This is a genomic window from Mycobacterium kyogaense (assembly GCF_036946525.1).
In the GTDB taxonomy this organism is placed as follows: domain Bacteria; phylum Actinomycetota; class Actinomycetes; order Mycobacteriales; family Mycobacteriaceae; genus Mycobacterium; species Mycobacterium kyogaense_A.
In genome coordinates, this window is record NZ_JAQIIY010000039.1 from 1 (window position 1) to 47,958 (window position 47,958).

Consider the following 47,958-nt stretch of genomic DNA (forward strand, 5'->3'; position numbering starts at 1 on the left):
GATTCCGGCCCTGCGCCTGCCCGACGAGTCGATGGAGCCCGATCAGACCTACCGCTTCATCCACGACGAGCTGATGCTCGACGGCAGCTCGCGGCTGAACCTGGCGACCTTCGTCACGACGTGGATGGATCCCGAAGCAGGGCAACTCATGTCGGAGACGTTCGACAAGAACATGATCGACAAGGACGAGTACCCGGTGACGGCCGCGATCGAGCAGCGCTGCGTGTGCATGGTGGCCGACCTGTTCCACGCCGACAATCTGCGCGACGACGACCCGTCCAGCGCGATCGGGGTGTCGACGGTCGGCTCGAGTGAGGCGGTGATGCTGGCCGGGCTGGCGCTCAAGTGGCGGTGGCGGCAGAAGCTCGAGGCGGCCGGGCAGGACTGGAAGGGCCGCACGCCGAACCTGGTGATGGGCTCCAACGTCCAGGTGGTGTGGGAGAAGTTCTGCCGCTACTTCGACGTCGAGGCGCGCTACCTGCCGATGGAACACGGGCGCTACGTCATCACCCCGGAGCAGGTCCTCGACACCGTCGACGAGAACACCATCGGTGTCGTGGCGATCCTGGGCACCACGTTCACCGGGGAGCTGGAACCCGTCGGCGACATCTGCGCCGCACTCGACACGCTGGCGTCCGACAAGGGCCTCGACATCCCGGTGCACGTCGATGCGGCCAGCGGCGGCTTCGTGGTGCCGTTCGTGCATCCGGACCTGGTGTGGGACTTCCGGCTGCCGCGGGTGGTGTCGATCAACGTCAGCGGGCACAAATACGGGCTGACCTATCCCGGCATCGGGTTCGTCGTGTGGCGCAACGCCGACCACCTGCCCGAGGAGCTGGTGTTCCGGGTCAATTACCTCGGCGGGGACATGCCGACGTTCACGCTGAACTTCTCCCGACCCGGCAATCAGGTCGTCGGGCAGTACTACAACTTCCTGCGGCTGGGTCGCGACGGCTACACCACGGTGATGCACTGCCTGTCCGACACCGCGCAGTGGCTGGCGCGGGAGATCGCCGGGATGGATGTCTTCGAGGTTATCTCGGACGGATCGGCGATCCCGGTCGTCGCGTTCACGCTGGTGAAGGGCTCCAAGTACACGGTGTTCGACGTGTCGGCGCTGTTGCGCAGTTACGGCTGGCAGGTGCCGGCCTACACGATGCCCGACAACGCCACCGACGTCGCAGTGCTGCGCATCGTGGTGCGTGAGGGCTTTTCGGCGAACCTGGCCCGCGCGCTGCGCGACGACATCGTCGAGGTGCTCGGCAAGCTCGACAAGACCGGCGTGGGCGGGTTCTCCGACGAGGCGCACTTCGCCCACTGACCCGTGTCCGACGGCGGCCTGGGACAATCGGGGGCGGTGATCAACGCACTGAACACGACCCAGCACACGACCCAGCACGTGCCGACGGCGACCGTCGATCTCGACGCCATCGCGCACAACATCTCCGTGCTGCGCGAACGCGCCGGCACGGCCGAAGTCATGGCCGTCGTCAAGGCCGACGGCTACGGCCACGGCGCGACCGCTGTCGGGCGGGCGGCGCTGGCCGCGGGCGCAGCCCAGCTGGGCGTCGCGACCGTCGACGAGGCCCTGGCGCTTCGCCGCGACGGCGTCACGGCGCCGGTGCTCGCCTGGCTGCACTCGCCCGGCATGGACTTCGCGCCCGCGCTGTCGGCCGACGTCGAGGTCGCTGTCTCGTCGGTGCGGCAGGTCGAGCAGGTGGTGTCGGCGGTCCAGCGGACCGGTCGCACCGCCACCGTGACGATCAAGGCCGACACCGGGCTCAGCCGCAACGGTGTCGCCCCGGCCGACTTTCCGGCCGTCGTCACCGCGCTGCGCGACGCCGCCTCCGACGGCGCGGTGCGCGTCCGCGGCCTGATGTCACACCTGGCGCACGGTGACAGCCCCGACCACCCGTTCAACAGCGTGCAGGCGCAGCGGCTCACCGAGATGGCCTCCGCGGCGCGCGAAGCAGGGGTGCACGTCGACGTCGTGCACCTGAGCAACTCCCCGGCCGCGCTGACCCGGCCCGACCTCGCCTTCGACATGGTCCGGCCGGGCATCGCCGTCTACGGCCAGACGCCGATCCCGGAGCGGGGCGACATGGGACTGCGGCCGGCGATGACGCTGACGTGCCCCGTGGCGATGGTGCGTTCGCTGCGCGCCGGCGACGGTGTCTCCTACGGGCACACATGGATCGCCGAGTCCGACACGACGGTCGCGCTGATCCCCGCCGGATACGCCGACGGGGTGTTCCGCCTGCTGAGCAACAAGTTCTCGGTGCAGATCAACGGCCGTCGCTATCCGAATGTGGGGCGCGTCTGCATGGACCAGTTCGTGGTGGATCTGGGGCCTGGGCCGGTCGGGGTGAGCGAGGGCGACGAGGCGATCCTGTTCGGCCCGGGCACCCGGGGTGAGCCGACGGCGCAGGAGTGGGCGGACCTGCTCGGCACCATCAACTACGAGGTGGTCACCAGCCCGCGCGGCCGCATCACCCGGGCATACCAGGGTGGTGGGCGATGAGCCCCCGGGCCGGATGGCTGGCGGGGGCGGCGGGGGTCGTCGCCGTCGGCTCGGCGGCAGGGGTCACCGCGGCGCGCTCGCTGCGCCGCCGGGTGACCGACGACGATCCGTACCGGGACGAGGATTTCGAGCTGCTCGATGCCGACCGCAGCTCGGTCGTCACGACGCCGGACGGGGTGCCGCTGGCGGTGCGGGAGGTCGGCCCGACGGACGCGCCGCTGACGGTCGTCTTCGCGCACGGCTTCTGTCTTCGCATGGGCTCCTTCCACTTTCAGCGGGCCCGCCTGAGCGAGCAGTGGGGCGCGCAGGTGCGCATGGTCTTCTACGACCAGCGCGGCCACGGACAGTCCGGCGAGGCGCCGCCGGACACCTACACGGTCGAACAGCTGGGCCAGGACCTCGAGAGCGTGCTGGCGGTCATGGCGCCGCGCGGACCGGTGGTGCTCGTCGGGCACTCGATGGGCGGGATGACAGTGCTCTCCCACGCCCGCCAGTACCCGCAGCGTTACCCGAGCCGCATCGTCGGCGCGGCGATCATTGCCTCAGCCGCCGAAGGGGTGTCGCGTTCGCCCCTCGGCGAGATCCTCAAAAACCCTGCGCTGGAGGCAGTTCAGTTCGCTGCACGCTATGCACCCAAGACGGTGCACCGGTTCCGTGGCAGCGCGCGGTCTGTCATCGGGCCCATCCTGCGGGCCGCGTCCTACGGCGACGAGAAGATCAGCCCGAGTGTGGTGGCGTTCTCCGAGAGGATGATGCACGACACCGCGATCGCCACGCTGGTCGAGTTCCTGCACGCGTTGGAAGTGCACGACGAGACCGCGGGCCTGACGACGCTGCGGAAGGTGCCGACGCTGATCGCGTGCGGCGACCGCGATCTGTTGACCCCTGCCGAGTCGTCGCGGGAGATGGCCGAGGCGCTGCCGAAGTCCGAACTGGTGATCGTCGGTGGCGCAGGACATCTGGTGCAGTTGGAGCAGCCCGAGATCATCGACGAGGCGTTGGTCAGGTTGGTCGAGCGGTCGACACCGTCGAAGCTGGTGGCGATCACCCGCCGGGTGCGGGATCGGGTGCGCAATGGCTGACTCGGGGGTGCAGCAACTGGCCAGCGCGCAGGACACGTTGGCGTTCGGTGCCGAACTGGGCCGTGAGCTGCGCGCCGGCGATCTGGTGGTGCTGTCCGGTCCACTCGGTGCGGGAAAAACGGTGCTGGCCAAGGGAATCGCCGAGGGGATGGACGTCGAGGGGCCCGTGCTGTCGCCGACGTTCGTCCTCGCCCGGGTGCATCGGGCGCGTCGACCCGATACGGCGGACATGGTGCACGTCGATCTGTACCGGTTGCTGGACGAGAATTCGGTGGATCTGCTCGCCGAACTCGACTCGCTGGATCTCGACACCGATCTCGACGACGCGGTCGTCGTCGTGGAATGGGGCGAGGGGGTCGCCGAGCGGTTGTCGGAGCGGCACCTCGACATCCGGCTCGAGCGGACCGCGGACAGTGACGAGCGCACGGCGATCTGGCAGTGGAGTAGGCCATGAGCAGGCTGGTACTGGCCGTCGACACAGCCACTCCCGCGGTGACCGCCGGGGTGGTGCGGCTGGGCTCCGGAATCGAGGTGCTCGCCGAGCGGGTGACCGTGGACCCGCGTGCGCACGCAGAAACGTTGACGCCCAACATCGTCGGGGCTCTGGCGGACGCGGACGTCGAGGTGAGTGCGCTGGATGCCGTGGTGGTCGGGTGCGGGCCGGGGCCGTTCACGGGGTTGCGAGTGGGCATGGCGACGGCGGCGGCGTTCGGACACGCACTCGGCGTCGCGGTCCGCGGTGTGTGCAGCCTGGATGCGATCGCGGCAGGGACGACGGGGGAGGTACTCGTCGTCACCGACGCGCGCCGGCGTGAGGTGTACTGGGCGCGGTACTGCGACGGGGTGCGGGTGGACGGCCCGGCGGTCAGCGCTGCGGCTGACGTGCCGGCCGGTGCGGCTGCGGTGGCCGGTTCACCCGAGCATGCGGCGCTGTTCGAGCTGCCGAGGCTCGCGCCCGTGTCGCCCACAGCCGCGGGTCTGGTCGCGGCGGTGGCGGACTGGGACGGCGATCCGGAGCCGCTGGTGCCGCTGTATCTGCGCAGGCCAGATGCGAAGCCGTCGGTGGCGAAGCGATGAACGTGCAGTACGCAACGCTGACGGCGGCGGACGCAGCGCGCTGCGCCGAACTCGAGGCGCAGTTGTTCGACGGGGACGATCCGTGGCCTGAGCGCGCCTTTCTGGCCGAGCTCGCGGCCAAGCACAATCACTACGTGGCGGCCCGCGCCGACGACAAGCTGGTGGGCTATGCCGGCATCGCGCGGCTCGGGCGGTGCAAGCCCTTCGAGTACGAGGTGCACACGATCGCCGTCGACCCCACGTATCAGGGTCACGGCATCGGCCGGGAGATGTTGCGCAAGCTGGTCGACTACGCCGATGGAGGAGCGATCTTCCTGGAGGTCCGCACCGACAACGAGGCCGCGATCAAGCTCTACGAGAGCGAGGGTTTCGCGCGTATCGGGCTGCGCAAGCGGTACTACCGCGTCAGCGGCGCCGACGCCTATTCGATGAAGCGGGAGCCGCGATGATCATCTTGGCGATCGAGAGTTCGTGCGACGAGACCGGTGTCGGTATCGCGCGGTTGGACGACGACGGGACGGTGACACTGCTGGCCGACGAGGTGGCCTCCAGCGTCGACGAACACGCCCGGTTCGGTGGAGTCGTGCCGGAGATCGCGTCGCGTGCCCATCTCGAAGCGTTGGGGCCGACGATGCGACGCGCACTGCAGGCGGCGGGCATCGACCGGCCGGACGTCGTCGCGGCGACGATCGGCCCGGGATTGGCGGGCGCACTCCTGGTGGGGGTGGCCGCGGCGAAAGCGTATGCGGCGGCGTGGCAGGTGCCGTTCTATGCGGTGAACCATCTCGGCGGACATCTGGCTGCCGACGTCTTCGATCACGGGCCGCTGCCGGAGAGCATCGGCCTGCTGGTGTCCGGCGGGCACACCAATCTTCTGCATGTGCGGTCGCTCGGTGAGCCGATCGTGGAGCTGGGCTCGACGGTCGACGACGCGGCGGGGGAGGCCTACGACAAGGTGGCGCGGCTGCTGGGTCTGGGATACCCGGGTGGCCGGGTGCTCGACGAATTGGCGCGTGAGGGCGACCCGGGCGCGATCGTCTTTCCCCGCGGAATGACGGGCCCCCGCGACGACCGGTATGCATTCAGCTTCTCGGGCCTCAAGACGGCGGTGGCGCGATATGTGGAGAGTCACCCGGAGTCCTCGCAGGCGGACATCGCGGCGGGTTTCCAGGAGGCGGTTGCGGACGTCTTGACGGCGAAGGCGGTGCGCGCAGCCGGCGAGCTGGGTGTGTCGACGCTGCTGATCGCCGGTGGCGTGGGCGCGAATTCGCGTCTGCGGGAGCTGGCCGAGGAGCGCTGCGCGGCAGCGGGTCTGACACTAAGGGTGCCGCGGCCGCGGTTGTGTACGGACAACGGGGCGATGATCGCGTCGTTCGCCGCGCACCTGATTGCGGCGGGTGCCGAGCCGTCACCGCTTGGTGTCGCGAGCGATCCGGGCCTACCGGTGGTGCGGGGGCAGGTCGCGTGACCGGGTGGGCCGACTCGTTGGCTGTCACCGAATTGCTCTACCGCTACGCCGAATTGATCGACGCCGGCGACTTCGACGGGGTCGGCCAGCTGTTGGGCCTAGGCAACTTCATGGGTGTCGCGGGTAGTGGGGCGATCGCGGCCCTGTTCGCCGCGACGACCCGCCGCTTCCCCGACCACGGCAACACCCCGCGAACCCGCCATCTCGTCCTCAATCCGATTGTCGATGTCACCGGCGACACTGCTACGGCGCGGTCCACCTTCTGTGTCGTGCAGCAGACGGATTCCGTTGCGCTGCAGCCGATCGTCGTCGGACGGTACGCGGACACCTTCGCCCGCGACGAAAACGGCTGGCACTTCACCGAGCGCATGGTCAATGTCGAGATGATCGGTGACGTCTCCGACCACCTGCTGATGGACCCCCGCCGACTCCGCTAGAACGGTGGTGGGTCGCCACCGGCGGGTGGGGTGGAGTAGTCGCACCAATCCTGTTGTGGTCGTTCAATACCGACGCTTTCGAGGACTTGTTCGCGGTGGTTGAGTTCGCGTTCTCTGCGGATGTAGGCGGCGCGGTTCTGGGTGCGGCTGCGGGAGCGGGTGGGCATCATGAGGTGGCGGCCCGGGGTGAGTCGCTGTGCGGTGGTGGTGTGGTTGGGTGGTGGTTCGGTGCGGGTGTTCCACGATGGGAACAGCAGCGCCGATAGCGGTGTGGTGGTGTAGGTGTGGCCGGTCGGGCTGATCAGATGCAGTCGTCCGTCGGGGGTTTGGCGTTCGACCCAGCCCTCCCAGAACGTTTTCAGTAAATGGTGTTGGCGGCAATAGCATTTGGTGTTGGCCGGATGTGTGGCGCCGAGCGGGTAGGGCACGGTGTGGTCGATGTCGGCGTGGGTGGCGGGTCGGTCGCAGCCGGGGAAGCGGCACGTCAGATCCCGCGAGCGCACGAACCGGTCCAGCGCGGCTGAGGGTCGGTAGCCGTTGGTGGCCAGGCAGTCGGTATCGCCGACGAAGCGGACCGTGGCGCCGTGGGCGATCAGTTCGGCCAACAGCGGTGCGGGCACGATCCCGCCGCCGGGGCCCACGATCAATGCCGCGCGGCGGCTGCCTGTCGCTGCCGGCCGGGTGGGCTCCAGCGGTGGGGTGGTCTCCGCACGACTGGGCACGTCTGCTTGCTCGGCGGTGGCTGCCTTCTCGACAAGTTCGGCCGATCCAGGGGAGTCCGCCGGATTGAGGTCTTCGCTCGCGTACGGAGCGGGCTGGGTGGCTGGGGGCGGCTCGACAGATCCCTCGAGATCGTCGGCAACGTCCGGTTTGTTGTTTGTGCGCGGGGCCGAGTCTCGCGCGGCCCGCGGCCTGTAGGCGGGTTGGGGTGGTTCCCCGTGCAGTTGTGGGTCGGGTTCGGCGTCGAGGGCGGCCTGGTCGGCGATGACGGTGATCGTGATGCTGGACGCGCGGCGGTCATCCACTGCTGTGGCCGCACAGTCGGGGCGGCCGCAGCGACACGACAGGGCTGTGGCACCGGCGGCCATCGCGCCGATCGAGTCGGCGCGTTTCTGATCCAGGGTGCGTGGATCGAACTCACACACCGAGGCGATCAGCATCGCCAACCGCGCTGACAGCAGCGCCGCGTCCGAGGCGGCCAACTGCCCGTAGACGGTGGTGATGCCGGCGGTGTCGTGGCGGTCGCCGATGGTGAACGAGCGATCCCGCGACCGATCCCGGACCCGCCGCACCGCATCCGGGTCATAGGTCTCGATCCAGACGTCGATGGCGGCCTCGAGCTTCTTCTGCGACAACACACCCCAGCAGCTGGCCGCGTCGACGAAGTGCCCGTCGAGCCGCGCCAACGGTGCGGGATCGACCACGAGCGCGGTGCGGGACACGATCGTGGTGACCACATCCATCGTGACCTGCCCGTCGGCCAACAGGGCTCCCAGGCGGGGGAGACGGTCGCGCAGTGTCAGTGCGAGGTCCATCTGCACCGATGCCCGCCCCGGGCTGATCGACAGCGCGGCACCGATCTCGGCGGCGGTGGCGTCCCAGTCCGAACACACCCAGCGCTCCCGCTCGGGGCGGCGGCGCCGACGCCACAACTCGGCGATCGCGGCGAGTTTGATCGCGTCAGCACGCGCAGCAGCGGCAGCGGAGCTGGTCACCACATCGACCAAATCCGCTTCACCCACCCGCGTCAGTTCGTACATATGTACTAAATTACCCACGGCCCGCCCGGCCCGGCGCGGCAAAATCCCAGCCTGTGGATAACTCGGAGGCTGGGGATGAATCCGCCGCCGTTCGCTCGGGGCGTACACAGGAACCCCAACCTTGAGGACCTAGCACTCGCATGTATAGAGTGCTAGGCGGCAGTCGGTTCAGCCCTGTGTCGGCACCCGCGACGACGGCGCGAGGGCGGTCACTGACCGCCGTGTACGCACACCCACATCAATATTTCCAGTGAAGGGGCTCCAATCGTGGCAGTCAACATCAAGCCACTCGAGGACAAGATCCTCGTACAGGCCAACGAGGCCGAGACCACGACCGCTTCCGGTCTGGTCATCCCCGACACCGCCAAGGAAAAGCCGCAGGAAGGCACCGTCGTCGCAGTAGGCCCCGGCCGCTGGGATGAGGACGGCGAGAAGCGGATTCCTCTGGACGTGTCTGAGGGCGACGTGGTCATCTACAGCAAGTACGGCGGCACCGAGATCAAGTACAACGGCGAGGAGTACCTGATCCTCTCGGCCCGCGACGTGCTGGCTGTCGTCTCCAAGTAAGCGAATCGTGTTCCGCCCCGGACGTTCCCGCATCGACGGGTGATGTCCGGGGCGGTGCGCGTTACACCCGTCCTAGGGAAAGACATTCATGAGCAAGCAAATTGAGTTCAACGAAACCGCGCGTCGCGCCATGGAAGTGGGCGTCGACAAGCTCGCCGACGCGGTCAAGGTGACGCTGGGTCCCCGCGGTCGCCACGTGGTGCTCGCCAAAGCCTGGGGTGGACCGACCGTCACGAACGACGGCGTGACCATCGCCCGCGAGATCGATCTCGAGGATCCCTTCGAGAACCTCGGCGCACAGCTGGTCAAGTCGGTGGCCACCAAGACCAACGACGTCGCCGGCGACGGCACCACCACCGCCACCGTGCTGGCCCAGGCGCTCGTCAAGGCCGGCCTGCGCAACGTAGCGGCGGGCGCCAACCCGATCGCGCTCGGTTCGGGCATCAGCAAGGCCGCCGACGCCGTGTCGGAGGCGCTGTTGGCTGCGGCCACGCCGGTCGCTGACAAGAAGGCCATCGCACAGGTCGCCACGGTGTCCTCGCGTGACGAGCTTGTCGGCGAGTTGGTCGGCGAGGCCATGACCAAGGTGGGCACCGACGGCGTCGTCACCGTCGAGGAGTCCTCGACGATGAACACCGAGCTGGAGATCACCGAAGGCGTCGGTTTCGACAAGGGCTTCATCTCGGCCTACTTCGTCACCGACTTCGATTCCCAGGAAGCAGTTCTCGAAGACGCGCTGGTGCTGCTGCACCGCGAGAAGATCAGCTCTCTTCCCGACCTGCTGCCCCTTCTGGAGAAGGTCGCCGAGGCCGGCAAGCCGCTGCTCATCGTCGCCGAAGACGTTGAAGGCGAGGCGCTCTCGACGCTGGTCGTCAACGCGATCCGCAAGACGCTGAAGGCCGTCGCGGTCAAGGCGCCGTTCTTCGGTGACCGTCGCAAGGCATTCCTCGACGACCTCGCAGTCGTCACCGGCGGGCAGGTCGTCAACCCCGACGTGGGTCTGATCCTGCGTGACGTCGGCCTCGAGGTGCTCGGCACCGCGCGCCGTGTCGTCGTGTCCAAGGACAGCACGGTGATCGTCGACGGCGGCGGCACCCAGGACGCGATCGACGGCCGCAAGTCGCAATTGCGTTCGGAGATCGAGGCTTCGGATTCCGACTGGGATCGGGAGAAGCTCGAGGAGCGGCTGGCGAAGCTCGCCGGCGGTGTTGCGGTGATCAAGGTCGGCGCGGCCACCGAGACCGACCTGAAGAAGCGCAAGGAAGCCGTCGAGGACGCCGTGGCCGCAGCCAAGGCTGCCGTCGAAGAGGGTGTCGTCGTCGGTGGCGGTGCGGCGCTGGTCCAGGCCCGCAGTGCACTCGACACGCTCCGCGGGGAGCTCTCCGGAGACGAGGCGCTCGGCGTCGGCGTGTTCGCCGCCGCGCTGTCCTCGCCGCTGTACTGGATCGCCACGAACGCCGGGTTGGACGGTTCGGTCGTCGTCAACAAGGTGTCGGAACTGCCTGCGGGACAGGGGTTCAACGCCGCGACGCTCGAGTACGGCGATCTGATCGCCGACGGTGTGGTCGATCCGGTCAAGGTGACGCGGTCCGCGGTCGTCAATGCCGCGTCGGTGGCACGTATGGTGCTCAGCACCGAGACCGCCGTTGTCGACAAGCCGGCTGAGCCGGAGGGCGACGGTCATGGCCACAGCCATGGTCACGGTCATCACCACCACTAGCAAGTGACGAAACACCCCCGGTCCTGTTGGGCCGGGGGTGTTTTCGTTCGATCAGCAACCGTGTGCGAAAGCGCTCCACTGCGCGCGAACACGCGCCGCCAACTCGTCGTCGACCCCGTCGGCACCCAACATCGGTGCGTCCGACCATGTTTCGCGTGAACCCAGCAGCAGCGGAACCTCGATGCAGTGGCATGCACCGAATGGGCCGGGGGTCCAGTCGACGCGGTAGGTGTGAGCCCGCCCGCCGGCCGCGCGCCAAGAAGCGGCCAGCGCCAGCGCGGGGGGCGCCGAACATCTGCCGCGTGATCAGGCGTCCCGCCGCCGATGACGCCGCAGCGCCGACTGCTCCCAGCCGGCGCAACCGGGCGCCGCGCTGGTCGAGCATCACGAACGGCAGCGCGTCGTCGCGGGTGTACCCGACGAGAATCTCGACGCGCGACGCCGCGGACGTCATCGCCGCACCCATCGGCGCCTGTTCCACCGTCGGGGCGAACGGCATCTTGCCGATCATGCCGAACGGCGCGGCAGCGTTCAGTGCGGCCACCTGCGCCTCCATCAGCAGCCCGATGTCCGCGGTGCCCGGTGCGACGCCCGACAACCGTGCCAGCGCTGACGCCCGCATGGCCGCGACCATCGCGGTGCGGTCCACACCGTGGACGCCCAGCGGTGCGCTCTGCAGGATCGCCCGCGAGAACAGGGTCTGCGTCTCCGGGCACATCATCAGGGCCAGCGCCGAGTAGCCGCCCGCGGACTGACCGAACACCGTGACTCGTCGAGGATCACCGCCGAACGCGGCGATGTTGTCCTGCACCCACCGCAGCGCAGCGATCTGGTCCTGCAGGCCCAGGTTGTCGCAGCCCGCATCGGCGAGGTTGAGGAAGCCCAGAATGCCGAGCCGGTAGCTCACCCGGACGACGACGACGCGCCCCTCGCGCACCAGCGCGTCGGCATCGTATTTCGCTGCCTCACCACTTCCGGACACGTACGCGCCGCCGTGTAACCACACCATCACGGGGAGGTCGGTCGCGTCGGCCGGTGCGGTCACGCTCAGGACCTGGCACTGCTCGCTCGTGTCGAGTTCGTCGACCAGGGGCCCGGTGAGGAAACCCAGCCGCGACGGCAGTTGCGGACAGGCAGGGCCGCGCGCCGTCGCATCGACGAGGTCGGGGGATGCGGCAGGAGATGCGGTGAAGGGGACCGGCGGGGCGAAGCGGTCCGCCGTCGCATACCGCACTCCGCGGGCTTGGATGAGCCCGTCGTCCTCGCTGACCAGCAGTCGGCCACCCGTCGAGGAGATCTCACACGTGGCCACAGGTCCAACCCTAGGGCGATGTGCCCACACTCACCCTGTCAGGCCCTGGTCATTGCGCCTGCCATGAGTAAAATAGGTTTTGCTCATGACCGAGACGGCTGAGCGAATCCACAGGACCAAGGAGGGCGCAGCCGTGGGCGCGCAGTCACGCCAGCGGGGGCTTTTGAGCCGGATCGTGCGGGAGACCGACCCGCCGACCGGCGCGATGCCGCGGCTCCCTGCATCGTCGGCAGACATCGACGACGCCTACTACGCGCGCGTCGGCGACGTGCTCGACCTGGCGGGAAACATCGGCGCCATCCTGATGGCGTCGGGGACACCTGCCACCGCCACGATGGATCAGGTCACCGCGATCACGTCGGCCTACGGTGTCGAGCGCTGCGAGGTCGACGTCATCAACACCACGATCCACATCGCCGCCTACCGCGGTCCGTCCTCACCGGTCAGCACCCTGCACATCGTGCAGTCGCGGTCCATCGACTTCAGTCGGCTGGCTGCAGTCGACCGGTTGATCACCAAGATCCGCGACGGTGAGATCTCGCCGGGCGACGCTCGCGCCGAACTCGACGAGATCATCATCGCCCCGCACCCGTACCGCCGGTGGATCGCCACCCTGGCCTGGGGCGCGCTCGCGTTCGCCACCGCAGGCACGCTCGGCGCGACGTGGCTGGCCTGTGTGGTCAGCGCGCTCAGCACCATGACCATCGACCGCGTGAACCGGCGTCTCAACCGCCACGGTCTGCCGTTCTTCTTCCAGTACGCCGTCGGCGGCGCCATCGCTGCCGCCCCACCGATCATCCTGTACTGGCTCAGCCCGAGGCTGGGCCTGGACTTCGAGCCCAGCGTGGCCATCGCGGCCGGTCTCGTGGTGTTGCTCGCGGGACTGTCCCTGGTGGGATCCGTCGGCGACGTCATCAGTGGTGCACCGGTGACGGCCGCCGGCCGCTTCTTCGAGTTGGTGATGACGACGGGAGCGACGATCGCCGGCGTGGCTCTGGTGCTGCACCTGGCCAACCGTTTCGGCGCGCCGTTCGTGGCCATCGACGCGCACTCGCCTCCCGCCATCGCCGAGTTCCCCGCCCGCGTCGCGTTCGGCGCCGCGAGCGCAGCGGCCTACGCGCTGGCCTGCTACGCCGAACGCTCGGCGGCCATCGCGGCCGCCTTCGGTGGGGCGGCGGGCACCATCGCATTCCTGCTCGCCCAGGGCGCCGGCCTGGGGGCCGTCGTCGCGTCCTTCGTGGCGGCGGTACCGATCGGGCTGGTCGGCCGGCTCATGGAGCGTCGCAACCTGGCTCCGCCGATGGTGGTGTCGATCGCGGGCATCGTGCCCTTGCTGCCCGGCCTGGCGCTGCTGCACGGCATCTACGCGATCCTCAACGACCAGAGTGCCGTCGGCTTCGCCTCGGTGCTGGGCGCCTTCGCGATCGGGACGGCGCTGGCGGCGGGCGTGACGCTCGGGGAGTGGAGTTCGTGGAAAGTGCGCCGGCGGCGGCTGCAGGCGCGGCGCACCAACCGCAACCTCAAGCTGCCGGGCCGCTCGCCGCTGAGCTCCGCGGACTAGCGCGGTACTAGGTGGCCTCCAGGCGGGCCCGCACAGCGGCCATCCGGTGTTGCAGGTCGGCCTCCGAGATCACCCCGCGCGCCAGCAGCGAGTGCGCGAGAGCGACGAGCTGGTTCTCGGGGTACGGCAGATCGGAGTAGGTGGTCGCCACGAGGACGTCCTCCTCGTCGCGGCGCTCCTTGAACGTCGGCACGTCAGCCTCGCAGGCGGCGCGGTCCAGTGCGTCGCACAATCCGTCCAGGCTGGTCTTCCACGGCGGCACCGGATTCTCGACGCCGTACTTCGCGGCCATGCGCGGCCACACCTGATCCCGGTCGATGATGCCGCGCAGCGCTGCACTGTCCACGGTCACTCCGCGATCGGGTGCAGTGCGGGCCGGGTGTCGGTGACGACGTTGGTGCTCACCCCGGGTTTGGGCAGCGCGACACCGATCAGGCAGTCGCGGGTGACGATCTCGGCGAGCTGGTCCTCGGTCCAGCCCTCGGTGCCCGGCGGCCGCATCGGCATCACCATGAAGCGGTGCTTCTGGTTGGAGTCCTGCACCCGGACCTCGACGTCGTCGGCCAGGTAGAGCCCGAATTCGGCGAGGACCTGCCGGGGCCAGCGCACCAACCGGCGGCGGTAGTTCGGCGTGCGGTACCACTCGGGGGAGTTCCCGAGGATGGGCCGGGGATAGCACGAACACAACGCACACACGATGACGTGATGCACGCCAGGGGTGTCGATCAGGATCTCGAAAGCGGTGAAATCGCTGGGTGTTCCGAATCCGGTCGGTTCCATCCAGTCGACGCCGACCTCCTTGCTCGCCGCCATCGGTTCGGTCGCCGCGAGTTGTGCGAAGGCCGGATCCAGCCATGCCCGGGCCACCAGCCGCGCTGCGGGCGTCGGGCCGATCTGCTCGGCGAACTCGGTGAACCGCCGGTGGTCTTCCGCGGTGAAGATGCCCTTCTCGATGCAGAGTTCGCGCAGCGCGATCTCGAGCACCTCGAAATCGGTGATCTCGTCGACCATCGGCTTGACGGTGCGGTCGTGATCGTGCGAGTGGTCGTGCGACACGGTCGATTCCCCTCTCGGACAGCGCAATTCAGCGCGGCGCCAACCAGCGCTCGGGTAGCTCGGTACGTAGCGTGTCCGAGGCGGTGCCGGTGTAGCCGTCCCAGAGCTCGCTCTGGGTGAACTCGACGACGTAGAACCATTCCGGTCGGGCGTCGGGCCGGTCCCACGTCTCGTCCTCGGCGGCCGGGCTCTCGTAGGCCACCGTGGCGATGCGCCCGGACGCGCCGCGCACGTACTCGGGGGTGCGGGTGTAGAAGATCACCGGGAGGTCGCGCACGACCACCTGATCGCCGACGGAGAAGCGCGGGGTACCGGCCTGTCCGGCGTAGACCTGAGGGTCGCCCTTGCCGACGGCGTGCCGGTGGTGGGCGTTGCGCGCAACGTCGGCGCCGTCGCCTTCGGACTTCGGCTGCGCGTCCGGCGCGCGGCCCGCCAGTCCGTCGGCATAGCGCTGAGCCACCTCGGCCATCCGCTCGCTGAGCTCACCGAGGCTGATGTGATGCTTCTCGACGAGGACCCGGGCCACCGCGAGCAGCCACCGGCCGTAGTAGGGCAACCCCAGGTACTCGGCGCGGCCCACGTCGACGTTGCCGATGCGACGACGCTCTTCGGAGAGCCAGATGCCGCGCGCGGCGAGCACCTCGCACATGACGTAGGTGAGCTCTTCCCACTGTTCGTACTGTTTGTTCTCGTACTTCATGGGGGCGTCGGGCTCACCGCCGACATCGTGAACGGGCTTGAGATACGCCTTGATTCGCGCAGAATCGAGCAGATCAGGCGGGGGAGCGTCGGGTAACTCGGGGAAAGCGGATTTCAGGCGCGCCACCAGCTCGAGTTGTGCGGCGCGCTCCGCGGCGGAACTCATCCCTTGCGACCCCCCCGGGGTGGCAGCTAGGCCTTGCGGTCCGAGCCTAACCTCGGTCCCGTCAGTCCCGGGGGGTTTCGGGACGATCAGGCGGAGCGGCGAATTCCGCGCTTGAGCAGCAGTTCGCGCTCGGACTCGCTCAGGCCACCCCAGATGCCGTAGGGCTCACCCACAGCAAGTGCGTGTGAGCGGCACTGGGTGATCACGGGGCAGCTGCGGCACATCTCCTTGGCGCGCATTTCACGCTGTGCGCGGGCACGGCCACGCTCGCCGTCGGGATGGAAGAACATCGAGGAATCGACACCCCGGCAAAGACCTTGCATCTGCCAATCCCAGATGTCGGCGTTCGGACCGGGAAGCTGCTGCGGCTGTGGCATTGCGAAACCCCTCTCTGCACATCCCATTTTGGAGACTCAATGGATGCGTCAGTCGTGGAAAAGATCCGAGCCAAGTCGCCGATGACCACTCGTGCACACAACGTAGAAGGGCTCCGGAATTTCCGTCAATAGCCTCCCCTGTGCGAAAGCGCATACGGCCCAGGCCAGATTTAACATCGCGTTCATCGGTGCGACTCGTTCGCAACGACCGAGGTGATAAGCCCTCGCTGTCGACCGCCTACTTCGGCGTCATTTGTCCCGGTCAGTTAATGTCGCGCTGCCAGAACAGAACTCGACACCCGTCGATCAGTTTTCATGTTCGTAACACGGCGAGCATGAACTGTTAACTGACGGACCCAACATATTTGTCGTTGTTGATAGCGTCGGCTCTCGACATGGTCTTCGATTCCGACCCCGATTCCGGCTCAGCAGCGTTCGGCGGCAACCCGGGCGCGTGGCCGCTGGCAGCTGCCGGCACTCTCGAAGGACTGTGGCTGCGTGCCGTGGCCGCCGGCGGGCAGGGCCGCTATGCCGCCGCCGAGGCAGACCTCGATCGACTACTGCGCGTCGCCGGACGTGGGCCGCTCGCCTCTCTGGCGCTTAGCACCCGCGGCTCGTTGCGGCGCCAGCTCGGCTGGCACGAGCGCGCCCGCTCGTTCGACGGCGCGGCCTGGGGGCTGTCGAATGGAACCGGCGAAGCCGGCGCGGACGCCCTGATCGGCCTGGCCGCCGACGCGCTCGGCGTCGGTCGGTTCGCGGCCTCGCAACGGGCGCTCGCCCGCGCCGCCGACCTCGTGGCGGGCGCACACTCAACCCGCCTGGCCATCCGCCTGGCGTGGGTGTCGGCGGAGCTGGCCATGGCACGTGGCGATGCGTCCGCCCCCGGACACGCGCAGCGGGCCGTCGAGCTGGCCGACAGCACGCCGTCGGTGCGCCACCGGATCAAGTCACTGCTCGTACGTGCCGCCGCGCACTGCGCGACGGGCGACCTCGCCGCCGCCCGCACAGACGGCGATCGCGTACTGGCGCAGACCGCTGAGCACGGCCTCGTCCCGCTCCGTTGGGCGGCCGCCTCGCTACTGGAGGGCATCGGGAGCGTGAACTGTTCTGAACGCCAGATCACAGACATTCGTCGCAGTTGCGCCGAAACCGTGATCAGACGAGGCGGCGTGTGGCGCTCGCGCTAACGGGGCTGCGCCCCCAGTGGTCGTTATTGTTTAGCTGAGCCACACAACTGACACCCCCATCCGGTGTCCCCGACGTAACGCTGGAGAGCCTGCTCACGATGACAATTTCGGGAGAACGTCTCGATGCTGTCGTGGCAGAAGCCATTGCTGGCAATCGAGATGCACTCCGGGAGGTGCTGGAGATCATCCGCCCCCTCGTCGTCCGCTATTGCCGGGCGCGCGTGGGATCCGCGGAACGAAGCGGTCTCTCAGCTGATGACGTTGCTCAGGAGGTGTGCTTGGCTGCCATCACCGCGCTGCCGCGGTACAAGGATCAGGGACGACCGTTCCTGGCCTTCGTGTACGGCATCGCAGCGCACAAGGTTGCCGACGCACATCGGGCCGCCGGACGTAACCGGGCGGACCCGATGGAGGTGGTGCCGGAACGATTCTCCGGTGAGGCCGGTCCCGAGCAGATGGCGATCGACTCCGAGTCGTCGGCCAGGATGAACGCCCTCCTGCAGATCCTTCCCGAGAAGCAGCGCGAGATCCTGATCCTGCGCGTGGTCGTCGGTATGAGCGCCGAGGAGACCGCCGAGGCGGTCGGTAGCACCGCTGGTGCGGTCCGGGTGGCCCAGCACCGCGCGCTGTCACGCTTGAAGACGGAGATCATGGCGACGGGACGTGACCATGCCTGACTTCGGACGCTGGAACAACAGCGGTGGAGATCCGTCGCTGAACGAGATCAACCGCACCGATCAGTTCCTCGACGCACTGGCCGGGCAGCAGCCCGTCTACTCGACCGACCGCGGCGAAGCGGAACTGGCCCAGCTGTTGGCCGGTTGGCGCGACGACGTGCGCGAGACGCCGATGAGCGACGTGCTGACGCTGCAGGAAGCGGCCGCGGCCCTCGATCGCGTGAGCTCGCCGGGGCGCCGGCGACGGGTGTCGCTGGCCGTGGTGGGCTCGGCGGCGGCCGCGGTGTTGTGCCTGGGTGGGTTCGGCGCGGTGGTCGCGGGCTCCGGTCCTGGTGATGCGCTGTACGGCCTGCGTACCGTGCTCTTCGGCGAGCAGGAGCAGACTCGCGACGACGCGGTGGCCCTCGCCGCGCAAACCGAGATGCAGCAGGTGCAGAAGCTGATCGAGCAGGGTGACTGGCAAGGTGCCCAGGCCAAGCTCGAGTCGGTCACGACGACGGTCGCGACGGTCGGCGATGACCAGCGCAAGGCCGAGCTCGTCTCCCAGTGGCAGGAGCTGACCGTCAAGGTCGAGGCTCAGAATCCTGCCGCGACGGTGGCGCCGGGCGCTCCGCTGCCCACGTTCCCCGTGGTCAGCATCGACCCGAACGCAGTTCTGCCGACCTCACCGTCGGAGACGACGTCGGTGACCTCCCCGTCGGTGACCTCCCCGTCGGCGACGTCGTCTTCTCCGGTGCCGAGCGATACCACCACCTCGGGTGAGGCCCCGTCGAGTGAGGCCCCGTCCTCGACGGCGGGGGACGACCCCCTCGTCGGCAGCGTCGTCGTCGGAAGTGCCGCCGTCGAGCACTGCGGCTCCGACGTCGTCCACGCAACAGCCCGCTCCGTCGTCGACCACGTCGCGCACGACGGTGGCCCCGTCGAGCTCGACGTCGGCTTCCACGTCTGCGGCTGTCACCCCGACCACGACGACGTCAGTAGTCGTTCAACAGTCGACGACGACGATGGCACCGCGGGTCACGACATCGGCCGCCGCGCCGACGTCAGCCGCGCCTCCGATCAGCACGCCCGCGCCGATCGTCGCGATTCCGTCGATCGCGGTGGAGCCCGTAGCACCCGCAGTGCCTGCGATTCCGACCACGACGATTCTGCCGGTGGTGCCGGAGGCGCCCCGCTGACGGGCAGCTGACAGGGCGAGGAATTCAGCCCTCAGCGATAGCCGTCGGACTCCGAGGCCGCCTCATTCAGCGACGCATCGGCATAGCCGCGGCAGTAGTCCCATGTGACGTACGAATCGGGCTCGGGATCGTAGGCCGGCTCGTGCGGCCGTACGGTGCCGTCGACCAGGAGCTGCAGCAGGTTGGCTCGCAGCATGTCCCAGTCGTGATAGTGGTCCTGCTGGCATTCGTCACAGCAGACGACCAACCCGCGAATTCCCTTGTGCGCCAACAGCGCTTCGTAGACGGCAAGGTCGGCCAGGTCGGCCTCCACGGCGGTGCGTTCCTGCGGATCCAGCGGCTGCCCGGGCTCGAGAGCATCGAGGGCTGCCGACGGATCGCTCGGGTCGTCGGCGAACGGGTCAGGCGGCAATCCTGGTGGCAGGTGGTCTCGCACGCCACAAGACTACGCAGCCCTGCGGGTATCGCGCCAGCACTCGCGCGGCACGTCATGGCGAACGCAAATGCCGAGCTTGATGCCGATAAGATGGGTCTTCAGGTCGCGTTCGTCTCTGGATCGAAGGGCCTGTCCCGTGTCTGGTTACTGGAGGCTCCCATGTCGATCGCCGAGAGCAGCATTCCCCTGGCCGTGCCGGTGCCCACCGGCGGTGATGATCCGACCAAGGTGGCCATGCTCGGTCTCACGTTCGACGACGTCCTGCTTCTGCCCGCCGCCTCCGATGTGATTCCCGCCACTGCGGACACGTCCAGCCAGCTGACCCGCAAGATCCGGCTGAAGGTGCCGCTGGTCAGCTCCGCGATGGACACCGTGACGGAGTCGCGGATGGCGATCGCGATGGCGCGCGCCGGCGGCATGGGAGTGCTGCACCGCAACCTTCCCGTGGCCGAGCAGGCCTCCGCCGTGGAAACCGTCAAGCGGTCCGAGGCCGGCATGGTGACCGACCCCGTCACCTGCTCGCCGGACAACACGCTCGCCGAGGTCGACGCGATGTGCGCGCGGTTCCGCATCTCGGGTCTGCCGGTGACGGACCAGCACGGCACGCTGCTCGGCATCATCACCAACCGCGACATGCGCTTCGAGGTCGACCAGTCCAAGGCCGTGCGCGAGGTGATGACCAAGGCCCCGCTGATCACCGCGCAGGAAGGTGTCTCGGCCGAAGCGGCGCTGGGACTGTTGCGCCGCAACAAGATCGAGAAGCTGCCGATCGTCGACGGGAACGGCAAGCTCACCGGTCTGATCACCGTGAAGGACTTCGTCAAGACCGAGCAGTTCCCGCTGGCCACCAAGGACAGCGACGGACGGCTGCTGGTCGGCGCGGCCGTCGGCGTGGGCGATGACGCGTGGACGCGTGCGATGACGCTGGCCGACGCCGGCGTGGACGTGCTGATCGTCGACACCGCGCACGCCCACAACCGCGGCGTGCTCGACATGGTGCACCGGCTCAAGGTGACCATCGGCGATCGCGTGGAGGTCGTCGGCGGCAACGTCGCCACACGCGCGGCGGCCGCAGCCCTGGTCGAAGCAGGCGCTGACGCGGTCAAGGTCGGCGTGGGGCCGGGCTCGATTTGCACCACCCGCGTGGTCGCCGGGGTCGGTGCCCCGCAGATCACGGCGATCCTCGAAGCCGTCGCCGCGTGCGCGCCGCACGGCGTGCCGGTGATCGCCGACGGCGGGCTGCAGTACTCCGGTGACATCGCGAAGGCGCTGGCCGCGGGTGCGTCGACGGCGATGCTCGGCTCGCTGCTGGCAGGCACCGCCGAATCGCCGGGCGACCTGATCTTCGTCAACGGCAAGCAGTTCAAGAGCTACCGCGGCATGGGCTCGCTGGGGGCGATGCAGGGCCGCGGCGCGGGAGGCAACCTGCGTGGCTCCTACTCCAAGGATCGCTACTTCCAGGACGACGTGCTCTCGGAGGACAAGCTGGTGCCCGAGGGCATCGAGGGCAGGGTGCCGTTCCGCGGGCCGCTGTCGCAGGTCATCCACCAGCTCGTCGGCGGACTGCGCGCGGCCATGGGATACACCGGCTCGGCCACCATCGAGGCGCTGCAGCAGGCGCAGTTCGTGCAGATCACCGCGGCCGGACTCAAGGAGAGCCATCCCCACGACATCACGATGACGGTGGAAGCTCCCAACTACACCACCCGCTAGGGTCGTCGCGGGATCTACAGGGGAGTGGACAACATGCGAGACATGGTCGAGATCGGTATGGGCCGAACCGCGCGCCGTACGTACGAACTCGGCGACATCAACATCGTGCCGTCACGGCGCACCCGGTCGTCCAAGGACGTCTCGACCGCCTGGCAGCTCGATGCCTATCGGTTCGAGATCCCGGTGCTCGCCCACCCGACCGATGCGCTGGTGTCTCCGGAGTTCGCCATCGAGCTCGGCCGCCTCGGCGGGCTGGGCATCCTCAACGGCGAGGGCCTGATCGGCCGGCACGCCGATGTCGAGGCGCGCATCACCGAGGTGATCGACGTCGCCTCCAAGGAGCCCGACCCGTCGGTCTCGGTCCGGCTGCTGCAGCAATTGCACTCTGCGCCAATCGATCTCGATCTGCTCGGTGCCGCGGTGGCCCGGATTCGCGAGGCCGGGGTCACCACCGCGGTGCGCGTCTCGCCGCAGAACGCGCAGGCGCTGACGCCGACGCTGGTGGCTGCCGGCATCGACCTGCTGGTCATCCAGGGCACGATCATCTCCGCGGAAAGGGTCGCCCAGGACCACGGAGCCGGTGAGCCGCTGAACCTGAAGACGTTCATCTCCGAGCTCGACGTGCCGGTGGTCGCCGGCGGCGTGCTCGATCACCGCACCGCGCTGCATCTGATGAGGACCGGGGCGGCCGGCGTGATCGTCGGGTACGGCTCCACGGTCGGGGTGACGACGTCGGACGAGGTGCTCGGCATCAGCGTGCCGATGGCCACCGCGATCGCCGACGCCGCCGCCGCACGGCGCGAGTACCTCGACGAGACCGGCGGCCGGTACGTGCACGTCCTCGCCGACGGTGACATCCACACCTCGGGCGAGCTGGCCAAGGCGATCGCCTGCGGCGCCGACGCCGTCGTGCTCGGCACCCCGCTCGCGTCGGCCGCCGAGGCGCTGGGCGGTGGCTGGTTCTGGCCGGCCGCTGCCGCGCACCCGTCGCTGCCGCGCGGCGCTCTGCTGCAGGTGGCGACCGAGGAGCGGCCGTCGCTCGCGCAGGTGCTCAATGGTCCGTCCGACGATCCGTTCGGCGCGTTGAACCTGGTCGGAGGCTTGCGGCGGTCGATGGCCAAGGCCGGCTACTGCGATCTCAAGGAGTTCCAGAAGGTCGGGTTGACCGTCGGCAACTGAGCCGCGGACGGCCGCCACAAGCCATGCTTTACAAATTAGGGCAACCTGTCTAGAAACTACTGGACGGTAAGTTCATAATGGACGGCATGGAACCTGACTACGACGTCGTGATCATCGGTTCGGGGTTCGGCGGCAGCGTCAGCGCGCTACGCCTCACCGAGAAGGGCTACCGGGTCCTGGTACTCGAGGCGGGCAAGCGCTACGAGGACCCCGACTTCGCCAAGACGTCGTGGAACCTGCGCCGGTTCCTGTGGGCGCCGCGGTTCGGCATGTTCGGCATCCAGCGCATCCACCTGCTCAACAACGTGATGATCCTGGCCGGCGCCGGGGTCGGCGGCGGCTCCCTGAACTACGCCAACACGCTCTACGTTCCGCGCGAACCGTTCTTCAACGATCCCCAGTGGCGTGACATCACCGACTGGCGCTCCGAGCTGCTGCCGCACTACGACCAGGCGCAGCGGATGCTCGGCGTCGTCACGAACCCGACCGTCACCGACGCCGACCGCATCATGCAGGAAGTCGCCGAGGACATGGGCTGTCGCGACACCTGGGTGCCCACGCCCGTCGGCGTCTTCTTCGGCCCGGACGGCGAGAAGCGGCCCGGCCAGCTCCTGCCCGATCCCTACTTCGGTGGCGCCGGCCCGGCCCGCACCGGCTGCATCGAATGCGGTTCCTGCATGACGGGCTGCCGCTTCGGCGCCAAGAACACGCTGATCAAGAACTACCTCGGACTGGCCGAGCGCGCCGGTGCGCACATCGAGCCGATGACGACGGTCACCGACTTCAGCGAGCGCCCCGACGGCACCTGGCAGATTCGCACGGTCCGCACGGGGAGCTGGGTGCGTCGCACCCGCCGCACCTTCACCGCCAACCACGTCATCGTCGCCGCCGGCACGTACGGCACGCAGCGGCTGCTGTTCAAGATGCGCGACACCGGCCGACTGCCGAAGCTCTCCCGTCGCCTCGGCGAGCTCACGCGCACCAACTCCGAATCGATCGTCGGGGCCGGGCGTCTGCGGGTGGCCGACGACTTGAACCTCACCCACGGCGTCGCGATCACCTCGTCGATCCATCCCACTTCCGACACCCACGTCGAACCCTGCCGATACGGCAAGGGGTCCAACGCGATGGGGCTGCTGCAGACCCTGATGACCGACGGCTCCGGGCCGGAGGGCACCGACGTGCCGCGCTGGAAGCAGTTGGCGCGCACCGCCCGCGAGGATCCACGGGGCACGCTGCGGCTGCTCAATCCTCGCCGGTGGAGCGAGCGCACGATGATCGCGCTCGTCATGCAGAACCTCGACAACTCGATCACGACGTTCACCAAGCGCACCCGGTTCGGCTTCCACCGCTACCTGAGCAAGCAGGGCCACGGCGAACCGAACCCGTCGTGGATTCCGGTCGGCAACGAGGTGACGCGGCGTATCGCCAAGAAGATCGACGGCGTCGCAGGCGGCACCTGGGGCGAGCTGTTCAACATTCCACTCACCGCGCACTTCCTCGGCGGGGCGGTCATCGGCGACAGCCCCGAGCACGGAGTGATCGACCCCTACCACCGGGTGTGGAACTACCCGACGCTCTCGGTGGTCGACGGTTCGGCGATCTCGGCGAATCTCGGTGTCAATCCGTCGCTTTCGATCACCGCGCAGGCCGAACGCGCCGCGTCGCTGTGGCCGAACAAGGGCGAACAGGACCAACGGCCGGCGCAGGGGCAGCCCTACCGGCAGCTGGATCCCATCGAGCCCGCCCAGCCGGTGGTGCCCGCGGACGCACCCGCAGCCCTGGACTGGGGAGTGTCCGCCGAGACGGTCAATCGGCGAGATCCCACGACCGCGGACGCGCAGGGCGCCTGAGGCTGAAAGCACCCCACTAGACTGTGCGGGTGGATTCTGCTGCTCCCCGCCCGGTACTGGTGGTCGATTTCGGTGCCCAGTACGCCCAATTGATCGCACGCCGGGTTCGCGAGGCGCGGGTGTTCTCTGAGGTCATCCCGCACACCACGACCGTCGACGAGATCAAGGCGCGCAACCCGCGCGCGGTCGTGCTGTCCGGCGGGCCGGCCAGCGTGTATTCCGAGGGCGCACCCCAACTCGACCCGGCGTTGTTCGACCTCGACATCCCGGTGTTCGGCATCTGCTACGGCTTTCAGGCGATGGCCCAAGCGCTCGGCGGCACGGTCGCACACACCGGCACCAGTGAGTTCGGCCGCACCGAGCTGAATGTGGTCGGCGGAGAGTTGCATTCGGATCTTCCGACCAGACAGCCGGTCTGGATGAGTCACGGTGACGCGGTCACCGAAGCCCCGGCCGGATTCGACGTCGTGGCCACCAGTTCCGGTGCGCCGGTGGCGGCTTTCGAGAACCGGGCGCGCGGACTGGCCGGCGTGCAGTACCACCCGGAAGTCATGCACAGCCCGCACGGGCAGCAGATACTCAGTCGCTTTCTCCACGAGTTCGCCGGCATCGACGCGGCCTGGACGCCGGCCAACATCGCCGAGGCTCTGGTCGAGCAGGTGCGCACCCAGATCGGCGACGGACGGGCCATCTGCGGGCTGTCCGGCGGCGTGGATTCCGCGGTCGCGGCGGCCCTTGTCCAGCGCGCCGTCGGCGACCGGCTGACGTGCGTGTTCGTCGACCACGGTCTCCTGCGCGCCGGGGAGCGCGCCCAGGTGCAGCGCGACTTCGTCGCCGCCACCGGTGCCAACCTCGTCACCGTCGATGTGGCCGACCGCTTCCTCGAGGCGCTGTCGGGGGTCACGAACCCCGAGGGTAAACGCAAGATCATCGGCCGCGAATTCATCCGGGCCTTCGAAGGTGCCGTGCGGGATGCGTTGGGAGCGGCCGAAGGAGACGTCGAGTTCCTGGTGCAGGGCACGCTGTACCCCGACGTCGTCGAATCCGGCGGCGGCACCGGCACGGCGAACATCAAGAGCCACCACAACGTCGGCGGCCTCCCCGGCGACCTGAAGTTCACGCTCGTCGAACCGCTGCGGCTGCTCTTCAAGGACGAGGTCCGCGCAGTCGGCCGCGAACTCGGGCTGCCCGAAGAGATCGTTGCGCGCCAACCTTTCCCGGGGCCCGGCCTGGGCATCCGGATCGTCGGCGAAGTCACCGCTGACAGGCTCGACACGTTGCGTCGCGCTGATGCCATCGCCCGCGAGGAGCTGACTTCGGCGGGCCTGGATCACCAGATCTGGCAGTGCCCGGTGGTGTTGCTGGCCGACGTGCGGTCGGTCGGAGTGCAGGGCGACGGTCGCACCTATGGGCATCCGATCGTGCTGCGGCCGGTGTCGAGCGAGGACGCGATGACCGCGGACTGGACGCGCGTGCCTTACGAGGTACTCGAACGGATCTCCACGCGCATCACCAACGAGGTGCGCGAAGTGAACCGAGTTGTCTTGGACATCACGAGCAAACCGCCGGGCACGATCGAGTGGGAGTGATGCTGCTCAGGGCGTGATCAGGTGTCTGATCAACCGGCGCCGTCACTCTTGTCGCTGCTGCTCTTTTCGATCAGGTCGCCGAGCATCGTCGCGACCGTCGTCTCGACGGCCGACTCGATCGAAAACGCCAGCGTCGCACTGACGGCGCCCACCGCCTGCGTGCGGAACCGCACCAGGGTGGTGATGAGTTCGGCGACCTTGACGTCATCGGGCATCGCGGCGCCCGGGTTGATCTTGTCGACCACCTCATCGAGACCGGCCTGCACCAGGATCGCGCTGATCTGATCGACTAGCGGCTTCACCTGCTCGTGGATGTCGATGAGCTTGTCGTACGTGACGCCGTAGCGGTGGATCTCGGTGAACGCATCCACCAGCGTCGGCCGCACGATCGTGGCCTGCTCGCCGTCGACACGGATGATGTCGAGCTCGATCATGCGATCGAACGCGGCGTCGTCGCCGATGGTGCCGCGGGCCTCGGACAGCCCCATGCGCTGCGGTTTCTCGGTGGCCCAGCTGCCCGCGATCGCGGACTCCAGCCCGAGCATGTCCCCGATGTCCTTACCCTGCTCCCACGCCGAGAGCATCTCGTTGACGTGGGCGATGTTGTAGCCGCGGTCGAGCAGTGACGTGATCAGACGCAGCCGGGTGAGGTGGGTGTCGTTGAACAGCGCGATGCGGCCGACCCTCAGCGGGGGGTGCAGCAGACCGCGGTCGCGGTAGACGCGGACGTTGCGGGTCGTCGTGCCACCCAGCCGTGCCAGTTCGTCGATGCGGTATTCGCCGGACTCCGCGACACCGTGCGGTTGCACCGCAGCGTCGAACAATTGGGACACCGCGGCCTCGACGACGTCGCGCGAACCGCGACGAATCCGGCGCAGGATCGTCGGGATCGGTCCGCTGGACTTCGGCTGGGACATCACATTCAGGCAGTGGAGGACACGGCGCGCGCCCGAGCGCCGTGTGCCACCGCGGCATAGTCGTCGAACCGGAATTGGCGCATCTGTCGAAGATACTGTGTTGCCAGTCCGGGGTACATCGACGCATTGAAGCCGTCGGCGGTCAGATACCAGCTGCGGCAGCCCGACATCCACGTCGTCGCCCCCAGCCGCCGCTGGATACCGGCGTTGTACCGGCGCTGCACGTCGGCGCGGACATCGAGGTACAGCAGGTTCTCCTTGAGGATCGTCGTGATGCCAGCCACCGCGTAGTCGATCTGCCCTTCGATGTAGACCAGCAGCGAGTTGTGGCCGGGCCCGGAGTTGGGACCGGTCATCAGGAACAGGTTCGGATAGCCGTGCACGCTGGCGCTCTTGTGTGCCTCGGCGTGTTCGGCCCAGTCCTGCTGCAGTGAGCGACCTCCCAGCCCGGTGACGGGGAACGGCGGACCGGACAGGTGCACGTCGTAGCCGGTGGCGAACACGATCGCGTCGAGATGGTGCTCGATCCCGTCGCAGGTGCGGACACCGGCGGGGCTCAATGTGGCGATCGGCCAGTCGATGAGCTTGCAGTTCTCCTTCTGCAGGGCGGTGTAGTAGTCGTTGGAGATCAGCATCCGCTTGCACCCCGGGGTGAAGTCCGGGGTGAGCTGGCGGCGCAGCCACTTGTCCTTGATCCGCAGTCGCAGATGCGCGCGACCCAACGCCGACACCAACCCGGTCAGCGGCGTGTTCCACACCAGCGCGGCGGCGCAGGCCTCGTGCCCCCAGAACAATGCCTGGCGGCTGATCTCCTGTGCCGCAGGAACTCTGGCGAACAGCTGCTGGACCGCGTCGGGAATGCCGACGTCGGGCCGGGGGAGCACCCAGCCGGGGGTGCGCTGGAACACCTTGACGAAGGCGGCGTCCTTGACCAGTTCGGGAACGATCTGCACGGCACTGGCGCCGGTTGCCGATCACACCGATCCTCTTGCCCGTGACATCGAAATCGTGGTCCCACGAGGCACTGTGGATCTTGGTGCCCGTGTAGGTCTCGATGCCTCGGATATCGGGCAGCCGGTGATCGGCGAGCGGGCCGGCCGCGAGCACCACCGTGCGGGCGCGGATCTTCCTGCGCCCGTTGACCGTTGCCGTCCACACCCCGGTGTCACCGGCAAAGCTCAGACCGGTGACTTCGGTGCCGAATCGGATCAGCCGGCGCAGCCCGTGCTGCTCGGTCAGGTCCTGGATGTGTTCTCTGATCTCGCCACCCGAGGGGTACATGCGCGACCACGCTGGATTGCGGGCGAACGAGAACGAGTACAGCATCGTCGGGATGTCGCAGGCCACACCCGGATAGGTGTTGTCCCGCCACGTCCCGCCGACGTCGTCGGCACGTTCGACGATCACGACGTCCTCGACGCCTGCCTGCCGGAGCTTGATGGCCGCCCCCAGCCCGGTGAAGCCGGCACCGACGATCAGGGTGTCGTGTATGCGCGTATCGGCCACGGTTCAGGCCGCCGGCTCGTGGGTCAGCTCTTTGAACCAGGACGGGATGGGTCGCAGCAGCACCTTGGGGTAGTAATCGGACGCCCACACCATGGGATTGGCGAGCCAGTGGTAGGGGTTGCGTGGGTTGATGACGGCGCGGCCGTGGTACTTGAGCAACTGGTACGTCGGTACCCGCCAGGTCTTCTCGCCACGCTCACCCAACGTCTGGAAGCGCTTCATCGCGTTGTAGAGCTTCTCTGGCTGCAGGCCCATGTCGATGATGTTGTTGCGCATGCGGTTGAGCAGCGGGACGTACAGCATCATGCCCATGATCAGGCCGGGGGAGGCGACGTTGCCCACGAACTGCACGAGCAGATGGCGCAGATCGCCGTGGCCGATCATGTCGAGCACCGCGAAATCGACGGCGATGTGCCGCGATTCGTCGTTGTTGATCTTCTCGAACACCTGGTGACAGACCGGATCGTGCACCTCTTCGAGCAGGAACTTGAGCAGCGCCCCGTCGAGGGCCACCTCAAGCATCGGGATGACGGTGCCCAGGATCGACAGTGACATGTCGTCGGAGTAGGTGTCGAGCCACTCGATGGCCAGCCGGATGTTGACGTTCGGTTCCGGCATTTCACCGTCGTCGAGCATGCCCCACCTCTTCATCAAGGCCAGTTCGGCGTTGGCGTGCCGCTGCTCCTCGGCGTGGAAATACCGGTAGATCTCGGCGATGGTGGGGGTGGGGGCCTTCTTGGCCAGCGCCGCGAACCCGCGGGCCCCGACGTTCTCGATCCAGCACAGGTCGGCCATGAAGGCCTTGAGCTTGGGCCGCATCTCGTCGGTGATCATCTCGGCGCCCGGTGCGTCCCAGTCGATGTCGGCCAGTGCCCACTGCCGGTCCTTGATCTTGGCCAGCATGGCGTCCATGTCCATCGTGGCTTTTGCCATGGTGTCTCCTCCTAGGTGGTGACGCGAGTGATCAGGCCGGCGGCGCGGGTGTACACCGTCGGGGGTGAAACGCTTGATGCCCCAGCCGATCCGGGCTTCGGGCTGCGGCATGCAGTACAGGCCACCGCGATCGAGGGTGTCCAGGCACATGCGGGCGACGCGGTCGGGGGAGAAGCCGATCCAGCGCATGAGGTTGTCGGCGAGATGGGTGGAGCGGTCGGAGATCCGGCCCGCGCTGACGATGTTGGTCTTGACGAACGTCGGGCACAGAGCCGTCACGGTGACGCCGGTGCCGGCGAGTTCGGCCGACAGCGTCTCCGACAGTGACAGCGTGCCCGCCTTGCTGACGTTGTAGGCCGCCATCCCGGGTGCGGCACCGAAAGCGGCTGCGGAGGCGACGTTCACGATGCCCGCGGGACGGCCCGCATCGCGCAGGATGGGGGCGAACACGTGGCAGCCGTGGATCGGGCCCCAGAGGTTGACTCCGAGCACCCATTTCCAGTCGGCGAGGTCGATCTCCCCGATCGGAGCGCCACCGGCACCTACGCCGGCGTTGTTGACGACGATCGTGGGGGCGTCGCCGAAGAACGATTGGGCAGCCTCGGCGAGCCGGTACACGTCGTCGACGTCGGTGACGTCGCAGCGAACCGCCGAGGCATCGGTTCCGTTGTTGCGCAACGTGTCCGCGGTGGCCGTGGCGGCGTCGAGGTCGATGTCGCTGCACAGTACCCGGCCGCCGCGGCGGGCCAGCTCGGTGGCGAACGCGGCGCCGATGCCGCTGCCCGCGCCGGTGATCACCGCGTCGGCGCGGTGGGTGCGTTTGGTGCCGAAAATGCCCATCTAGCCGGCCTGCTCGATCGCCGGCGCAGCGAGGACGTCGGCGATGAAGCCGGCCACGTCGCGCATCGCGGGCACCGCTTCGGGGGCGAGCCGCGGAAGGGCTTGGAAGACGTGGACCTGGTCGGGCCAGATCTGCAGGTGGGCTTCACCGCCGGCAACCCGCAGGTCTTCGGCGAGCGCGATCGCATCGGCGGCGAGCATTTCAGCGCCGCCGGCCTGGATCAGTGCGGGGGGCAGTGTCCGACCCTGAGCCACATCGAGTTTCAGCCTGGGGTGAGTGGGTTCGATGCCCCGGCAATACAACTCGACCAGTCGTGCAGCGTCACGAGAGCGGATCGCGGGGTCGGGGCGGGTGCGTTCGCGCGTGCGGGCCAGTGCGAACGTGAGGTCCAGCAGCGGTGACATCAACACCATGCCCGCGGGGTGGTGGACGTCTGGTTGCAGCAGCAGGTCGACGCTGAGGTGGCCGCCGGCCGAATCGCCGGCGATCACCGTGCGTTCGGGGGCGATGCCGTGCTCACCGGTGAGCCATTCCCAGCCGCGGCGGACGTCGTCTGCGGCGGTGGGGAATCGGTGCTGCGGCGCCAGCCGGTAGTCGATGCTGAAGACCCCGATCCCGGTCAGTCGGGAGAGCCAAGACACCAGCCGCCGGTGCGTGCGGGTGGAGCAGAGCGCGAAACCGCTGCCGTGGACGAAGTAGATCGCCCGGGTGGTGTCACGGGCAACGCCTCGGCCCCACACCCATTCGCCGACCACGCGGCCGCCGTCGGGGGTGCGGACGTCGACGGATTCTGTCCGGGTGCCGGCCAGTGAGGGACCGCACGTGTCCATCAGCCGGGCCACGATCTGCCGCGAGGTCCACAGGCCCCATGGTTGATCGGGCGGAAGGACCAGGCTCAGTTGGCGCAGGGTCAGTCCGGCGAGTGCGGCGGCACTGCGGGACCGGTGGGACCCGCGGTGGGTCAAGTCGGTGGTGATCTCTCCGTTGAGCATTGGATGGATACAACATCCAATGCTGACATTTGTCAATGACACTATTCGCGAATGGCGTGATCCAGCGGCACGACTGTTGGTTGACGATGTCGGTGGGTGGGTGTTTACTGGCGTTATCGAACAAACATTCGAACACCCGATGAGGCGGATGATATGCACGGTGCAGTTGTGACAGGGGTGAAGGTGGTGAATCGATGCCCTGTCACCCGTGCTGAGCAGCTGGAACAGCTTCGCAAGCAGATGGCATCGGTGTCGGGAAAGGTGGGATCGAGCCGTCGGTCCGCACCCGCGGCGGCCGCCTCGACGGAGGTGCCACAGCCCGCGGATTCTTTGCTGGAGGTGTCCGATCTGACGTCGCTGCCACGAGGAACCGTGGCAGTGATGTCGGGGGCGCGGTCGCTGGAGTTGAGAATCATCGCCGCCGTGACGGCCGATGGGGGCCACGTCGCGATCATCGGGCAGCCGGATGTGGGCCTGCTCGCGGCGGTGGAGATGGGGGCGGATCTGAGTCGGATCGCCATGATTCCGGAGCCGGGGGCGGATCCCGTCGAGGTGGCCGCGGTCCTGATGGACGGGATGGATCTGGTGGTACTCGGCCTGGGCGGCCGGTCGGTGCCGCCGTCCCGGGCCAGGGCGGTGGTGGCTCGTGCGCGCCAGCGGGGGTGCACGCTGCTCGTCACCGATGGCATCTGGGAGGGTGCCTCCGCTCGGTTGGAGGCCGCGGTCAGCGGTTTCGACTTCGCCGGTCCGGGGGGTGAGGTACCCGTTCCTGGCCGCGGGCGGATCAGTCGGGTGCGCCTGGCGATGCGGGCCCGGGGGCGGCTGGCCGGACCTGGAGTGCTCAACCAGGTGGTGAACGGTTAGGTGGCCGCCTCCAGGGTGCTGGCGCTCTGGTGCATGGACTGGCCGGCTGTCGCCGCCGCGGCGGCGGCCGGTCTCCCGCCCACGGTGCCGGTCGCGGTCACCCTCGCCAATCGGGTGGTCGCGTGCTCGGCCGCGGCCCGCGCCGCGGGAGTGCGGCGTGGAATACGGCGACGGGAATCTCAGGCCCGGTGCCCGGACCTGCATGTCGTCACCGCCGATCCGGCGCGCGACGCCCGGCATTTCGAGCGGGTGACCGCGGCGGTCGACGATCTCGTGCCTCGGGCGGAGGTGTTGCGGCCAGGTCTGCTGGCGCTGGCGGTGCGCGGGGCTGCCCGATACTTCGGCTCGGAGCAGGTGACGGCCGAACGGCTGGTCGACGCAGTGGCTGCGGTGGGTGCCGAGTGTCAGGTCGGCGTCGCCGACCAGTTGTCCACTGCCGTCTTCGCCGCCAGGGCGGGCCGGATCGTCGACCAGGGGACGGATGCGCAGTTCCTGTCAGGGTTGTCCATCAAGACGCTGTCCTCCGAGCCCAGTCTGGCCTCAGGGACGCGTGGCGAGCTGGTGGATCTGTTGTGGCGCCTGGGTATTCGAACTGTCGGGCAGTTCGCCGAGGTCTCCCGCAGTGATGTGGCCTCGAGATTCGGGGCCGATGCGGTGATCGCCCATCAGCTGGCGCGCGGCGAGCCCGGCCGGGGGCCTTCGGGTCGCGACCCCGGTCAGGAACTCGACGTCGAGATGGCCTGCGATCCGCCCATCGAGCGGGTGGACGCGGCCGCCTTCGCGGGGCGGGCGCTGGCGGGGCAGCTGCACCGCAGCCTCGAGGCCGCGGGCGTGGGCTGCACCCGACTGGCCATCCATGCGGTGACCGCCAACGGAGGAGAACTCGAACGCGTCTGGCGATGCGCCGAGCCTCTCACCGAGGATGCCACCGCCGACCGGGTGCGCTGGCAGCTCGACGGATGGCTGAACCGCCGGCGGGCAGATGAGCGCCCGGGGGCGCCGATCACGATGCTGCGTCTGCGTCCGGTGGAGGTGGTCTCGGCCGAGGCGCTGCAGCTTCCACTATGGGGTGGGATCGGGGAGGAAGACCGGCTCCGCGCGCGGCGGGCACTGGTGCGGGTCCAGGGGTTGCTCGGTCCCGACGCGGTGAAGGTCCCGGTCCTCAGTGGCGGGCGGGGCCCCGCCGAACGGATCACCCTGACCCCGCTCGGCGACGAACTCGTCCCGCGGGCTGATCCCAAGCAGCCGTGGCCCGGGCAGCTACCCGAGCCGTCACCATCGGTGCTGCTCGACGACCCGGTGGATGTGCTCGACGAGCAGGGCGACCCGGTGCGGGTCACCGCGCGGGGATTGTTCTCCTCGGATCCGGCCCGGCTCACCGCGCCCGGTCGGTCCGGCCGGCTGTCCTGGTGGACCGGACCGTGGCCCGTCGACGAACGGTGGTGGGACACCGCGGCGGCAGGTGGTGGGCGCACCGCGCGCGCCCAGGTCCTCCTCGATGCCGGTGATCGGCAGGAGGCGCTGCTGCTCTGCTATCGGCAGCGGAGGTGGTACCTCGAAGGCCGCTACGAGTAGGCAGGTATGAATAGCACCACATTGATTGCGCACAACTCAATTGCGCCCTATGGTTCAAAGTGGAACGCCGATTCACGACCGAAAGGACGACGCATGAAGACGCTCTACACCGCAGAGGCTCTCGCCACCGGAGAGGGCCGCGACGGCCACGGCAGGTCCTCGGACGGTCGGCTCGACTTCGATCTGGCCGTCCCCAAGGAGATGGGCGGCAGCGGTAACGGCACCAATCCCGAGCAGCTCTTCGCCGTCGGCTACGCGGCGTGCTTCCACTCCGCGCTGCGCCTGGTCGCCGGTCAGGACAAGGTCGACGTCTCGGATTCGGCTGTCGGCGCACGAGTGTCGATCGGTCAACTCGACAACGGTGGATTCGGCTTGGCCGTCGAACTCGAGGTCACGCTGCCGGGCGTCGATGCCGAGACCGCCCGCCAGGTGACCGAGAAGGCCCATCAGGTGTGCCCGTACTCCAACGCCACGCGCGGCAACATCGACGTCAAGCTCACCGTCACCGACGACTGAGCGGGCGGGCGAACGCGCCCACCCGGTCGATGAAATGGTCGAAGAACGCCACCGAATCGACCTCGACGCCGATGAGAGCGTTGGGTTCTCGGCCCCAGTGGCCGCTCCAGTCGGCGATCGTCATCCCGCGCGTCAGCGTCCCGGTGAGTTCGACGTCGACAGGGGCAGCGCGGTAGGTCACCAGATCGGGATCGAGTGCCACCGCCGCGGCCAGCGGATCGTGGAGGTGGGCCAGATAGCCCTCTCCCTGATCGTGATGGAACTCGAAGTAGAACCGCATGGCGTCTTCGAGCACCCGGATCACGGGGTTCTCGGCCGTCGAGGTCGTGCCGCGCGGATCGTTCACCGACATCGGCGGTGACGGTGCGCCGGCGGCCTCGGCGAGCCGGCTCAGCAACTCCGGGGTCATCGCGATGTTCTCGGTGACGTTGAGCCCCAACACGATCGGCAGGCGGTCTGCACCGCGGAACGCCGCGAACACCTCTGCCGCCGACTCCGGATCCACGCTCGTGTTCCACTCCGCGACGGGCGTGGTGTTGCCTCGGTAGTCGAACGAGCCCCCCATGATCACCAATCGGCGGAGCAGCCTCGGCAGCTCCGGTTCGGCGCGTATCGCCAACGCGAGATTGGTCAACGGGCCGGTGGCCAACCCGATCAGCTCGCCCGGATGTGCGTGCGCGGCACGCACCCACGCCTGGGCGGCGTCGTGGTCGGTGAGGCTCGCCGTGGCCGTCGGAAGCCTCGCGTACCCCAGCCCCTGCGGCCCGTGCGTGTCCTCGGCGGTGCGTAGCGGAGTCGCCAGCGGCGCATCCGAGCCCTTGGACACCGGCACCCCCGTGACGCCGCACAGTTCGAGTAGACCGAGATTGTTCTCGCACACCTGCTGCACACCGACGTTGCCCGCGGTCGAGGCGATGCCCACCACCTCTGCCTGCGGGCTGCCGAACAGGTACACCAGCGCCATCGCGTCGTCGACCCCGGTGTCGACGTCGCAGAACACCCGCTGCGGGGTCACCAGTGCACGCCGGGTACCAGCCGCACCGCCTGCTTGACCGGCCGCGGCACCCGCACCGCCGGCACGGTGCGCTGCGGCCGCCGGGACGTGCGGACCGGAGCCGGTCGCTGCTCGGTCACACCACGGGCCGCCGGCGAATCGGGATATCCCAGATACAGCTGGTGCAGGACCCGCCGCGACAACCGCGGCGTGAAGTAGTGGCCGATGTCCGACAGTGTGCCGACGGGGGTGTCGATGCGCGGCGGCTTGTCGACCAGCCCGCGGACCACCATGGCTGCCGCGTGTTCGGCGGTGATCGGAGGCATCGGGTTGAGCCTACGCGACGGCGCGATCATCGGCGTGGCGACAAGCGGCATGTGGATGTTGGTGAACGTGATGTGATCTGAAAGAGTTTCGGTGCCAACGACTTCGGAGAAGGCGTCGAGCGCGGCCTTGCTGGGGATGTACGCGCTGTACTTCGGGCTGGACGCCTGGACCCCGGCACTGGAGACGTTCACGACGTGACCGAACTGCCGCTCGCGCCAGTGGGGGAGCAGGGCCAACACCATCCGCACCGGGCCGAAGTAGTTGACCGCCATCACCCGCTCGTAGTCGTGCAACCTGTCCGTCGACGCGACCACCGATCGCCGGATCGACCGCCCGGCGTTGTTGACCAGATAGTCGACGTGCCCGAACTGCTCGAGAATGGTGGCGACGGTGTGCTCGACCGCCGCCGAGTCGGTGACGTCGCAGCGGAACGCGTGGGCCTGCCCGCCGCCGGCACGGATCTCGGCAATCAGCTCGTCGAGCGCGTCGGCGTTGCGCGCCAACGCGAACACGGTGGCGCCCCGGGCGGCCACGGCGATCGCCGACGCTCGCCCTATTCCGCTCGAGGCACCGGTGATGATGACGTGGCGGCCGACCAGCGGGTCGTCGCGACGCGCTCGATTCGGATCCAGATGTTCGGCCCAGTAGTGCCACAGCCGCGGCGCGTAGTCGGCGAAGGCGGGCACGGTGATTCCGCTGTCTCGCAACGCCTCGTCAGTGTGGTCGCGGGTGAAAGTTGGTTCCAGCTCGACCACGTCGAGGATCTCGGCGGGTAGACCGAACTGCGTGGCGGCCATGTCGCGCAACACCTTTGCGCGACCGCGGGCGTGCAGGAAGGGGCCGGCCACGCTACGCGGCAGCGACCCCACCAGGGTCGGCAGGCCGGCGGCCGGCGCGACACCGCGGTAGATGCCGCGCAGCCCCGTCGTCGTCGGAGCCGTCAGGTGGAACGTCTGCCCGTCACGGCCGTCGAGGTGGCTCAGCTCCGTGATCGCGTCGACCACGTAGTCGACGGGAACGAGGTTGGTCCGACCCGCAGCGGGCAGCATCATCGGGGTGAAACGGGGCAACGCCGCCAGGGCAGCCAGGATCGGGAAGAAGTAGTAGGGGCCGTCGACCTTGTCCATCTCGCCGGTCCGCGAATCGCCCACCACGACGGCGGGACGGTAGATGCGGTAACGCAGTCCTGTGGCCGACCGGACCAGCAGCTCGGCCTCGAACTTGGTCTGGTGATAGGGCGTCGGCAGGTGCTGGCCGACGTCGAGATCGTCCTCGGTGAACTCGCCGCGGAACGTGCCGGCGACGGCGATCGAGGACACGTGGTGCAGCGTCGCGTCGAGGCGGCGCGCCAACGCGATGATCGACCGGGTGCCCTCCACGTTGGCGGCCCGCTGCTGGTCCTCGGGCGCGGTGATGTCGTAGAGCGCGGCGCAGTGCATGACGTGATCGATCGGACCGAGGGTGACGAGTTGCTGGTCGTCGAGGCCCAGCGCGGGCGCTGTCAGGTCGCCCACCAGCGGCGACACGCGCTCGTCCCACCGCGCAGCCAACGCGGAGAAGTTGGGCAGCGACTGTCGACGCACCAGCACGTGCACTGCCTCGGTACCCGGACGGGCCAGCAGTCGGTCCACGAGATGACGCCCCAAGAACCCGGTACCGCCGGTAACGACATAGCGCATGCGGGACATGCTCGCCTGCGGGTGGGGAAACGTCAACACCCGGTCAGCGGTAGCACGGCTGAAACATTGGCCGCCTACTGTTCGGGCATGTCGTCGCGTCGACGGTCGGCCCTGCTGGACAACCTCGTCGTCGACCAGCCCGGCCGCCCCCAGCACGCGATCCTCGACGAGCTACGACGGGTCATCCTCTACTGCGCGGTGCCGCCCGGCAGTCCCATCCCGCTGGCCGAGGTCGCCGACCTGTTCGGGGTCAGTCAGATCCCGGTGCGCGAAGCGCTCAAGACGTTGATCGGCGAGGGACTGGTGTCGCACCGCAGCAACGCCGGATACGCGGTCGCGCAGCTCACGCGCCAGGAGCTGCGCGAAATGTACATCGTGCGAGAGACATTGGAGTCGGCGTCACTGGCGGCCGCCATCACCAACGCCACCGACGCCGACCGCGCTGCTGTCACCGCCGCCAACGACGTCCTGCACGACGCGCTGCGGGCCGACGATCCGGCCGCCTACCACCGGCAGAGCCGCGAGTTCCATCTCGCGCTGGCTCGGCCGTCACGCATGTACCGCTTGCTCCACATGCTCGAATCCGCCTGGAACGTCACCGAACCCGTGCAGTCGATGGTGCACGTGCGCGCCGCAGACCGCGCCGGCCTCCACGCCGACCACTGCCAGATGGTGGACGCCTTCCTCGCCGGCGACGTGGAAGAGCTGCTCACCGCGTCCGAGACGCACTCGCAGCGGTTGAACGCCCTCATCGCCACGCTCCCGGTGGACACCGGCTTGCTCGCGCTGGATATATCTTCCCCGCAATAACGGAGTCTTTTGGCGGAAACACCGGCGCAATACGTGCTGGCTACGGTCCGCCCATGACTGAGATCGACACTCCGCAGACCGCCAACGATCTTCCGCCCGGCGCGGTCGTCGGCGCAGGTGACGTTGTCGAAGCGTCCGGTCACCCCGTCGGGGGTGGCGTCATCAAACCGGGGTACGACCCGCGGCTGACCAACGAGGATCTGGCGCCGCTGGGCAAGCAGACCTGGTCGTCCTACAACATCTTCGCGTTCTGGATGTCCGACGTGCACAGCGTCGGCGGCTACGTCACTGCGGGCAGTCTCTTCGCGCTCGGGTTGGCCAGCTGGCAGGTGCTCGTCGCGCTGTTGATCGGCATCGTGATCGTCAACGTCTTCTGCAACATGGTCGCCAAACCGAGCCAGGCCACCGGTGTGCCGTATCCGGTGATCTGCCGCAGCGTGTTCGGCGTACTGGGCGCGAACATCCCCGCAATCATCCGCGGGCTGATCGCGGTGGCCTGGTACGGAATCCAGACCTATCTGGCATCTGCCGCGTTGGATGTCGTTCTGCTCAAACTCTTTCCCGGTCTCGCACCGTATGCCGACGTCGACACGCACGGTTTTCTCGGGTTGCCGCTGCTGGGGTGGGGCAGCTTCATCCTGCTCTGGATCCTGCAAGCCTGCGTGTTCTGGCGCGGCATGGAGGCGATCCGCCGGTTCATCGACTTCTGCGGCCCCGCAGTCTATGTCGTGATGTTCCTGCTGTGCGGTTACCTGATCTACAAAGCGGGCTGGGGAGCGATCGACCTGAAGCTCGGTGACGTCAAATACACGGGCCTGGATTCGGTGCCGGTCATGCTCGGCGCGATCGCGCTGGTCGTCTCCTACTTCTCGGGCCCGATGCTCAACTTCGGTGACTTCTCCCGCTACGGCAAGTCATTCGCTGCGGTCAAACGCGGCAACTTCCTCGGGCTGCCGGTGAACTTCCTGCTGTTCTCGCTGCTGGTGGTTGTCACCGCGTCGCTGACCGTGCCGGTGTTCGGTGAGTTGATCACCGACCCCGTTACCACGGTCGCTCGCATCGACTCGACGTTCGCGATCGTGCTGGGCGCCTTGACCTTCACGATCGCGACCATCGGCATCAACATCGTCGCCAACTTCATCTCCCCGGCCTTCGACTTCTCCAACGTGAGCCCGCAGCGGATCAGCTGGCGCGCCGGCGGCATGATCGCCGCGGTGGGATCGGTCCTGATCACCCCGTGGAATCTGTACAACAACCCCGAGGTCATCCACTACACGCTCGAGACGCTCGGTGCGTTCATCGGCCCGCTCTTCGGTGTGTTGATCGCGCACTACTACCTGGTGCACAAGCAGCGCGTGGTGATCGACGACATGTTCACCCTCGACGAGAACGGAACCTACTGGTACAAGCGCGGATACAACCCCGCGGCCGTGATCGCGACCATCGTCGCCGCTGTCGTCGCCGTCATTCCCGTCCTGCTGGGCGGCTCGGTGACCGGGATGTACACCGCCGCCCAGTACAGCTGGTTCATCGGTTGCGGTATCGGTTTCGCGCTCTACTACGTGCTGGCCACCCGGACGGCCCGGTTCGCCGTCGCACCGATTGAGTGACGCTGATCTGGGACTACCGCGCGGGCGGGTGAACCCGGCGCCAGTGTTCGGCGATCTCGATGCGGCGGGCCAACCACACCTTGTTGTGGGACTGCACGTGGTCGAGGAACCGCTCCACGGCTCGGCTGCGCGCAGGCCTGCCCGCGAGTCGGCAGTGCAGTCCGACGGACAGCATCTTGGGCCGGCCGGCGAGCCCCTCGGCGTAGAGCACGTCGAACGCGTCCCGCAGATGGGCGAAGAACTCCTCCCCGTTGGAAAAGCCTGCAGCAGAGGCGAATCGCATGTCGTTGGTGTCCAGGGTGTAGGGCACCACCAGATGGTCGGTACCGCGTACGCGAAGCCAGTAGGGCAGATCGTCGGCGTAGGAGTCGGAGTCGTAGACGAAGCCGCCGTGTTCGACGACGAGCTCGCGGGTGTGGGGGGAGTCGCGCCCGGTGTACCACCCCAGCGGCGCTGCCCCGGTCATCTCGCGCAGGATGTGCACGGCCTCGGCCATGTGCCTGCGTTCGACGTCTTCGGGAATTCGTTGGTAGGACAGCCATCTCAGACCGTGGCAGGCGATCTCGTGGCCGAGTTCGGTGAACGCCGCCACAGCGTCCGGGTTGCGCTGCATGGCGCGCGCGACCGCGAAGACGGTCAACGGGACTCCGCGGCGTGAAAACACGTCGAGCAGCCGCCACAGCCCCGCACGCGAGCCGTACTCGTAGAGCGACTCCATGCTCATGTGCCGGTCGGGGAACGCCTCGGCGGGCGTCATCTCCGACAGGAACGTTTCCGAGGCGCCGTCGCCGTCGAGTACCGAGTTCTCGGAGCCCTCTTCGTAATTGAGGACGAACTGGACGGCGATCGCCGCGCCGCCGGGCCACTGCGGATCGGGCGGGGTGCGGCCGTAGCCGACCATGTCGCGCGGGTAGGTCATGCCAGGCGGCCGAACAGCCGGAGCCGCGCCATCCCGCCGTCGGGGTAGATGTCGAGGCGCCCGAACGACGCGGGGCGACAGGAGGCAGGGCCAGGGTTGATCGGGTTCTCCTTCTCGGCGAACGTGTCGTCGTCGGCCCAGACCGCTGCGCCGCCGAGCGTACGCAGAGCGAGGTCGGGCAGCCACGTGAAGTCCGGTTCCGCGTCGGCCATCGGATCATCGTCACAGAAGACGCGTCCCGTGGCGCGTCGAGGGCACGCCGGCAGGCTTGCCAAGCCGCACCGCGATGGCATAAGGAATGACTCATGCCCATCGATCCGAACGCCGTTGGCGTCACCACCCCGCCGCAGACCTTCCGCTGGAAGGACCGCGACACGCTGCTCTACGCGCTCGGCGTCGGGGCGGGCACTGCGGACCTGGCGTTCACCACCGAGAACAGCCACGACATCGCCCAACAGGTGCTGCCCACGTACGCGGTGATCGCCTGCTCGCCGTTCGCCGCGGCCGGGGCCATCGGATCGTTCGACTTCTCCAAGCTGCTGCACGGCTCGCAGAGTGTCCGGCTGTTCGCGCCGCTGCCTGCGGCCGGTGAGCTCAGTGTCGTCAACGAGGTCGCCGACATCCAGGACAAAGGCGAAGGCAAGAACGCCATCGTCATGCTCAAGGCCACCGGCAGTGATCCGGCCACCGGAGCCGCGGTCGCCGAGACGTTGACCACGCTGGTGATCCGGGGCGCGGGCGGCTTCGGCGGTCAGCCCGGAGCGCGGCCCGTCGCCGCGGAGATTCCCGACCGCGACCCCGACGCGACGGTCGCTCTGCCCACCCGGGAGGACCAGGCGCTTCTCTACCGGCTCTCCGGTGACCGCAACCCGCTGCACAGCGATCCATGGTTTGCTGGATTGGCCGGCTTCCCGAAACCGATCCTGCACGGACTGTGCACCTACGGTGTTGCTGGGCGGGCACTGGTGGCAGAACTCGGGGCGGGGGACGCGACCCGCGTCACCGCGATCTCGGCCCGGTTCACCTCGCCGGTGTTCCCCGGCGAGACGCTGACCACGTCGATCTGGCGGTCGGGCTCGGGCCGCGCGGTGTTCCGGACCGAGGCGGCCGGCCCGGACGGAGCCAATGCGCGGCTGGTTCTCGAGGACGGCGAGGCCGAGTTCGTCGACTGACGAGATCCCGTCTGCCCCATCGTTTTCATTAGGGTGGGCAGCTATTTGCTGCGCTGGTAATCTTCGCCTGTGGGTGGGGGGTGCGACCTGAGCCGCAGAAGAGCTCGACGAGGGTGGGCGCATGCTTGACCGTTTGCGAGGTTCGTGGCTCGGCGCAATCGGTGCTGCCCTGTGGGGTTCTGACCACTTCTACTGGTTTACTGCCATCCTCGCGGCCCGCGGTATGCAGACCGCTACCTGCCGGCTGGTCGCGCTGTGCATCGCCTCGCTCGGTGTGCTCCCCCTCGGGCTGCTCGCGAGTCCCGCGGGTCCCCAGACGTCCGAGGGGCGGATCGCCACCGTGGTCATCGCGGTCAGTTGTTTCGCCTTGTCGACGCTGTGGCTGCGGTCGCACTGGCCGTCGCGGGCGCAGTCGCTGCTCTGCGTGCTGGTCGCGTCGGTGGCGATCGGGGTGTCGGTCCTGATCCAGACCAATCCCGTGGTCGGGCTGACCGGGGCGGCCAATTACGCGGTGCTGACGGCGTTCGTGGTGAGCTTCCACACGCCGCGTCTGCTGGCCGTGGTCTGGTCGGCGGGGGCGGTGACGCTCGGTGTGCTGATCGTCCATGTGGCGGCGGACGATCTGGCGCTGGCCATCTGTGCGGCCGGGATCATCGTGTTGCTGAACGTGTTCGTCGCGTTGGCGTGCAAGGCGATGGTCGTGCTGATCCAGCCCGAGACCCACCACGGTGACATCGAGCAGCTGACCGGATTGCTGCACAAGGACGCGTTCTATCAGGCGGTGGCGACTCTGCTCGCCTCGCGCAGCCGCAGCGACGACAGATACCTGGTCGTCGTCGCGGTGAACATCGACAGCTTCTCCCTGCTGCTGGGGTTGAGCGGGGCCAGCGGCGGCAACCGTGCCCGGGTGTCCGTCGGGCAGGCACTGCGGGAGACCGTGCGGCACAACGCGATCGTCGCCCACGTCTCCGACCATGACTTCCTCGTCGCCGACACGTTCACCACTGCCGACGCCTCGCCGTTGGTCGAGCGAATCCGCGGTGCGATCTCCGCGACGCCTCAACGGCTCACGGCCAGCATCGGGGTGGTGTGCACACCGCTGCCACCGCTGGCGGCCGAGCCGCCCGACGACGTGCTGGACAAGCTGATCGCGATCGCCAACCAGGCGATCGAGCAGGCCCGGATGGCAGGCGGCAACCAGGTCCGCTACGTGCTGCGGCCGACGCTCGACGAAGACCCCGACGACGACGAGCCGCGGCCCGACAACGGCAGGATCGCCTGACGCATCGAACGAATGTTCGATAGACTGCCCGGGTGGGATGGCACAACGGTCCGCCGGGTTGGGGCGAGATGGAGCGCGTCCTCAACAGCAAGCCGCGCCGTGCCGGCTGGCCCATCGACGCGCAGGTCGGAGACGGGGGCGACAGCCCGGCCTGGTCGCGTAAGCGGGGGGAGTACCAGCCGCCGGAGGCGCCCACCCGTCCACGGTTGTCGACACCGTATGCCGAGCTACACACCCATTCCGCCTATAGCTTTCTCGACGGCGCGAGCACGCCCGAGGAACTCGTCGAGGAGGCTGCTCGGCTGGGTCTGCGGGCCATCGCGCTGACCGACCACGACGGCCTGTACGGGGTGGTCCGGTTCGCTGAGGCGGCCAGGGAGCTCGACATGGCAACCGTGTTCGGTGCCGAGTTGTCCCTCGGAGGGGGGAGCCGCACCGACGATCCAGACCCCCCGGGGCCGCATCTGCTGGTGCTGGCACGAGGGCCGGAGGGGTACCGGCGGCTGTCCCGTCAGCTGGCCGCGGCCCACTTGGCGGGCGGGGAGAAGGGCGTGCTGCGCTATGACTACGACGCGCTGACCGAGGCCGCAGGCAGGCACTGGCAGATCCTCACCGGATGCCGAAAAGGTCATGTGCGTCAAGCGCTGTCCGCCGGCGGCCCGGACGCCGCGGCGGCCGCGCTCGCCGATCTGGTCGACCGGTTCGGCCGCGACCGGGTCACCGTCGAGCTCACCCACCACGGGCATCCCCACGACGACGAACGCAACGCCGCCCTTGCGGCGTTGGCGCCACGGTTCGGGGTGGGTGTCGTGGCCACCACGGGCGCACATTTCGCCGAGCCGGGACGGGGCAGGCTCGCCATGGCGATGGGGGCGATCCGGGCCCGGCATTCGATGGACGACGCCGCGGGCTACCTGGCCCCGCTCGGAGGTGCCCACCTGCGCTCGGGGGAGGAGATGGCGCGGATGTTCGCCCACTGCCCCGAAGTGGTCAGCGCCGCAGCCGAACTCGGCGAACAGTGCGCGTTCGGCCTGGCTCTCATCGCACCGCAGCTGCCGCCCTTCGACGTGCCGGCCGGCCACACCGAGAACAGTTGGCTGCGGCACCTGGTGATGCAGGGGGCGCGGGAGCGCTACGGTCCCCCCGAACGATCACCGCGTGCCTATGCCCAGATCGAGCACGAGCTGCGGATCATCGAACAGCTGAACTTTCCGGGGTATTTCCTTGTGGTGCATGACATCACGCGGTTCTGTCGGGAGAACGACATCCTGTCCCAGGGCAGGGGATCGGCGGCCAATTCGGCGGTCTGCTACGCGTTGAAGGTCACCAACGTCGATCCGGTGGCCAATGATCTGCTGTTCGAACGGTTCCTCTCACCTGCCCGCGACGGGCCGCCCGACATCGACATCGACATCGAGTCCGATCTGCGTGAGGACGCCATCCAGTACGTCTACCGGCGCTACGGCCGGGAGTACGCCGCACAGGTCGCCAACGTGATCACCTACCGCGGGCGCAGCGCCGTCCGCGACATGGCGCGCGCGCTCGGTTTCTCGCAGGGGCAGCAGGATGCGTGGAGCAAGCAGCTCAGCCAGTGGGGCAATCTGGCTGACGTCGCCCACGTGGAGGGCATTCCCGAGCAGGTGATCGATCTGGCGCAACAGATCTCGAATCTGCCGCGGCACATGGGGATTCACTCCGGAGGCATGGTGATCTGCGACCGCCCCATCGCCGACGTGTGTCCGGTGGAGTGGGCCCGCATGGAGAACCGCAGCGTCCTGCAGTGGGACAAGGACGACTGTGCGGCCATCGGTCTGGTGAAGTTCGACATGCTGGGGTTGGGCATGCTCTCGGCGCTGCACTACTGCATCGACCTGGTCGCCGAACACAAAGGTATCGCCGTGGATCTGGCCACGCTGGATCTGTCCGAGGCCGCGGTGTACGAGATGCTGCAGCGAGCAGACTCGGTCGGGGTGTTCCAGGTGGAATCCCGCGCGCAGATGGCCACCCTGCCCCGGCTGAAGCCGCGGATGTTCTACGACCTGGTGGTCGAGGTGGCGTTGATCCGGCCAGGTCCGATCCAGGGCGGGTCGGTGCACCCGTACATCAAGCGGCGCAACGGTGAGGAAGAGGTCACCTACGACCATCCGTCGATGGAGTCGGCGCTGCGAAAGACGCTGGGGGTGCCGCTGTTCCAGGAGCAGCTCATGCAACTGGCCGTGGATTGCGCGGGTTTCTCGGCGGCCGAGGCCGATCAGTTGCGGCGCGCCATGGGCTCGAAACGCTCGACCGAGAAGATGCGCCGGCTGCGGGGCCGGTTCTTCGACGGGATGGCCGAGGTGCACGGCATCACCGGGGACGTGGCGCAGCGGATCTACGAGAAGCTCGAGGCGTTCGCGAATTTCGGCTTCCCCGAAAGCCATTCGTTGAGCTTCGCCTCGCTGGTGTTCTACTCGTCGTGGTTCAAGCTGCACCATCCGGCGGCGTTCTGCGCTGCGCTGCTGCGTGCGCAGCCGATGGGGTTCTACTCGCCGCAGTCGCTGGTCGCCGACGCCCGGCGTCACGGCGTGGTGGTGCACGGCCCGGATGTCAATGCCAGTCTCGCCCACGCCACGCTGGAGAATGCGGGGACGGAGGTGCGGCTCGGGCTCGGGGCCGTCCGGCACATCGGTGACGACCTCGCGCAACGGCTGGTCGAGGAGCGGGCCCGCGGACCGTTCGCCTCGCTGCTGGACCTGACGGGGCGGGTGCAGCTGAGCGTGCCGCAGACCGAGGCGCTGGCCACCGCCGGTGCGCTGGGCTGCTTCGGCATCACCCGGCGGGAGGGGTTGTGGGCGGCCGGGGCGGCCGCCGCCGAACGTCCCGACCGGTTACCCGGGGTGGGGTCGTCGTCGCATGTCCCGTCGCTGCCCGGCATGACGGAGTTGGCGCTGACCGCCGCCGACGTGTGGGCGACGGGAGTGTCGCCGGACCGGTACCCGACCGAGTTCCTGCGCGAGAACCTCGATGCCATGGGGGTGGTGCCGGCCGATCAGCTGCTGGCGGTGCCCGACGGCACCCGCGTGCTGGTTGCCGGTGCGGTGACTCACCGGCAGCGGCCCGCGACCGCACAGGGGGTGACGTTCGTCAACCTCGAGGACGAGACCGGGATGGTCAACGTGCTGTGCATGCCGGCGGTGTGGGCACGGCACCGCAGGGTGGCCCAGACCGCGGCGGCGCTGGTGGTGCGGGGCATCGTGCAGAACGCCACCGGGGCGGTGACCGTGGTGGCCGACCGGATGGGCCCGCTGAGCCTGCGGGTGCGGTCGACATCCCGCGACTTCCGCTGAACGCACCCCCTCGGCGAGCGTGCGTGTCTGCAGCAGACACGCCGCGTTTACCGCGAACTCCACGCACGCTCGCTGCGTATCTGAGGCGGGCTGCCGCGCAACAGCTTTCGCGAGACTGCACGCCTCAGACGCGCAGCGAGCGTGCGCAGAATCGCGGGTCCGCCCGGCGGGTTGCCCGCAGACACGCACGCTCGCCGGAAGGGGCGAATGTAGGCTCGGCACGATGACATCCGAGACGCTCAACCTGTCGGCCGACGACGTTCTGACCACGACCCGCTCGGTGCGCAAGCGCCTGGATTTCGACAAACCGGTGCCCCGCGATGTGCTGATGGAGTGCCTCGACATCGCGCTGCAGGCGCCGACGGGGAGCAACAGTCAGGGCTGGCAGTGGGTGTTCGTCACCGACCCCGACAAGAGGCTCGCGCTGGCCGAGATCTACCGGACCAACGCCACGCCGTACCTGAACGCCGAGAAGCCCACCTACGGCGACGAGCGTGACGAGCGGGCGCCGAAGGTGATGGATTCCGCGAGCTATCTCAACGACAACCTCGAGAAGGCGCCGGTCATGCTCATCCCGTGCCTGGAGGGCAAGCCCAAAGACACCGTCTCCGGTGCCAGTGCGGGCTACTGGGGATCGCTGCTGCCTGCCCGTGTGGAGCTTCATGCTGGCACTGCGCTCGCGGGGCCTCGGCTCGGCCTGGACCACGCTGCACCTGCTCGGCGACGGCGAGCGTCAAGCCGCTGAACTGCTGGGCATCCCGTTCGACTCCTACAGCCAGGCCGGGCTCTTCCCGATCGCCTACACCAAGGGCACCGACTTCAAGAAGGCCAAGCGGCTGCCCGCCGAGCGCTTGACGCACTGGGACACCTGGTAGATCAGATGCTGCCCGCGAAGTCGTGCTGACGCCACGCTTCGTACACGGCGACGGCGGCGGCGTTCGACAGGTTCAGTGACCGCCGCCCGTCCAGCATCGGGATGCGCACCCGGCCGGTGACGTGCGGGTCGGCCAGCGTCTCGGCGTCCAGGCCGGTCGGCTCCGGCCCGAACATCAGCACGTCACCGGGCTGGTAGGCGATGTCGGCGAACGACGCGTTGGCATGCGCGGTGAATGCGAACACCCGCGCCGGCATCACCGCCGCCCACGCCGACTCCAGGTCGGCGTGCACCGTCACCGACGCCAGATCGTGATAGTCGAGCCCGGCGCGACGCAGCTTGGGCTCGGACAGGTCGAATCCCAGTGGCTCGACCAGATGCAGCTCGCACCCGGTGCCGGCCACCATGCGGATCGCGTTGCCGGTATTGGGCGCGATACGCGGCGAGTAGAACAGAAACCCGGAACACCCTTGGCAGGGTAAACGGGTGTCAGTCCAGGCAGGTCTCGTAGCTCGCGATCGAGATCAGGCCCTCGAGAGTGTCGATGTCGACCATCTCGCTGCTCATCGCTCGCATCAGGGGTGAGTCACCGATTTCGGACGCATCGGCAAGCAGAGCCATCTCCACGCCATTGTGGGTCATTGCACTCCTCCAAAGGGGTCACCACCGATTGTGCCTGCAGATCAGCGGCACTTCACCCTCTGACACGCAACGGGTCTGAAACGAAATCGCAACGCCCACAACGCACTCGGTGCAATCTCCTTTGCTGGTTCTGCACGTGTGCGTCTAACTCTGGCGACCCGATGATCGGGCTGGCATACTCAGCGCATTCACCAGGCGCTTCACGCTCCCCGACGCGGGCGCCATCAGCCAGGATGCTTCATGAACCACGCTCGATCCCCGATCAAGCGGCCGCCTCGGTGGGCGCTGTCCAACTGGCCTGTCCGCGTCAAGGTCGTGGCCATCGTGGTCGTGCCGCTGCTGTTGGCCGGCGCGTTCGGTGGGTTGCGCATCCACGCCGCAAACTCGTCCGCACAGAATCTGAGGGTCGCGGCCGCCCGGGCCGACATGGTGCCGGCGGTGGGGCAGTACCTGGCTTCCGTGGAAGCGGTGCTGGTGAGCGCGACGGACGGCGGCGACGTGCCCGCCAGCGTCACCGCATTCGAGTCGCAGGCCGCCGATCTCCAGCGACAGTTGGCCGCAACC

At 68.3% G+C, this 47,958-nt stretch carries 41 protein-coding genes and 5 pseudogenes; 28 read left to right on the forward strand and 18 right to left on the reverse strand.

Features of this window, described 5'->3' with window-relative positions:
* The 8 genes from PGN37_RS25805 to PGN37_RS25840 all read left to right on the forward strand — a co-directional run.
* The coding region (locus PGN37_RS25805; RefSeq protein ID WP_335333825.1) for a glutamate decarboxylase at positions 1-1,321 on the forward strand (1,321 nt) is incomplete at its 5' end.
* Positions 1,322-1,357: 36 nt separating this feature from the next.
* A complete protein-coding gene (gene alr / locus PGN37_RS25810; protein ID WP_335333826.1) occupies positions 1,358-2,521 on the forward strand; it encodes an alanine racemase in 1,164 nt (387 codons plus the stop codon).
* Positions 2,518-3,603, forward strand: coding sequence for an alpha/beta fold hydrolase (locus tag PGN37_RS25815; RefSeq protein WP_335333827.1), 1,086 nt, complete (start codon positions 2,518-2,520; stop codon positions 3,601-3,603). The genes alr and PGN37_RS25815 overlap by 4 nt, the downstream gene beginning before the upstream one ends.
* Positions 3,596-4,057 (forward strand): tRNA (adenosine(37)-N6)-threonylcarbamoyltransferase complex ATPase subunit type 1 TsaE, encoded by a 462-nt coding sequence (gene tsaE / locus PGN37_RS25820; protein ID WP_335333828.1) that lies wholly within the window; start codon positions 3,596-3,598, stop codon positions 4,055-4,057. Before PGN37_RS25815 ends, tsaE begins: the two co-directional genes overlap by 8 nt.
* Positions 4,054-4,680, forward strand: coding sequence for a tRNA (adenosine(37)-N6)-threonylcarbamoyltransferase complex dimerization subunit type 1 TsaB (tsaB, locus tag PGN37_RS25825; RefSeq protein WP_335333829.1), 627 nt, complete (start codon positions 4,054-4,056; stop codon positions 4,678-4,680). The genes tsaE and tsaB overlap by 4 nt, the downstream gene beginning before the upstream one ends.
* A complete protein-coding gene (gene rimI, locus PGN37_RS25830; protein ID WP_335333830.1) occupies positions 4,677-5,129 on the forward strand; it encodes a ribosomal protein S18-alanine N-acetyltransferase in 453 nt (150 codons plus the stop codon). Before tsaB ends, rimI begins: the two co-directional genes overlap by 4 nt.
* On the forward strand, positions 5,126-6,148 hold the full coding sequence (gene tsaD, locus PGN37_RS25835; RefSeq protein WP_335333831.1) for a tRNA (adenosine(37)-N6)-threonylcarbamoyltransferase complex transferase subunit TsaD: 1,023 nt from the start codon (positions 5,126-5,128) through the stop codon (positions 6,146-6,148). Before rimI ends, tsaD begins: the two co-directional genes overlap by 4 nt.
* Positions 6,145-6,585: a nuclear transport factor 2 family protein gene (locus PGN37_RS25840; protein ID WP_335333832.1), complete on the forward strand. Its 441-nt coding sequence runs from the start codon at positions 6,145-6,147 to the stop codon at positions 6,583-6,585. The genes tsaD and PGN37_RS25840 overlap by 4 nt, the downstream gene beginning before the upstream one ends.
* Here PGN37_RS25840 and PGN37_RS25845 read toward each other — a convergent pair.
* Positions 6,582-8,345, reverse strand: a complete 1,764-nt coding sequence (locus tag PGN37_RS25845) for an HNH endonuclease signature motif containing protein (protein WP_335333833.1) — start codon at positions 8,343-8,345, stop codon at positions 6,582-6,584. The two genes, PGN37_RS25840 and PGN37_RS25845, sit on opposite strands and share 4 nt — an antisense overlap.
* 264 nt (positions 8,346-8,609) lie before the next feature.
* Between PGN37_RS25845 and groES the strand changes: the two genes are divergently transcribed.
* A complete protein-coding gene (groES, locus tag PGN37_RS25850) occupies positions 8,610-8,912 on the forward strand; it encodes a co-chaperone GroES (RefSeq protein WP_032668542.1) in 303 nt (100 codons plus the stop codon).
* A gap of 88 nt (positions 8,913-9,000) precedes the next feature.
* Positions 9,001-10,632 carry a chaperonin GroEL gene (gene groL, locus PGN37_RS25855; protein WP_335333834.1) on the forward strand — a complete coding sequence of 544 codons (1,632 nt, stop codon included), beginning with the start codon at positions 9,001-9,003 and terminating at the stop codon, positions 10,630-10,632.
* On the opposite strand, the gene PGN37_RS25860 is transcribed toward groL, so the two are convergent.
* Positions 10,541-11,944, reverse strand: coding sequence for a carboxylesterase family protein (locus PGN37_RS25860; RefSeq protein WP_335333835.1), 1,404 nt, complete (start codon positions 11,942-11,944; stop codon positions 10,541-10,543). The two genes, groL and PGN37_RS25860, sit on opposite strands and share 92 nt — an antisense overlap.
* A gap of 85 nt (positions 11,945-12,029) precedes the next feature.
* Here PGN37_RS25860 and PGN37_RS25865 point away from each other — a divergent pair, with 85 nt between their 5' ends.
* Positions 12,030-13,505, forward strand: coding sequence for a threonine/serine ThrE exporter family protein (locus tag PGN37_RS25865; RefSeq protein WP_335333836.1), 1,476 nt, complete (start codon positions 12,030-12,032; stop codon positions 13,503-13,505).
* A 7-nt stretch (positions 13,506-13,512) separates the two neighbouring features.
* Here the strand turns inward: PGN37_RS25865 and PGN37_RS25870 are convergent, their stop codons facing one another.
* From PGN37_RS25870 to PGN37_RS25885, 4 genes are all read right to left on the reverse strand, one after another.
* A complete protein-coding gene (locus PGN37_RS25870) occupies positions 13,513-13,797 on the reverse strand; it encodes a thiocyanate hydrolase (RefSeq protein WP_335333858.1) in 285 nt (94 codons plus the stop codon).
* 56 nt (positions 13,798-13,853) lie between these two features.
* Positions 13,854-14,516, reverse strand: coding sequence for a thiocyanate hydrolase subunit gamma (gene scnC / locus PGN37_RS25875; RefSeq protein ID WP_335333859.1), 663 nt, complete (start codon positions 14,514-14,516; stop codon positions 13,854-13,856).
* A gap of 73 nt (positions 14,517-14,589) precedes the next feature.
* A complete protein-coding gene (locus PGN37_RS25880) occupies positions 14,590-15,426 on the reverse strand; it encodes an SH3-like domain-containing protein (RefSeq protein ID WP_335333837.1) in 837 nt (278 codons plus the stop codon).
* Positions 15,427-15,512: 86 nt separating this feature from the next.
* On the reverse strand, positions 15,513-15,803 hold the full coding sequence (locus PGN37_RS25885; protein WP_043406099.1) for a WhiB family transcriptional regulator: 291 nt from the start codon (positions 15,801-15,803) through the stop codon (positions 15,513-15,515).
* A gap of 395 nt (positions 15,804-16,198) precedes the next feature.
* Here PGN37_RS25885 and PGN37_RS25890 point away from each other — a divergent pair, with 395 nt between their 5' ends.
* From PGN37_RS25890 to PGN37_RS25900, 3 genes are all read left to right on the forward strand, one after another.
* A complete protein-coding gene (locus PGN37_RS25890; RefSeq protein WP_335333838.1) occupies positions 16,199-16,990 on the forward strand; it encodes a hypothetical protein in 792 nt (263 codons plus the stop codon).
* Between the two features lie 98 nt (positions 16,991-17,088).
* The gene (locus tag PGN37_RS25895) at positions 17,089-17,667 is read left to right on the forward strand and encodes a sigma-70 family RNA polymerase sigma factor (protein WP_335333839.1); all 579 of its coding nucleotides are present in this window, start codon (positions 17,089-17,091) and stop codon (positions 17,665-17,667) included.
* Entirely contained in the window at positions 17,660-18,856 is a 1,197-nt protein-coding gene (locus PGN37_RS25900; protein ID WP_335333840.1) for an anti-sigma-D factor RsdA, read from the forward strand. The genes PGN37_RS25895 and PGN37_RS25900 overlap by 8 nt, the downstream gene beginning before the upstream one ends.
* A 20-nt stretch (positions 18,857-18,876) precedes the next feature.
* Here PGN37_RS25900 and PGN37_RS25905 read toward each other — a convergent pair whose 3' ends face one another.
* A complete protein-coding gene (locus PGN37_RS25905; protein WP_043406106.1) occupies positions 18,877-19,281 on the reverse strand; it encodes a DUF5319 domain-containing protein in 405 nt (134 codons plus the stop codon).
* A gap of 159 nt (positions 19,282-19,440) precedes the next feature.
* Between PGN37_RS25905 and guaB the strand changes: the two genes are divergently transcribed.
* The 4 genes from guaB to guaA all read left to right on the forward strand — a co-directional run bounded on the left by guaB (position 19,441) and on the right by guaA (position 25,615).
* Positions 19,441-20,994 carry an IMP dehydrogenase gene (guaB, locus tag PGN37_RS25910; RefSeq protein ID WP_335333841.1) on the forward strand — a complete coding sequence of 518 codons (1,554 nt, stop codon included), beginning with the start codon at positions 19,441-19,443 and terminating at the stop codon, positions 20,992-20,994.
* Between the two features lie 42 nt (positions 20,995-21,036).
* Positions 21,037-22,173 carry a GuaB3 family IMP dehydrogenase-related protein gene (locus PGN37_RS25915; protein ID WP_335333842.1) on the forward strand — a complete coding sequence of 379 codons (1,137 nt, stop codon included), beginning with the start codon at positions 21,037-21,039 and terminating at the stop codon, positions 22,171-22,173.
* 86 nt (positions 22,174-22,259) lie between these two features.
* Positions 22,260-24,026 carry a GMC family oxidoreductase gene (locus tag PGN37_RS25920; protein ID WP_335333843.1) on the forward strand — a complete coding sequence of 589 codons (1,767 nt, stop codon included), beginning with the start codon at positions 22,260-22,262 and terminating at the stop codon, positions 24,024-24,026.
* A 29-nt stretch (positions 24,027-24,055) separates the two neighbouring features.
* Positions 24,056-25,615, forward strand: coding sequence for a glutamine-hydrolyzing GMP synthase (guaA, locus tag PGN37_RS25925; protein ID WP_335333844.1), 1,560 nt, complete (start codon positions 24,056-24,058; stop codon positions 25,613-25,615).
* 29 nt (positions 25,616-25,644) lie between these two features.
* On the opposite strand, the gene PGN37_RS25930 is transcribed toward guaA, so the two are convergent.
* From PGN37_RS25930 to PGN37_RS25950, 5 genes and pseudogenes are all read right to left on the reverse strand, one after another.
* Entirely contained in the window at positions 25,645-26,532 is an 888-nt protein-coding gene (locus PGN37_RS25930) for a MerR family transcriptional regulator (protein ID WP_335333845.1), read from the reverse strand.
* A gap of 5 nt (positions 26,533-26,537) precedes the next feature.
* Positions 26,538-28,038 (reverse strand): annotated as a pseudogene (locus tag PGN37_RS25935) (flavin-containing monooxygenase).
* Positions 28,039-28,041: 3 nt separating this feature from the next.
* Positions 28,042-28,971, reverse strand: coding sequence for a ferritin-like domain-containing protein (locus tag PGN37_RS25940; RefSeq protein ID WP_335333846.1), 930 nt, complete (start codon positions 28,969-28,971; stop codon positions 28,042-28,044).
* 11 nt (positions 28,972-28,982) lie between these two features.
* Positions 28,983-29,811, reverse strand: a pseudogene (locus PGN37_RS25945) (SDR family NAD(P)-dependent oxidoreductase).
* The gene (locus PGN37_RS25950; RefSeq protein WP_335333847.1) at positions 29,812-30,804 is read right to left on the reverse strand and encodes an alpha/beta hydrolase; all 993 of its coding nucleotides are present in this window, start codon (positions 30,802-30,804) and stop codon (positions 29,812-29,814) included. It lies immediately after the preceding pseudogene.
* 153 nt (positions 30,805-30,957) lie between these two features.
* Between PGN37_RS25950 and PGN37_RS25955 the strand changes: the two genes are divergently transcribed.
* The 3 genes from PGN37_RS25955 to PGN37_RS25965 all read left to right on the forward strand — a co-directional run bounded on the left by PGN37_RS25955 (position 30,958) and on the right by PGN37_RS25965 (position 33,759).
* Positions 30,958-31,668, forward strand: coding sequence for a hypothetical protein (locus PGN37_RS25955; RefSeq protein ID WP_335333848.1), 711 nt, complete (start codon positions 30,958-30,960; stop codon positions 31,666-31,668).
* Between the two features lie 33 nt (positions 31,669-31,701).
* Positions 31,702-33,243 (forward strand): DNA polymerase Y family protein, encoded by a 1,542-nt coding sequence (locus PGN37_RS25960; protein WP_335333860.1) that lies wholly within the window; start codon positions 31,702-31,704, stop codon positions 33,241-33,243.
* A 93-nt stretch (positions 33,244-33,336) separates the two neighbouring features.
* Complete coding sequence (locus PGN37_RS25965) at positions 33,337-33,759, forward strand: organic hydroperoxide resistance protein (protein WP_335333849.1); 423 nt, start codon at positions 33,337-33,339, stop codon at positions 33,757-33,759.
* Here PGN37_RS25965 and PGN37_RS25970 read toward each other — a convergent pair.
* Positions 33,746-34,774: a nucleoside hydrolase gene (locus PGN37_RS25970; protein WP_335333850.1), complete on the reverse strand. Its 1,029-nt coding sequence runs from the start codon at positions 34,772-34,774 to the stop codon at positions 33,746-33,748. The genes PGN37_RS25965 and PGN37_RS25970 overlap by 14 nt on opposite strands.
* Positions 34,771-36,759, reverse strand: a complete 1,989-nt coding sequence (locus PGN37_RS25975) for an SDR family oxidoreductase (RefSeq protein WP_335333851.1) — start codon at positions 36,757-36,759, stop codon at positions 34,771-34,773. The genes PGN37_RS25970 and PGN37_RS25975 overlap by 4 nt, the downstream gene beginning before the upstream one ends.
* A gap of 87 nt (positions 36,760-36,846) precedes the next feature.
* Here PGN37_RS25975 and PGN37_RS25980 point away from each other — a divergent pair, with 87 nt between their 5' ends.
* Positions 36,847-37,569 (forward strand): GntR family transcriptional regulator, encoded by a 723-nt coding sequence (locus PGN37_RS25980; protein ID WP_335333852.1) that lies wholly within the window; start codon positions 36,847-36,849, stop codon positions 37,567-37,569.
* Positions 37,570-37,622: 53 nt separating this feature from the next.
* A complete protein-coding gene (locus PGN37_RS25985; RefSeq protein ID WP_335333853.1) occupies positions 37,623-39,179 on the forward strand; it encodes an NCS1 family nucleobase:cation symporter-1 in 1,557 nt (518 codons plus the stop codon).
* Between the two features lie 13 nt (positions 39,180-39,192).
* On the opposite strand, the gene puuE is transcribed toward PGN37_RS25985, so the two are convergent.
* Both puuE and PGN37_RS25995 read right to left on the reverse strand, forming a co-directional pair.
* Positions 39,193-40,098 carry an allantoinase PuuE gene (gene puuE / locus PGN37_RS25990; protein ID WP_335333854.1) on the reverse strand — a complete coding sequence of 302 codons (906 nt, stop codon included), beginning with the start codon at positions 40,096-40,098 and terminating at the stop codon, positions 39,193-39,195.
* 17 nt (positions 40,099-40,115) lie between these two features.
* Positions 40,116-40,310: pseudogene (locus tag PGN37_RS25995) on the reverse strand (allantoicase); the annotation flags it as partial.
* Positions 40,311-40,403: 93 nt separating this feature from the next.
* Between PGN37_RS25995 and PGN37_RS26000 the strand changes: the two are divergent.
* The 4 genes and pseudogenes from PGN37_RS26000 (at position 40,404) to PGN37_RS26015 (ending at position 46,753) form a co-directional block, all read left to right on the forward strand.
* On the forward strand, positions 40,404-41,270 hold the full coding sequence (locus PGN37_RS26000; protein WP_335333855.1) for a MaoC/PaaZ C-terminal domain-containing protein: 867 nt from the start codon (positions 40,404-40,406) through the stop codon (positions 41,268-41,270).
* A gap of 121 nt (positions 41,271-41,391) precedes the next feature.
* Complete coding sequence (locus tag PGN37_RS26005) at positions 41,392-42,552, forward strand: diguanylate cyclase domain-containing protein (protein ID WP_335333856.1); 1,161 nt, start codon at positions 41,392-41,394, stop codon at positions 42,550-42,552.
* 32 nt (positions 42,553-42,584) lie between these two features.
* A complete protein-coding gene (locus PGN37_RS26010; RefSeq protein ID WP_335333857.1) occupies positions 42,585-45,878 on the forward strand; it encodes an error-prone DNA polymerase in 3,294 nt (1,097 codons plus the stop codon).
* A gap of 223 nt (positions 45,879-46,101) precedes the next feature.
* Positions 46,102-46,753, forward strand: a pseudogene (locus PGN37_RS26015) (nitroreductase family protein).
* Position 46,754: 1 nt separating this feature from the next.
* On the opposite strand, the gene PGN37_RS26020 reads toward PGN37_RS26015, so the two are convergent.
* A complete protein-coding gene (locus PGN37_RS26020) occupies positions 46,755-47,207 on the reverse strand; it encodes a tRNA (cytidine(34)-2'-O)-methyltransferase (protein ID WP_335333861.1) in 453 nt (150 codons plus the stop codon).
* Between the two features lie 34 nt (positions 47,208-47,241).
* On the reverse strand, positions 47,242-47,394 hold the full coding sequence (locus PGN37_RS26025; protein WP_185976216.1) for a hypothetical protein: 153 nt from the start codon (positions 47,392-47,394) through the stop codon (positions 47,242-47,244).
* A 240-nt stretch (positions 47,395-47,634) separates the two neighbouring features.
* Here PGN37_RS26025 and PGN37_RS26030 point away from each other — a divergent pair.
* A pseudogene (locus PGN37_RS26030) lies at positions 47,635-47,958 on the forward strand (hypothetical protein); the annotation flags it as partial.

Bases quoted from the DNA above. Each gene is read 5' to 3' on its own strand.
- PGN37_RS26000 (WP_335333855.1), top strand. From the start codon at position 40,404: ATGCCCATCGATCCGAACGCCGTTGGCGTCACCACCCCGCCGCAGACC.
- scnC (WP_335333859.1), bottom strand. From the start codon at position 14,516: ATGGTCGACGAGATCACCGATTTCGAGGTGCTCGAGATCGCGCTGCGC.
- groL (WP_335333834.1), top strand. From the start codon at position 9,001: ATGAGCAAGCAAATTGAGTTCAACGAAACCGCGCGTCGCGCCATGGAA.
- PGN37_RS25865 (WP_335333836.1), top strand. From the start codon at position 12,030: ATGACCGAGACGGCTGAGCGAATCCACAGGACCAAGGAGGGCGCAGCC.
- PGN37_RS25980 (WP_335333852.1), top strand. From the start codon at position 36,847: ATGTCGTCGCGTCGACGGTCGGCCCTGCTGGACAACCTCGTCGTCGAC.
- PGN37_RS25940 (WP_335333846.1), bottom strand. From the start codon at position 28,971: ATGGCAAAAGCCACGATGGACATGGACGCCATGCTGGCCAAGATCAAG.
- PGN37_RS25950 (WP_335333847.1), bottom strand. From the start codon at position 30,804: ATGCTCAACGGAGAGATCACCACCGACTTGACCCACCGCGGGTCCCAC.
- guaB (WP_335333841.1), top strand. From the start codon at position 19,441: ATGTCGATCGCCGAGAGCAGCATTCCCCTGGCCGTGCCGGTGCCCACC.
- PGN37_RS26025 (WP_185976216.1), bottom strand. From the start codon at position 47,394: ATGACCCACAATGGCGTGGAGATGGCTCTGCTTGCCGATGCGTCCGAA.
- puuE (WP_335333854.1), bottom strand. From the start codon at position 40,098: ATGACCTACCCGCGCGACATGGTCGGCTACGGCCGCACCCCGCCCGAT.
- PGN37_RS25880 (WP_335333837.1), bottom strand. From the start codon at position 15,426: ATGAGTTCCGCCGCGGAGCGCGCCGCACAACTCGAGCTGGTGGCGCGC.
- tsaB (WP_335333829.1), top strand. From the start codon at position 4,054: ATGAGCAGGCTGGTACTGGCCGTCGACACAGCCACTCCCGCGGTGACC.
- PGN37_RS25885 (WP_043406099.1), bottom strand. From the start codon at position 15,803: ATGCCACAGCCGCAGCAGCTTCCCGGTCCGAACGCCGACATCTGGGAT.
- PGN37_RS25890 (WP_335333838.1), top strand. From the start codon at position 16,199: ATGGTCTTCGATTCCGACCCCGATTCCGGCTCAGCAGCGTTCGGCGGC.
- PGN37_RS25895 (WP_335333839.1), top strand. From the start codon at position 17,089: ATGACAATTTCGGGAGAACGTCTCGATGCTGTCGTGGCAGAAGCCATT.
- PGN37_RS25975 (WP_335333851.1), bottom strand. From the start codon at position 36,759: ATGCGCTATGTCGTTACCGGCGGTACCGGGTTCTTGGGGCGTCATCTC.
- PGN37_RS25900 (WP_335333840.1), top strand. From the start codon at position 17,660: ATGCCTGACTTCGGACGCTGGAACAACAGCGGTGGAGATCCGTCGCTG.
- PGN37_RS25920 (WP_335333843.1), top strand. From the start codon at position 22,260: ATGGAACCTGACTACGACGTCGTGATCATCGGTTCGGGGTTCGGCGGC.
- PGN37_RS26005 (WP_335333856.1), top strand. From the start codon at position 41,392: ATGCTTGACCGTTTGCGAGGTTCGTGGCTCGGCGCAATCGGTGCTGCC.
- PGN37_RS25985 (WP_335333853.1), top strand. From the start codon at position 37,623: ATGACTGAGATCGACACTCCGCAGACCGCCAACGATCTTCCGCCCGGC.
- PGN37_RS25930 (WP_335333845.1), bottom strand. From the start codon at position 26,532: ATGTCCCAGCCGAAGTCCAGCGGACCGATCCCGACGATCCTGCGCCGG.
- tsaE (WP_335333828.1), top strand. From the start codon at position 3,596: ATGGCTGACTCGGGGGTGCAGCAACTGGCCAGCGCGCAGGACACGTTG.
- PGN37_RS25815 (WP_335333827.1), top strand. From the start codon at position 2,518: ATGAGCCCCCGGGCCGGATGGCTGGCGGGGGCGGCGGGGGTCGTCGCC.
- PGN37_RS25845 (WP_335333833.1), bottom strand. From the start codon at position 8,345: ATGTACGAACTGACGCGGGTGGGTGAAGCGGATTTGGTCGATGTGGTG.
- tsaD (WP_335333831.1), top strand. From the start codon at position 5,126: ATGATCATCTTGGCGATCGAGAGTTCGTGCGACGAGACCGGTGTCGGT.
- PGN37_RS25965 (WP_335333849.1), top strand. From the start codon at position 33,337: ATGAAGACGCTCTACACCGCAGAGGCTCTCGCCACCGGAGAGGGCCGC.
- PGN37_RS25960 (WP_335333860.1), top strand. From the start codon at position 31,702: ATGGACTGGCCGGCTGTCGCCGCCGCGGCGGCGGCCGGTCTCCCGCCC.
- PGN37_RS25915 (WP_335333842.1), top strand. From the start codon at position 21,037: ATGGTCGAGATCGGTATGGGCCGAACCGCGCGCCGTACGTACGAACTC.
- PGN37_RS25955 (WP_335333848.1), top strand. From the start codon at position 30,958: ATGCACGGTGCAGTTGTGACAGGGGTGAAGGTGGTGAATCGATGCCCT.
- rimI (WP_335333830.1), top strand. From the start codon at position 4,677: ATGAACGTGCAGTACGCAACGCTGACGGCGGCGGACGCAGCGCGCTGC.
- PGN37_RS25870 (WP_335333858.1), bottom strand. From the start codon at position 13,797: ATGGCCGCGAAGTACGGCGTCGAGAATCCGGTGCCGCCGTGGAAGACC.